Source organism: Promicromonospora iranensis, assembly GCF_028994775.1.
Classification (GTDB): domain Bacteria; phylum Actinomycetota; class Actinomycetes; order Actinomycetales; family Cellulomonadaceae; genus Promicromonospora; species Promicromonospora iranensis_A.
Genome location: NZ_JAJQMN010000004.1, coordinates 1 through 56,717 on the forward strand (window position 1 = coordinate 1; position 56,717 = coordinate 56,717).

The 56,717-nt window shown below is 72.5% G+C and carries 49 protein-coding genes and 1 pseudogene (1 of these 50 running past the window's edge); 17 read left to right on the forward strand and 33 right to left on the reverse strand.

What is annotated here, in order from left to right; genetic code table 11:
• The 14 genes from LUU90_RS07625 to LUU90_RS07690 form a co-directional block, all read right to left on the reverse strand.
• Positions 1-1,136, reverse strand: a 1,136-nt coding sequence (locus tag LUU90_RS07625) for an HNH endonuclease (RefSeq protein WP_275003207.1), incomplete at its 3' end; no start/stop codon positions are given.
• Positions 1,137-1,472: 336 nt separating this feature from the next.
• Positions 1,473-2,057, reverse strand: coding sequence for an AAA family ATPase (locus LUU90_RS07630; protein ID WP_275002767.1), 585 nt, complete (start codon positions 2,055-2,057; stop codon positions 1,473-1,475).
• Between the two features lie 30 nt (positions 2,058-2,087).
• Positions 2,088-2,912 carry an HpcH/HpaI aldolase/citrate lyase family protein gene (locus LUU90_RS07635; RefSeq protein WP_275002768.1) on the reverse strand — a complete coding sequence of 275 codons (825 nt, stop codon included), beginning with the start codon at positions 2,910-2,912 and terminating at the stop codon, positions 2,088-2,090.
• Positions 2,909-4,117: a CaiB/BaiF CoA transferase family protein gene (locus LUU90_RS07640; protein ID WP_275002769.1), complete on the reverse strand. Its 1,209-nt coding sequence runs from the start codon at positions 4,115-4,117 to the stop codon at positions 2,909-2,911. Before LUU90_RS07640 ends, LUU90_RS07635 begins: the two co-directional genes overlap by 4 nt.
• Complete coding sequence (locus tag LUU90_RS07645) at positions 4,114-6,177, reverse strand: SUMF1/EgtB/PvdO family nonheme iron enzyme (protein WP_275002770.1); 2,064 nt, start codon at positions 6,175-6,177, stop codon at positions 4,114-4,116. Before LUU90_RS07645 ends, LUU90_RS07640 begins: the two co-directional genes overlap by 4 nt.
• Positions 6,178-6,187: 10 nt before the next feature.
• A complete protein-coding gene (locus LUU90_RS07650) occupies positions 6,188-7,111 on the reverse strand; it encodes a ribokinase (protein WP_275002771.1) in 924 nt (307 codons plus the stop codon).
• Positions 7,108-8,490 carry an ADP-ribosylglycohydrolase family protein gene (locus LUU90_RS07655; RefSeq protein ID WP_275002772.1) on the reverse strand — a complete coding sequence of 461 codons (1,383 nt, stop codon included), beginning with the start codon at positions 8,488-8,490 and terminating at the stop codon, positions 7,108-7,110. The genes LUU90_RS07650 and LUU90_RS07655 overlap by 4 nt, the downstream gene beginning before the upstream one ends.
• Positions 8,487-9,665 (reverse strand): ADP-ribosylglycohydrolase family protein, encoded by a 1,179-nt coding sequence (locus LUU90_RS07660; RefSeq protein ID WP_275002773.1) that lies wholly within the window; start codon positions 9,663-9,665, stop codon positions 8,487-8,489. The genes LUU90_RS07655 and LUU90_RS07660 overlap by 4 nt, the downstream gene beginning before the upstream one ends.
• A gap of 63 nt (positions 9,666-9,728) precedes the next feature.
• On the reverse strand, positions 9,729-11,003 hold the full coding sequence (locus LUU90_RS07665) for an ABC transporter substrate-binding protein (RefSeq protein ID WP_275002774.1): 1,275 nt from the start codon (positions 11,001-11,003) through the stop codon (positions 9,729-9,731).
• 29 nt (positions 11,004-11,032) lie between these two features.
• Entirely contained in the window at positions 11,033-11,860 is an 828-nt protein-coding gene (locus tag LUU90_RS07670) for a carbohydrate ABC transporter permease (RefSeq protein WP_275002775.1), read from the reverse strand.
• Between the two features lie 4 nt (positions 11,861-11,864).
• Positions 11,865-12,824: a carbohydrate ABC transporter permease gene (locus LUU90_RS07675; protein WP_275002776.1), complete on the reverse strand. Its 960-nt coding sequence runs from the start codon at positions 12,822-12,824 to the stop codon at positions 11,865-11,867.
• Positions 12,821-13,888, reverse strand: coding sequence for a LacI family DNA-binding transcriptional regulator (locus LUU90_RS07680; RefSeq protein ID WP_275002777.1), 1,068 nt, complete (start codon positions 13,886-13,888; stop codon positions 12,821-12,823). The genes LUU90_RS07675 and LUU90_RS07680 overlap by 4 nt, the downstream gene beginning before the upstream one ends.
• Positions 13,889-14,109: 221 nt before the next feature.
• Complete coding sequence (locus tag LUU90_RS07685) at positions 14,110-15,300, reverse strand: MFS transporter (RefSeq protein ID WP_275003208.1); 1,191 nt, start codon at positions 15,298-15,300, stop codon at positions 14,110-14,112.
• A 49-nt stretch (positions 15,301-15,349) separates the two neighbouring features.
• A complete protein-coding gene (locus LUU90_RS07690; protein ID WP_275002778.1) occupies positions 15,350-16,381 on the reverse strand; it encodes a CobW family GTP-binding protein in 1,032 nt (343 codons plus the stop codon).
• A gap of 45 nt (positions 16,382-16,426) precedes the next feature.
• Here LUU90_RS07690 and LUU90_RS07695 point away from each other — a divergent pair, with 45 nt between their 5' ends.
• Positions 16,427-16,639 (forward strand): zinc-binding dehydrogenase, encoded by a 213-nt coding sequence (locus LUU90_RS07695; RefSeq protein WP_275002780.1) that lies wholly within the window; start codon positions 16,427-16,429, stop codon positions 16,637-16,639.
• Here LUU90_RS07695 and LUU90_RS07700 read toward each other — a convergent pair.
• Positions 16,588-17,346 (reverse strand): class I SAM-dependent methyltransferase, encoded by a 759-nt coding sequence (locus LUU90_RS07700; RefSeq protein WP_275002781.1) that lies wholly within the window; start codon positions 17,344-17,346, stop codon positions 16,588-16,590. The genes LUU90_RS07695 and LUU90_RS07700 overlap by 52 nt on opposite strands.
• Before the next feature lie 9 nt (positions 17,347-17,355).
• Positions 17,356-18,255 carry a LysR family transcriptional regulator gene (locus tag LUU90_RS07705; protein WP_275002782.1) on the reverse strand — a complete coding sequence of 300 codons (900 nt, stop codon included), beginning with the start codon at positions 18,253-18,255 and terminating at the stop codon, positions 17,356-17,358.
• A gap of 88 nt (positions 18,256-18,343) precedes the next feature.
• On the opposite strand from LUU90_RS07705, the gene LUU90_RS07710 reads away from it, so the two are divergent.
• Entirely contained in the window at positions 18,344-19,147 is an 804-nt protein-coding gene (locus LUU90_RS07710; protein WP_275002784.1) for an SDR family NAD(P)-dependent oxidoreductase, read from the forward strand.
• A 39-nt stretch (positions 19,148-19,186) separates the two neighbouring features.
• On the opposite strand, the pseudogene LUU90_RS07715 reads toward LUU90_RS07710, so the two are convergent.
• Positions 19,187-19,858: pseudogene (locus LUU90_RS07715) on the reverse strand (NADPH-dependent F420 reductase); the annotation flags it as partial.
• Between the two features lie 29 nt (positions 19,859-19,887).
• Here LUU90_RS07715 and LUU90_RS07720 point away from each other — a divergent pair.
• A complete protein-coding gene (locus tag LUU90_RS07720; protein ID WP_275002785.1) occupies positions 19,888-20,568 on the forward strand; it encodes a TetR/AcrR family transcriptional regulator in 681 nt (226 codons plus the stop codon).
• A 207-nt stretch (positions 20,569-20,775) separates the two neighbouring features.
• Here the strand turns inward: LUU90_RS07720 and LUU90_RS07725 are convergent, their stop codons facing one another.
• The 4 genes from LUU90_RS07725 to LUU90_RS07740 all read right to left on the reverse strand — a co-directional run bounded on the left by LUU90_RS07725 (position 20,776) and on the right by LUU90_RS07740 (position 25,368).
• The gene (locus tag LUU90_RS07725) at positions 20,776-21,897 is read right to left on the reverse strand and encodes a Gfo/Idh/MocA family protein (protein WP_275002786.1); all 1,122 of its coding nucleotides are present in this window, start codon (positions 21,895-21,897) and stop codon (positions 20,776-20,778) included.
• A complete protein-coding gene (locus tag LUU90_RS07730; protein WP_275002787.1) occupies positions 21,894-22,643 on the reverse strand; it encodes a sugar phosphate isomerase/epimerase family protein in 750 nt (249 codons plus the stop codon). Before LUU90_RS07730 ends, LUU90_RS07725 begins: the two co-directional genes overlap by 4 nt.
• Before the next feature lie 210 nt (positions 22,644-22,853).
• A complete protein-coding gene (locus LUU90_RS07735) occupies positions 22,854-24,305 on the reverse strand; it encodes a hypothetical protein (RefSeq protein WP_275002788.1) in 1,452 nt (483 codons plus the stop codon).
• Between the two features lie 166 nt (positions 24,306-24,471).
• Positions 24,472-25,368 (reverse strand): LysR family transcriptional regulator, encoded by an 897-nt coding sequence (locus tag LUU90_RS07740; RefSeq protein ID WP_275002789.1) that lies wholly within the window; start codon positions 25,366-25,368, stop codon positions 24,472-24,474.
• 103 nt (positions 25,369-25,471) lie between these two features.
• On the opposite strand from LUU90_RS07740, the gene LUU90_RS07745 reads away from it, so the two are divergent.
• From LUU90_RS07745 to LUU90_RS07755, 3 genes are all read left to right on the forward strand, one after another.
• Entirely contained in the window at positions 25,472-26,332 is an 861-nt protein-coding gene (locus tag LUU90_RS07745; RefSeq protein WP_275002790.1) for an aldo/keto reductase, read from the forward strand.
• Positions 26,333-26,366: 34 nt separating this feature from the next.
• Entirely contained in the window at positions 26,367-27,299 is a 933-nt protein-coding gene (locus LUU90_RS07750; protein WP_275002791.1) for an aldo/keto reductase, read from the forward strand.
• 618 nt (positions 27,300-27,917) lie between these two features.
• On the forward strand, positions 27,918-28,511 hold the full coding sequence (locus tag LUU90_RS07755) for a hypothetical protein (protein WP_275002792.1): 594 nt from the start codon (positions 27,918-27,920) through the stop codon (positions 28,509-28,511).
• A 44-nt stretch (positions 28,512-28,555) separates the two neighbouring features.
• Here LUU90_RS07755 and LUU90_RS07760 read toward each other — a convergent pair whose 3' ends face one another.
• The gene (locus LUU90_RS07760; RefSeq protein WP_275002793.1) at positions 28,556-29,275 is read right to left on the reverse strand and encodes a lytic polysaccharide monooxygenase auxiliary activity family 9 protein; all 720 of its coding nucleotides are present in this window, start codon (positions 29,273-29,275) and stop codon (positions 28,556-28,558) included.
• An 85-nt stretch (positions 29,276-29,360) separates the two neighbouring features.
• On the reverse strand, positions 29,361-30,779 hold the full coding sequence (locus LUU90_RS07765) for an FAD-binding oxidoreductase (RefSeq protein WP_275002794.1): 1,419 nt from the start codon (positions 30,777-30,779) through the stop codon (positions 29,361-29,363).
• A gap of 102 nt (positions 30,780-30,881) precedes the next feature.
• On the opposite strand from LUU90_RS07765, the gene LUU90_RS07770 reads away from it, so the two are divergent.
• Both LUU90_RS07770 and LUU90_RS07775 read left to right on the forward strand, forming a co-directional pair.
• On the forward strand, positions 30,882-31,421 hold the full coding sequence (locus LUU90_RS07770) for a MarR family winged helix-turn-helix transcriptional regulator (RefSeq protein WP_275002795.1): 540 nt from the start codon (positions 30,882-30,884) through the stop codon (positions 31,419-31,421).
• Positions 31,422-31,502: 81 nt separating this feature from the next.
• Entirely contained in the window at positions 31,503-32,948 is a 1,446-nt protein-coding gene (locus LUU90_RS07775; protein WP_275002796.1) for an MDR family MFS transporter, read from the forward strand.
• Positions 32,949-33,072: 124 nt separating this feature from the next.
• On the opposite strand, the gene dnaG is transcribed toward LUU90_RS07775, so the two are convergent.
• Positions 33,073-35,016 carry a DNA primase gene (gene dnaG, locus LUU90_RS07780; protein WP_275002797.1) on the reverse strand — a complete coding sequence of 648 codons (1,944 nt, stop codon included), beginning with the start codon at positions 35,014-35,016 and terminating at the stop codon, positions 33,073-33,075.
• A gap of 56 nt (positions 35,017-35,072) precedes the next feature.
• On the reverse strand, positions 35,073-35,966 hold the full coding sequence (locus LUU90_RS07785) for an AraC family transcriptional regulator (protein ID WP_275002799.1): 894 nt from the start codon (positions 35,964-35,966) through the stop codon (positions 35,073-35,075).
• 43 nt (positions 35,967-36,009) lie between these two features.
• On the opposite strand from LUU90_RS07785, the gene LUU90_RS07790 reads away from it, so the two are divergent.
• The 3 genes from LUU90_RS07790 to LUU90_RS07800 all read left to right on the forward strand — a co-directional run bounded on the left by LUU90_RS07790 (position 36,010) and on the right by LUU90_RS07800 (position 38,199).
• On the forward strand, positions 36,010-36,462 hold the full coding sequence (locus LUU90_RS07790) for a VOC family protein (RefSeq protein ID WP_275002800.1): 453 nt from the start codon (positions 36,010-36,012) through the stop codon (positions 36,460-36,462).
• A gap of 149 nt (positions 36,463-36,611) precedes the next feature.
• Entirely contained in the window at positions 36,612-36,785 is a 174-nt protein-coding gene (locus LUU90_RS07795) for a DUF4236 domain-containing protein (protein ID WP_171104560.1), read from the forward strand.
• A 127-nt stretch (positions 36,786-36,912) separates the two neighbouring features.
• Positions 36,913-38,199, forward strand: coding sequence for a deoxyguanosinetriphosphate triphosphohydrolase (locus LUU90_RS07800; protein ID WP_275002801.1), 1,287 nt, complete (start codon positions 36,913-36,915; stop codon positions 38,197-38,199).
• On the opposite strand, the gene LUU90_RS07805 is transcribed toward LUU90_RS07800, so the two are convergent.
• The 3 genes from LUU90_RS07805 to LUU90_RS07815 are packed head-to-tail and all read right to left on the reverse strand — an operon-like array spanning position 38,189 to position 41,894.
• A complete protein-coding gene (locus tag LUU90_RS07805) occupies positions 38,189-39,103 on the reverse strand; it encodes a sugar ABC transporter permease (RefSeq protein WP_275002802.1) in 915 nt (304 codons plus the stop codon). The genes LUU90_RS07800 and LUU90_RS07805 overlap by 11 nt on opposite strands.
• On the reverse strand, positions 39,103-40,671 hold the full coding sequence (locus tag LUU90_RS07810) for an ABC transporter permease subunit (protein ID WP_275002803.1): 1,569 nt from the start codon (positions 40,669-40,671) through the stop codon (positions 39,103-39,105). The genes LUU90_RS07805 and LUU90_RS07810 overlap by 1 nt, the downstream gene beginning before the upstream one ends.
• A complete protein-coding gene (locus LUU90_RS07815; protein ID WP_275002804.1) occupies positions 40,671-41,894 on the reverse strand; it encodes a sugar ABC transporter substrate-binding protein in 1,224 nt (407 codons plus the stop codon). The genes LUU90_RS07810 and LUU90_RS07815 overlap by 1 nt, the downstream gene beginning before the upstream one ends.
• Before the next feature lie 160 nt (positions 41,895-42,054).
• On the opposite strand from LUU90_RS07815, the gene LUU90_RS07820 reads away from it, so the two are divergent.
• Both LUU90_RS07820 and LUU90_RS07825 read left to right on the forward strand, forming a co-directional pair.
• Positions 42,055-43,104 carry a LacI family DNA-binding transcriptional regulator gene (locus LUU90_RS07820; protein WP_275002805.1) on the forward strand — a complete coding sequence of 350 codons (1,050 nt, stop codon included), beginning with the start codon at positions 42,055-42,057 and terminating at the stop codon, positions 43,102-43,104.
• A 92-nt stretch (positions 43,105-43,196) separates the two neighbouring features.
• Entirely contained in the window at positions 43,197-44,981 is a 1,785-nt protein-coding gene (locus tag LUU90_RS07825) for a glycoside hydrolase family 13 protein (protein ID WP_275002806.1), read from the forward strand.
• 7 nt (positions 44,982-44,988) lie between these two features.
• Here LUU90_RS07825 and LUU90_RS07830 read toward each other — a convergent pair whose 3' ends face one another.
• Positions 44,989-46,251 carry an arginine deiminase gene (locus LUU90_RS07830; protein ID WP_275002807.1) on the reverse strand — a complete coding sequence of 421 codons (1,263 nt, stop codon included), beginning with the start codon at positions 46,249-46,251 and terminating at the stop codon, positions 44,989-44,991.
• A 13-nt stretch (positions 46,252-46,264) separates the two neighbouring features.
• Positions 46,265-47,701, reverse strand: coding sequence for a basic amino acid/polyamine antiporter (locus LUU90_RS07835; protein WP_275002808.1), 1,437 nt, complete (start codon positions 47,699-47,701; stop codon positions 46,265-46,267).
• A gap of 217 nt (positions 47,702-47,918) precedes the next feature.
• Between LUU90_RS07835 and LUU90_RS07840 the strand changes: the two genes are divergently transcribed.
• Positions 47,919-49,382 (forward strand): alanine/glycine:cation symporter family protein, encoded by a 1,464-nt coding sequence (locus LUU90_RS07840; protein ID WP_275002809.1) that lies wholly within the window; start codon positions 47,919-47,921, stop codon positions 49,380-49,382.
• Between the two features lie 54 nt (positions 49,383-49,436).
• Here the strand turns inward: LUU90_RS07840 and LUU90_RS07845 are convergent, their stop codons facing one another.
• Together LUU90_RS07845 and LUU90_RS07850 are read right to left on the reverse strand one after the other, a co-directional pair.
• Complete coding sequence (locus LUU90_RS07845) at positions 49,437-49,853, reverse strand: GntR family transcriptional regulator (protein ID WP_275002810.1); 417 nt, start codon at positions 49,851-49,853, stop codon at positions 49,437-49,439.
• Positions 49,850-50,752 (reverse strand): hypothetical protein, encoded by a 903-nt coding sequence (locus tag LUU90_RS07850; RefSeq protein WP_275002811.1) that lies wholly within the window; start codon positions 50,750-50,752, stop codon positions 49,850-49,852. Before LUU90_RS07850 ends, LUU90_RS07845 begins: the two co-directional genes overlap by 4 nt.
• 189 nt (positions 50,753-50,941) lie before the next feature.
• Here LUU90_RS07850 and dusB point away from each other — a divergent pair, with 189 nt between their 5' ends.
• Both dusB and LUU90_RS07860 read left to right on the forward strand, forming a co-directional pair.
• Positions 50,942-52,105, forward strand: a complete 1,164-nt coding sequence (gene dusB / locus LUU90_RS07855; RefSeq protein ID WP_275003209.1) for a tRNA dihydrouridine synthase DusB — start codon at positions 50,942-50,944, stop codon at positions 52,103-52,105.
• 169 nt (positions 52,106-52,274) lie between these two features.
• Entirely contained in the window at positions 52,275-54,137 is a 1,863-nt protein-coding gene (locus LUU90_RS07860; RefSeq protein ID WP_275002812.1) for a serine/threonine-protein kinase, read from the forward strand.
• Positions 54,138-54,191: 54 nt separating this feature from the next.
• On the opposite strand, the gene LUU90_RS07865 is transcribed toward LUU90_RS07860, so the two are convergent.
• Entirely contained in the window at positions 54,192-55,475 is a 1,284-nt protein-coding gene (locus tag LUU90_RS07865) for a hypothetical protein (protein ID WP_275002813.1), read from the reverse strand.
• A 395-nt stretch (positions 55,476-55,870) separates the two neighbouring features.
• Here LUU90_RS07865 and LUU90_RS07870 point away from each other — a divergent pair, with 395 nt between their 5' ends.
• Positions 55,871-56,717, forward strand: the 5' portion of a protein-coding gene (locus LUU90_RS07870) for a helix-turn-helix domain-containing protein (protein ID WP_275002814.1). Its footprint extends 293 nt past the window's final position; the window shows 847 of its 1,140 coding nt (coding positions 1-847); the start codon lies at positions 55,871-55,873; its stop codon lies beyond the right edge, outside the window.

The following is a 56,717-nucleotide window of genomic DNA, read 5'->3' on the forward strand; positions in this document are numbered from 1 at the left end:
TCCAAACTGGTCACACCGCCCTCGGCATGCGGCGTGATGTGGTCGATGTGCCGTACCGGGGCGTCGCACCACGACGTGGCACAGATCCCCTGCTCCCGGGCACGCAACAGATCCGCCAGACCCGGTGGATGGAACCGCGCCCTCGACGTCGTCGCCAGCAACCGACCGTGCGGGTCGACGTAGATCGCACGCAGCCAGGCCGCATCGGCGTCGATCCCGTGTGCGGCCAGATTCCGGGCCACCGGGGCCGGGGCGACGCCCGCGCCCGAAGGCATGCCCTCGACGACGACCCCGGGCTGGTCACCACCGGTCAGCAGTGTCTGGTCGGAGACCAGCAGATTGAGCGTGACCGGGACGTCGTCAGCATGACCCGGCCCACGGCCGGTGACTCGTTCGATCAGGGTGTCGGCCATGATCTGCCCGGTGCCCCGGTCGTCACCCGCAGCTTTGGCCACTTCGGCGTGCTTCTTCAGCTGCGCGTAAGCCTGGACACCCTGCTGCATAGGCACCAACGCGGTCAGGTACACCATCAGGTCCGGTGCCGGACGCACCGAGACACACCGCTCACCCACCGCTTTCGCGTTCCGCTTCACACACGCGTGCACGTCCAGCTCGCTGGCGAGCTCCTTGATCCGCGCGACCAATCGACGCGTCCCCATCGACGCCAACATTGCCCGGTGCGCGGGACCGCAGAGCTCTTCATCGATCCGCGCCCGGTCCTCCACACCCAGATGCGACGTCTCCCGCACCAACAACGTGGCACGCCACTGCGACAGGACCCCCGTACGCAAGGCGTCGAAGGTATGCGGCATCTGCGTGACCCACACCCGCGCCACACCCAGGAACGAGCCGCCCGCGTGCGGGCTGACCCGCAGCGCCGCACCGACCTGATTCGGCACACCACGACCACGCCGCTCCACCCGCAGACCCTGCACAGCCTCGTCGGCCTTGGTCGCCTCGTCCAACGCGACCGCCAACCGGCCCTGCACCGCAGCGATCGTGTTCTTCACCGCCTCCAGCTCACCGAGCAGATCCACCCACTCCGCCTGCACCCGCCGCGACGTCAGCCCGCCGGAGCCGGAGCCGGCACCCACGCCAGTGTCGATGTCGATGTCGGTAGCCCCTGGCAGGATCATCCCGGCCAGGTACTCCCGCACAGCCCGCACATCAGCCGCTCGCACCACCGCAGGAACGCCCCCGGAGACGGCTCCGTCGCCGGCCGGGGGCAGCACCGAGCCGGCGGGCAGTTCGCCCGCCCCAGGTGCACCTCCGGCTGGTGTCATGCCATCAACCTATCGCACACCTGTTCGCATCGCTCGTCAGACAAGCCCTCTCCGCCCACAGCAGAACGGACAGGCACGAGGCCCGGGCACCCAGCACCCAGCACCCAGCACCCAGCACCCAGCACCCAGCACCCAGCGAACGACACCACGAACGCCACACCCAGCGAACACCACCCCGAGGCCACCGCCCTACGCCCGCAGCACCGCCTCCGGCACCACGGCCCGCCGAGCGGCCTCCGCCACGATCAGGTCGGCGGTCTCCTCGGGCGTCTGCTCCCCGGAGTCCAGCCACCACCCGAGATCCCCGAGCTCCCGCCGCTGGTTCCGCGCCAAGGGAGCGACGTCGTAGTCCACGCGCGTATCGGGCGCACGCGTCGCGTTCCGGTACCGCGCCACCTCCAGGGGCGGGCACAGCACCACGAGCATGAGCGGCCGCACCCGCAACAGCCCGGCGATGAACCTCAGCTCTTCCCGCGTCTCGACGACCGTGTCGGCGACCGGCGTGAACCCGGCCTCGGCGAAGTTGGCGGCCACGGAGCACAGGTTCACCATCCGGAGCCGCAGCTGGCGCTGCCCCTCGTGCCCGGGATTCCAGCGGCCTTCCTCGTCGATCATGTTCGCGCGGCCGCTGACGACCATGATCCCGAACACGTCCCCGTCGACCCGCGCGGCACGTGGCAGCCGCTCGGCCACCAGCTGCGAGACGGTGGTCTTCCCGGCGCCCGGCGTGCCGGTGATCAACAGGCAACCGGCCATCGTTTCCTGATCAGTCACGACGCCAGCCTCGCAGGGCGCGGCAAGCCCTTAACCGGCGCCCAGCAGCCCCAGCACCCACCGCGCCCGCTCCACCATCGCGACGTCGAGGAACGTCCCGTCCTCCAGCGCGACGGCGCCCACACCCTCGGTCGCGGCGTCCCCCACCCGCGCCAGAACCTCCTGAGCCACCGCCACCTCCGACGCGGAAGGCAGAAAGGCGGCCCGGATCGTGTCGAGCTGCCGCGGGTGGATCGCCGTCCGCCCGCAGAAGCCGAGCGCACGACCGGCACGGCAGGAGTCCGCGAGCCCGTCGAGGTCCCGCACGTTCGTGTATGCCGACATGTGCGGCGGGGGCAGATGTGCGGCCCGGGCCGCGACGACGACGCGGCCGCGCGCCCAGGTGAGCCCCTCGTCGCCGTCGACCCGCAGGTCGGAGCGGAGGTCCGCCTCCCCCAGCCCCAGCGACGCGACCTGCGGCGACGCGGTCGCCAGCTCGAAGGCGCGCTCGACGCCGAGCGCCGACTCGACCAGGAGGTGCAGTGGCCGCCCGGGCAGCGCGGCGGCGAGCGCCCGCACCTCGTCGGCGGACTCGACCTTGGGTATGCGCGCGCCGACCTGGGCGGGCAGGGAGGCGACCAGAGCGACGTCGTCGGCGTGCCACGGCGTGCTCGCGTGATTGATCCGCACCTGGACCGCCCGGCCCCCGGGCCCACGAGCGAGCAGCTCCGCCGCGTTCTCGCGTGCCTCCGCCTTGCGCGAGGGCGCGACGGCGTCCTCCAGGTCGACGAGCACGACGTCGGCCGGCGAGGCCAGGGCCTTGGTCACGCGGTCGGGCCGGTCGGCCGGCACGTACAGCAGGGTCAGCGGCGTCATACCGCCCCCTCCTCCCGCAGCTCGGCGATCCGCTCGGGCGAGAACCCCAGCTCGTCGAGCACGCGATCCGTGTCCGCGCCGTGCGGGCGGCCGGTGAACTGGATGACGCCGTCGTTCTCGGAGAGCCGGAACAGCGGCCCTTGCATCAGCATCGGTCCCAGCTCGGGGTCGTCGATCTCGTGGAGGGTGCCCAGCGCCTGGAACTGCGGGTCCTCGACGATGTCGCGGGCGTCGTAGACGGGGGCGACGGCGGCCTGGGCCGCCTCGAACGCCGCGACCACCTCGTCCCGTGTCCGGAGCCCGATCCAGCTTCCGACCGCCTCGTCGAGCTCGTCCGCGTGCCGCGCCCGGTCGACGCCGCGCGCGAACCACGGCTCGTCGACCAGGTCGGGCCGGCCCACGAGCCGCACCACCCGCTCGGCGATCGACTGCGCGGACGTGGAGACGGCGACCCAGTGCCCGTCGCTCGTGCGGTACGTGTTGCGGGGCGCGTTGTTGCTGGACCGGTTGCCCGTGCGGGGCTGCGTGGTGCGCAGCTGGTCCCAGCGCGTGATCTGCGGGCCGAGCATCGCCAGGATGGGCTCCACGATCGCCGTGTCCACGACCTGCCCCTGCCCCGTGCGCTCACGCACCGACAGTGCGGTCATGATGGCGAACGCCGTGGCGAGCGACGCGACGCCGTCGGCCAGGCCGAAGGGCGGCAGGGTGGGCGGGCCGTCAGGCTCACCGGTCATCGCGGCGAACCCGCTCATCGCCTCGGCGAGCGTGCCGAACCCCGGGCGCGTGCGGTAGGGCCCGACCTGGCCGAACCCCGAGACCCGGGCGAGCACGAGCCCCGGGTTGTGGGCGGACAGCTCCTCGTAGCCCAGGCCCCAGCGTTCGAGCGTGCCGGGCCGGAAGTTCTCGATCACCACGTCCGCCCGCTCGGCCAGCGCCAGGAACACCTCGCGCCCGCCGGGCGAACCGAGGTTCGCCGTCACGGTGCGCTTGTTGCGCCCGAGGGTCTTCCACCAGAGGTTGACGCCGTCCTTCGCGGCCCCGTGCGTGCGCGACGGGTCAGGCCGGGTCGGGTGCTCCACCTTGATCACCGAGGCGCCCAGGTCGCCCAGGTGCATGGCCGCCATCGGCCCGGCGAACAGTGTGGACGCGTCCACGACGCGGAGCCCGGCCAGGGCGCCGACGGCGGGATCGCGGGAGACGGTCATCGGGCGGCCCCCGCGGCGTCCAGGTCCCACGCGCAGCGGAACCCGACGGTCGCGCTCCGGGCCAGGCCGAGGCCCGGCAGGAGGAGCTTCACCGCGTAGTCGGGGGCGTGTCGCCCGCCCTCGACGTACCAGTCCGAGTCCTCGGCGCGGTAGTCGCTGCCGCCCTTGAGCATGACGAACCGGGTGCGGCCGTCGCTGTGCTCGCTCTCGGTCCAGCTCCAGACGGCGGGGCCGGGGCGGTCCACCCCGAACAGCGCGGGCCGGGCCTCGCCCGCGAGCTGCCACTCGTCCTCGGTGGGGAGCCGCCCGCCGCGCCACGCGCAGTACGCGCGGGCGTCGTCGAGGTCCACGAAGGTCACCGGGTGGTCCTCGGTACCGGCGGCGGGGCGGCCGTCGGCCCAGTGCGCCAGGAACCGGTGCGACTCGGCGGGCGCGTGGTCCGTGGCGTCGAGGAACTCGGCGAACTGCGCGTTCGTCACCTCGCGTGCCGCGACGGCGACCGGCGCGGCGAGCACGCCGTCGCGCTGCAGCGTCCGCGCGTCGTGGAGGCGCGGCGGGAGCGGCTTCCACTCGTCGACGTACGGCGCGCCCTGGTACATCCCGGTCTCCCGGGCGCGGTGGCGCACGGTCAGCACATAGGGGCCTTCCGGCACGACGACGACGACGCCGTCCGGCGAACCGGTGCCCCGCTCGTCCGGCGCGTCGGTGGGCCCGAGGCGGCGGGCGAGCCGGTGCGGGAACCGTGCGTCGGCGTCGTGCGGCGCGTCGGCGAGGGCGTCGAGCAGGCCCGGCAGCCACGCCGGCTCCTCGGTGTCCGGGGCCAGGTGCAGCAGCGCGGCGATCCCCCGCCCGGGCACGACGACGTCCGCGGCGCCCGGCGCGTCCGGCCCGCCGGTGAGCGCGACCAGCCGCCCCGCCGACCGTTCGGGCGCGCCGGGTGCCAGCACCGGACCGGTGTGGTCGGTGTCGCCCCGGTTCACCAGGGTCCAGAGGGTCACGCCGTCGAGCTCCCACCGGGAGGCGTACACGCCGGCGGCCTCGGCCTCGGGGGCGAGCTCGGCGAGCGGCGTCCACTCGCCGTCGAGCAGCAGGTTGCCGGCCGCCCGCTGCACGGTCACCAGCCGGCGCACGGTCGCCGCGTCCCGCCGGGACCAGCCGACCCACACCCCGAACACGACCTCCCACACCATGACGCCCACCCCGTTGAGCCACGCGGACTGCAGCTCCTCGGTGTGGTCACGGTGCCAGCGGCGCACGTGGTGCTGCATGTGCCGGCGCTCGTACCAGTGCGCACGCAGCACGCCCGGCACCGGCGAGTCGGCGAAGAACTGCGCCCACGACGACGAGTGGTCCTCGATGCGCTCGACCGGAAGCTTCGACTCGCCCTCCAGGACGATCCCGGGGCGCGCCGCCTCCAGCCGCGCGACCAGCTCCGGCTCCGCCTTCTTCAGCGTGTCCAGGAAGACGCCGTCCGCCCCCAGCTCGGCGACCACGGCAGCCAGCTCGGTGAGGTCGTCGGCGCCGCGGCGGGTGCCGACGTCCCACGGGTTGTAGTCGACGAACACGTGCAGGCCGGCGTCGTGCAGCGCCGCCACGAGACCGTCCGGGCCCGTCAGGCCGGGCACGTCGCGGTAGAAGTCCCACTGGTTGCGGTCGTCCAGACCGATCACCGGGTACGCGTGCCACAGCACCACGGCGTCGAGCCCACCGAACCGCTCGCGGGCGTCGGCGAGGAACCGGCCGGGCGTGAACCGCCCCTCCTCGAACGAGTAGAGCAGCTCGTCCCAGAGCCACACCTGCGCCACCGTGCTGCACCGGGCGGCCCACGCGGCCTCGGGCCGGGCGTAGGCAGCGCCCGTGTAGCCGTGCCGTGCGCGCGCGTCCGCCCGCCAGGCCCGCAGCGTCTCGCGCCAGGCGGGCCGGTCGGCGGGTTCCGCCGGCCCGGAGAAGATCTTGGCCTCGTCGAGCGCCGCGCTCCGCTCGGGGGTCAGGTCCCCGGGCACGACCTCGGTCGGCCGGTCGATCGGCCGCGGGACGAGGGGGTCGAACGTGTAGCTCATGATGCCTCTCTCAGTTCTTCGGCCGGCTCAGCGCGGCGGCCAGCGCGGTGACGGCGCCGGCGTCGGGCACGGCGTCCTGCGCCCCCGGCCGCGTGACAGCGAGGGCTCCCGCGGCCCCCGCGAGCCGGGCGGCCTCGGCGAGGTCGACGCCGCGGGCAAGGGCGGCCGCCAGGACGCCGCAGTAGGTGTCGCCCGCACCGGTCGTGTCGACCGCCTCGACCTGGGCCGCCGGGACGCGGACGGCGGGGACGTCGCGCTCCGCGACCAGGCTGCCCAGCGCGCCGAGCGTGATCACCACGGCGGACACCCGGGCCAGCAGCGCGGCCGCGAGCGACTCCGGCTCGGCGGACGTGGACCCGCCCACCAGGTCCGCGGCCTCGTGCTCGTTGACCACGAGCACGTCGAGCTGTTCCCACACCTCGTCGGGCAGCTCGCGCGAGGGCGCGGCGTTGAGCACGAACAGGGCCCCGGCGCGGCGCGCTCCGGCGGCCGCGACGACCGCGCCCAGGGGGATCTCGAGCTGGGCCAGCACGACGTCGGCGGCGGCGATCCGCTCGGTCTGCGCGGTACCGACCCGCACGTGCGAGTTGGCCCCGGGCGCGACGACTATCGTGTTCTCGCCGTCGGGCGACACCGTGATCAGTGCGGTCCCGGTCGGGCTGTCGACCCGCTCGACGACGTCCGTCCGCACGCCGGCTCCCGCCAGCGAACCGAGCAGCAGGTCTCCCGACTCGTCCCGACCGAGCGCCCCGACGAACGTGGTGTCCGCTCCCCCGGCCCGGGCCGCGGCGACGGCCTGGTTCGCGCCCTTGCCGCCGGGCGTGCGGCGCAGGTCGCCGCCCAGGATGGTCTCGCCGCCCGCGGGGTGCCGCGGCACGTCGATGACGAGGTCGACGTTCGCCGACCCCACGACCACGACACGGCCGGCGCTCATGCGCCGCCCCCGGCGACCAGTGCCACGGTGCGCGCCGCGAGGTCGGCGATGTGCTGCTCCCCGCCCGGCAGCGATGTCGCGATCCGTCCGTGCAGGGGTCCGATCCACCGCTCCCCGATGTCACCGGAGCGCAGCGCCCCGACGACGCCGCCCACGGTCGCCGCCGCCGAGTCGGTGTCCCACCCGGCGGTGACGGCGATGGAGACGCTGGGCCCGAACTCGCCGCGGCCGGCGCTGAGCGCGAACGCGATGACCGCCGCGTTGTTCAGCACGTGCACCCAGTGCAGGTGCCCGTACTCGGCGTGGATCCGGTCCAGGCCGGCGCGCACGCCCGCCTCGCTCCCGTCGCACTCGCGTCCCAGCGAGCGCCCCAGCCGCACGGCGGCGGCCAGCCGGCTGCCCGGGGGCACGACGGCGCCCGCGGCGTCGAGCACGTCCTCCACGCCGTCGCACACCATGGCCGCCGCGGTGAGGCCCGCGGCCCACTGGGCGCCGTAGGTGCCGTTGCGGGTGTGGCTGAGCCGGGCGTCGGCCCAGGCGAGCCGGGCCGCCTCGCGGACGTCACCGGGCGAGACCCAGCCGAACAGGTCGGTCCGGATCAGCGCGCCGATCCACTCGCGGAACGGGTTGTCGTGCGTCGCCGTCTCGGGGACAGGGCGCGCGTCCAGGATGTTCCGGTAGGCCGCGCGTTCGGCGGTGAAGGTGCGTCCGGCGGGCAGGTTGTCGAGCCAGAGCTGCGCGACGTCGTCCGTGGTGAACCCCCGGCCGTGCCGCTCCAGGAGGGCGAGCGCGAGGATCGGGTAGTTCAGGTCGTCGTCCTCGGGCATCCCGTCGATGTTCTCCTCCAGCGACGTCGGTGCCGACCGGCGGTTCCAGGGCCAGCGCGCCGCGACGTCGTCGGCCAGGCCCACCGCGGTGAAGTACCGCTCGAGGGGCCACCGGCCGGTCGACCGCAGGATCTCCTCGATGCCCTCCCGCGGGATCTTCTCCACGGGCTTGCCGAGCAGGCAGCCGGCCGCACGGCCGGTCCAGGCGCCCCGCACGCGCGCGGCGTACGCGGTGTCGGGGCCGTCCGGTCCGGACGGCCGCCGCGGCAGGTCCGGAGCCGGCGGCAGCAGGGCGAGGATCTCGTCCCAGCGGTCCGGTTCCTCCGGGGCCGACGGCGCGGGCCGGGCCTCCAGCTCCGCCAGCAGCAGCCGCGCCAGGGCACGGAGCTCGGGCGTCGCGGGGACCGGCCCGGCGCCGCTCACCGCGGGTGTCGGGTCGCCGCCGGCCACTACCCAGCGGTCGCGGACGCCGGTCACGTCCTTGCCCTCGGCCGCCGACTGCACGAGCTCGTGCGTCAGCAGATCCTCGGGCTGGGCCCAGGTCAGCCTCACGCGGGCTCACCCGCCCCGACGGCGTCCAGCGCGGCCAGGCGGCCCAGCGCCCGCTCGCGGTCCGTGCGGAGGATGTCGGCGGCGGCCGATGCCATGAGCCGCCCGGTCTCCCGGATGTCCATCTTGCTCGCGGCCTCGATCTCGTCGAGCCACTCGGCGGGCACGACGCCGCTCCCACCGAGCCCTGCCGCGACGGCACCCGCCATGACGGCGATCGAGTCGGCGTCGCGCCCGTAGTTGACGGCGGCGAGCACGGCGCCGCGGTAGTCACCACGGTGCGCGAGCAGGAGCCCGAGGGCGACCGGCAGCTCCTCGATCGACTTGGTGCGCGACGGGCGGCGAGCGTCCATCGACATCTGCCGATATTCCGGTCCCACCGAGTCGTAGGGCGCCACCGCTTCCCGGACGACGCGCGCCAGCTCGCGCTCCTCGTCGTCGGTCGCCGGCGCGCGCCCGCTGGTCGAGCCGGTCGAGACCGCGTCCACGACCGCGCGGAGCGCCGCCGCGGTGCCGTCGTGCGCCACGTCGAGCGCCGCGGTGACGACGTCGTCGAGCGTGGCGCCCGGGGCGACCGACGCCGCGACCATCGCCGCGAACACGCCCGCCGCCTCCCGCCCGTAGCTGGACTGGTGGGCGCCCGTGAGGTCGATCGCCTCGGCGTACGCGCCGCGCGGGTCGCCCGCGTTCACGAGTCCGACGGGCGCCACGTACATGGCGGCGCCGCAGTTGACGACGTTGCCGACGCCCGCCTCCCGAGGGTCCACGTGCCCGTAGTGCAGCCGGGCCACCAGCCACTTCTCGGCGAGGAACACCCGCTGGAGCAGCAGCGCCGTCGACTCGAGCTCGGGGATCCAGCGGGGCTCGCCGATCATGAGCGGCACCAGGTCCTCGGCCATCGCGTACGCGTCGAGGTGCTCCCGGCGCTTCGCGTACACCTCGACGAGTGCCCTGGTCATGAGGGTGTCGTCGGTGATGTGCCCGTCGCCCTTGTGGTACGGCGCGATAGGGCGCGCGTCCTGCCAGTTCGGGTACCAGGGCCCGACGATGCCGCGTACGCGGCCCCCGTGCCGTTCCTCGATGGCAGCCGGTGTCCAGCCCTCGGTGGCGCCACCGAGGGCGTCCCCCACGGCGGCACCGGTGATCACGGCCACCGACCGGTCCTCTAACCAGCTCACGGTTGCGCTCCTTCGTCGTTCGGTCACTGTGCTCGTCGCGCGGTCACTGCGCTCGTCGTGCGGTCACTGCGTGATCTCGTCCCAGCCGCTCGTGAGCTGCTCGGCGAGCTCCGCCTCGTCGGTCTCCTGTGCCAGGTAGCGCTGGTAGGCGGGCGTGGCCACCGTGTCCTTCCACTGCGCGTAGGAGTCGGCGAACAGGTACGGCGCGGCGGTGAAGTTCTGGCCGGAGGCGAGGATCGTGCTCCAGCCGTTCTCGTCGCCGAGCTTCTCGGTCAGGGCCTCCTGGGCCGACGTCGTCGCCGGGATCAGCGCGTCCGCCTCGTTGAGCGCCGCCAGGTTCTCCGTCTGCGTGAAGAACTCGATGAACTCGGCGGACTCCTCGACGTGGCTTGAGTCGATGTTGACCGACAGCGTCTGCGGGTTGGCCGCCTGCTGCGGTCCTTCCGGACCGGCGAGCGGCGGCAGCGCCACCCAGTCGAAGTCCTTCGGCGCGTCCTTGGCGATGTTGGCGGCCTGGTAGGAGCCCTGCACGGTCATCGCCGTCTGCCCCGCGTAGAACGAGGCGATGGCCTCGGAACCCGACTGCGTCATGGTGACCGGCAGGATCGACCTGTCCTCGTACGCCATGTCGTGCACGAGCTCCGGCAGGGCCATCTCGCCCTCGCCGACGGTCAGTGTGACGTCCTCGCCGGTGCCCTCCATGTAGGTGCCGCCGAACCCGGGGGCCAGCGACATGAACGCGGCGGTGGGGCTCGACAGGCCCCAGCCGAGGCCGTAGACGTCGCCCTTCGTGGTGGCCCTGGCGATCTCGCGCAGCTCGTCCCACGTCATGGTGTCGCCGGTCGGGACCTCCACGCCGGCGTCCTCCAGGAGGGTGCGGTTCGCGAAGACCACGTACGACTGGAGCTCGGTCGGGTAGGCGATCACCTGGTCGTCGACGGTCACCGAGTCGAGGATGCCCTCGGGGATGTCCGCGCGGCGCTCGTCCGACATGAGGTCGGTGAGGTCGGCGAGGTAGCCGTCCCGCGCGAAGGACACGATGCTCGCGGCCTCGTAGTGGATGACGTCGGGCGCGGCGCCGCCGTTGAACTGGGTGATCAGCTTGTCGTAGACGCCGTCCCAGCCCGCCGGGACGATCTCGACCTGCACGTCGGGGTGCTCCGCGTTCCAGTCCTCGACGATCGACTCCGTCGCCGCGATGGCGGCCGGCTGGTCCGACAGTGCCTGGAACTTCAGCGTCACCGGGCCGTCGTCGCCCGCGTCCCCGCTGCCGCAGGATGCGAGCAGCGCGGTCGTGATCGTGAGGCATGCGGCGATGGACACTCCACGAGTCTTCATGAGTCTGCCTTTCGGAGAGGGGTGGGCGGTCATCCCTTGACCGCCCCGGCCAGGAGGCCTCCGGTGAGCTTCTTCTGCATGATCGAGAAGAAGACGATGCTGGGGATCGCGGCGAGCACGGAGCCCGCCGCGAGCGGGCCGAGCGCGACCTTGCCCTCGCCGCCGATGAACGTCGACAACGTGATGGGCAGGGTGTAGTTCTCGGGCGACTGGAGCAGGACGAGGGCGAAGAAGAACTCGTTCCAGGAGGACACGAAGCTGAACATCGCCGTCGCCACGACGCCCGGGGCCAGCAGCGGGAAGACGATCCGGCGCAGCACGACCAGGCGGCTGCCGCCGTCCATCGCCCCGGCCTCCTCGAGGTCCACGGGGATGGCGGCCACGTAGCCCTGCAGCATCCACAGCGCGAACGGCATCGTGTAGGTGGTGTGCACGAGGATCAGCCCGAGCAGGCTGTCCGTCAGGCCGATGGTCCGCAGGATGAGGAACAGCGGCAGCACCACCAGGATCACCGGGAACACCTGGCTCACGAGGATCCAGCCGACGCCGGCCGCGCGGATCGCGCCCTTGAGCCGCGCCAGCACGTAGGACGCGGGCAGCGCGATGAGGATGACGAGCGCCGTGGACACGAGGGCCACGATCGCGCTGTTCCCCGCCGAGCTCACGAGGCCCTGCCGGGCGAGCGCCTCGGCGTAGTTGTTCCAGTGCCACTCCTGCGGCAGGAGGTTCACGACGAGCGAGTTGAGCTCTGCGGACGACTTCACCGACGCCGAGACCAGCCACAGCAGCGGGAAGCCGAGGAACACGATGTAGCAGGCCAGCGCCACGTACTGGGCGGGGCGGACGAGGACGCGCATCGGCTCAGCCCTTCTTCTCGGCGCGGTCGTCGCGGAACTGCGACCGCAGGTAGACGGCGAGGAGGAGGACCACCACGACGACGAGCACGACACCCATCGCCGCCGCGTACCCGATGTTGCGGTTCTTGAACGCCTCCAGGTAGGTGAACAGCATCGGCAGCATGGTGCGGCCGCCCGGTCCGCCCTCGGTCAACACGTAGACCAGGGAGAACGAGTTGAAGTTCCAGATGAAGTTCAGCGACGTGATCGACGTGACGATCGGCCGCAGGCTCGGCATCGTCACCGCCCAGAACCGGCGCCAGGCCCCGGCGCCGTCCATCGACGCAGCCTCGTTGAGCTCGGGCGGGATCTGCTGCAGCCCGGCCAGGAGCGTCACGGTGGTCTGCGGCATGCCCACCCAGACGCCGACGACGATGACGGCGGGCAGCGCGGTCGAGAAGTCGGCGAGCCAGTTGATGTCGTCGGGCAGGCCCAGCGAGCCGAGGAACGCGTTGAGCGGCCCGGCGTTGGGCGAGTAGATCATCTTCCACATGATCGCCACGACGACGGGCGGCATCGCCCAGGGGATGAGCGCGAGCACCCGGGTGAGGCTCTGCAGCCGCAGCCCGGAGTTGAGCAGCAGAGCGAGACCCAGTGCGGCGACGAGCTGGAGCAGCGTCACCGCTATGGCCCAGGTCATCCCGATGCGGAACGAGTCCCAGAACAGCGAGTTGCCGGCCAGGCGCGTGAAGTTGTCGGCCCCGACGAACTGGTAGTCCGGCTGGCGCACGAGCTCGGCGTCGGTGAACGCCAGCAGCACGCCCATGAGCAGCGGCGCGACGGACAGCACCAGGATCGGCAGCAGGGACGGCATCACCAGCGCCGCCGCCTCCCGGCGTCGGGCACGGTCCAGGCCGCTCGGGCCGCGGCGGCGACCCGGCCGGGACGCCGGCGTCGGCGGCCGGGGCGAGGTAACGGCGGTCATCGTGCGCTCTTCTCCTTCGAAGCGGGCAGGGTCTCGGCGGGCTCGACCAGCGGGGTCGTGGACTCACGCACGGCGAGGTGCGGCCCGATGGCGATCTGCTGGGCGGGCCCGACGACGTCGCCGACCCGGTCCAGGACGAGCTGCGCTGCCGCGCGGCCACGCTCGGACGAGCCGAGGGACACGCTCGTCAGGCTCGGCTGGAAGACCCTGCCGATCTCGGTGTCGTCCATACCTGTGACGGCGACGTCGCGGGGCACGGACAGCCCCAGCTCCCCGGCGGCCCGGATGACGCCGATGGCGAGCAGGTCGTTGGCGGCCACGACGGCGTCGAAGGGTCCGGCCGCCGGGTCGCGGGACAGCAACCGGCGCGCGGCGTCGAGCCCGGCGGCGACGGTGAAGTCGTCGGCCCGCTCGGTCTCGGCGTGGTCTCCCGCGAACAGCGGGGCGCTCGTGGCGGCGTCGAACCCCCGCTGACGCGCGGCTCCGGGCGTGGTGTCCAGGGGCCCGTTGACGAACCCGATGCGGCGTCGGCCGATCTCTACGAGGTGGGCGACGGCCTGGCCGATGCCGGCCGTGGAGTCGGTGGAGACGGAGTCGATCCCCTGCCTCTCGAGCGAGCGGCCGATCACCACGACGGGCACCGGCGCCTCCTTGATCGCCTCGACGAGCACGTCGTCGGTGCGCAGCGGGCTGACGATGAGACCGTCCACGAACCCGCTGCCGAGGCTGCGGACCAGGTCGACCGTGGAGGCGACGGTGTGACCCGTCGACATGACGACCACCCGGTACCCGTGCGGCGCCAGCACCTCGTGGATGGCGGTGAGCATCTCGACGTAGACCGGGTTACCGATGTCGGCGACGGCGAACGCGACCTGGAAGGTCCGCTTCATCCGCAGCGACCGGCCGATCGCGTCGGGGCTGTAGCCCAGCTCGGCCGCGGCGGCGCGGACCCGCTCCACCATGGCCGAGCTCGCCCCGGTGCCGTGCAGCGCCCGCGACGTCGACGCGAGCGACACCCCGGCGCGCTCCGCCACCTGGATGAGGGTGGCGCGTGATGACGACACTGTCACTCCACTTCGTCGTGAGGTCTGGCGGTTCTAGATCAACTGGAAACGTTTCCAGTTTCCGACTGGGATCAGACTGGAAACGTTTCCGGTGATGCGGCCGAGTCTGGCACCACCGAGGAGGAACCGTCAAGCACCGGCTGATCGGCAGAAGGTCAGGTGGTCGGCATTCCCAACTGCCGATCACCTGACGAAATGCCGACCAGGCGGACGCGGCGGTGTCAGGCGCGCGGCCTCGAGCCGCTGCCGCCCACCAGCGCGACCACCGCGACCACCAGGCACAGCGCCCCCGTGGTCAGCAGGCCGACGGAGAAGCTGGTGCCGGCGGCGATGAAGCCGACCACGAGCGAACCCAGGCCGGTGCCGGTGTCGAACCCGATGTTCCAGACGGCGCTGGCCACGCTGCGGTCCCGGTCGGGCACTGCGGCGAACGCCGTGACCAGGGTCAGGTTCTGCAGGCTCCCGTAGGAGATACCGACGACCGTCATGCCTGCTACCAGCACGGCAGGTCCGGGGCCGCCGTCGGACAGCGACCAGGCGCACAGGACGAGGCCCCCGGCACAGAGCACGAGCAGCGGCGGGATGAACCGGCGCGGCCCGAACCGGTCGGCGGGCCCGCCGACGAGCCAGCGCGCCAGCGCCGCCGCCCCGGTGAACCCGAGCAGGCCCAGCACCGCGACCGTCGCGCCGTGCCGGAACTGCGGGGCGAAGGTCAGCAGCGCCCCGCCGGGGGTCGTGACGGCGAGCAGCACGAGCGAGGGCAGAAGGAGGGCCAGCAGGATCCGGCCGCGCCCGCGCCGTGGGCCGTCGTCGGCGTGGAGGCCGTCCCGGGCGACCGCGTCGAGGCGGCGACCCAGCGCCGCCGCGAACGGCACCGCGAGCGCCGGGAGCGCGCCGATCACGAACACCACCCGGAAGTCGACGGACTCGGCGATCCAGGCGGCGCTCGGCACGAGCACCAGCTGCGGGAGGGCGACCGCGAGCCCGTAGACGCCGATCGCGCGTCCGCGCCGGGCGGCGTCGACCAGCTCGGCAACGGCGCTCGCGCCGCATACGGTCAGGACCGCGAACCCCGCGCCACGCACCGCGGAGACGGCAAGGATCCAGGCGAGCTGGTCGGTGAGCATGAGCGCGAAGGAGGGCAGGCCGAGCAGGAGCACGCCGATGACGAGCGTGATGCGCCAGCCCCAGTGGCGCAGCGCCCAGGGCACGGTCGTCTGGACGGCGACGGTGGCGAGCATGAGGACGGCGTTCACGAGGCCGGCGCCACCCTCGTCCGCGCCGCCGTGGGTGGCCCACAGGGGCGCCGTCGGCAGCAGGAGCGCGTAGCCGGCGAATCCGAGCAGCGACACCCCCAGCAGGGCCCGCATCCCGGGGACTCGCATGATCGGTAGGTTCTGGTCGGGCTGCATGCTCACGTGGATTCACCCTACAGAGCCGGAAGCCCGCCTCACGCCGCGGTCAGGCGCTGAGCCGCCGGTAGCGCTGCAGGCGGGCGAAGCCCTGGGCGTCCGGGCGGTCGGACGGTGCCAGCACCCGTTCGAGCCGGTCCCGCACCTGGTCGGCGTCGAGGTGCATGCCGATCGCGACGAGCTCCCCGAAGCCGTCGGCGTCGCCGATGCGCCGGCTGGTCACGTGCACCGACCGGCCCACCACGTGGACGACGTAGCCGCGCAGGCTCCGGCCGGTGTCGACGACGACGCGGCCCTTGATCCGGTACGCCCCCGGCGGTGGGTCCTCGAGCAGGTCGACCAGTCGCCCGGAGCTGATCGGGCCGGGCGCGGCGACCGTGACGGCGTCGGCGTGCGCGTGGTCGTGCGCACGACCGTCGCGCAGCAGGGCCGCCAGCGGGAGCTGGTCGGGCGGGTCCTCCGCGAATGCGGCGTCGTAGACCAGGGCGGGGTCCACGCGCCCGTGCGAGGTGCGCACCACCTGGGCTGCCGGGTTGCGCTCGTGCACGCGGGCCTCGATGCGGTCGAGCGTCCGCTCGCCGTGGCCGGCGGGCAGCCGGTCCGTCTTGTTCACGACGACGAGGGACGTCACCGCGTACCGCGCGGGCGGGTCGCCGCCGGTGTCCACGGTGTCGAAGTGCTCCAGGGCGTCGACGACGTCGACCACTCCCCCGGGCCGCACCCGTTCGACGCCGCTGAACCGGATCATGCGGGACAGCGTCAGGGGGTCCGCGATGCCGCTGGCCTCGACGATCACGACGTCCAGTGCCAGGCGCGGGTGGGTCAGCTTCTCGAGCGCGGCGTCGAGCCCGCCGGCGTCCGGCAGGCAGCACAGGCAGCCGCCGGAGATGGCCGCCGGTTCGTCGATCTGGCCGGTGACCAGCCCGGCGTCGACGTTGACGTCACCGAAGTCGTTGACCACGACGCCGACGCGGGCGCCGGGCTGCTGCAGCAGGTGGTTGAGCAGCGTCGTCTTGCCGGCACCGAGATGCCCGGTCAGCGTCACCACGGGAACGCGCTCGCTCGCGACAGGCCTGCTCATCGCGCCCCTCTCCATGATTGACGGCCCTTTCCGGCCGGCCTGTAGATGATAACCGTTCTCACAGCAGCCCCGGCGGCCGGAACCCTTGCCGCCGACATCCACATCGACCGCACGTACCCGCTCGACGAGGTGCCCCAGGCTCTGGCCTTCCACGGCGAGGGCCACGCCCTCGGCAAGGTGGTGATCGACGTCGACGGCCAGGCGGATCAGGCCGGACCGCGCGCCACGGCCCAGCGGAAGGCATTCACGAGCCGGTAGCTGCCGTCCGGCCTGCGGTACGGCGCGGCGGCGGCCACGACGACCGGCGCGAGGTCCGCGATCGTCGCGTCGCGCTCGCCGAAGAGGATCCCGCGCACCAGGTCGGTGTCGTGCCGCGCGGTCCAGGGGACGGACACGACGCCGCCGTCGAGCAGCTCCCAGCCGGCACCGCGGAACACCTCGGCGAGACCTCCCTCGACGCGCAGCGGGCCATCCTCCGGCGGGTCCTCGTCGTCGGCCGCGGCGAGCGCGGTGTTGATCGCGTCCAGGTCGTTCCGTGCGCGCTCGGCCCAGCCTGCGAGTCCGAGGACGCCGCCCGGCGCCAGCACCCGTCCGGCCTCGGCGAGCGCCCGGTCCTGGTCCTCCGCGAACTGGAAGGCGTTCACGGCGAGCAAGGCGTCGAAGGTGTCGTCGTCGAACGGGAGCCGCTCGAGCTCACCGGCCCGCACGTCCACGCCCACGGCGCGGGCCCGCGCGAGCTCGACCATCCGGGACGCCGGGTCGACGCCGCTGGGCCGGGCGCCGCGCTCCTGGAGGTGTTCGAGCAGCTCGCCGGTGCCGCAGCCGACGTCGAGCACCCGGGTGCCGGAGCCGACCGCCGCGGCACGCAGCAGCGGCTCCCAGACCGGCCGCGCGAAGTCGCCCCAGTACCGGCCCCAGTCGTCGGCGACGCTGGACCAGGGGTCGTCCGGGTAGGTCGGCTGCATGTTCGGAGATTAACGCAGCCCCTCCGCCACCTCCCGGAGCACCGTGATCACCACTCCGACGGCCGCGGGGCGCTCGGCCCGCGTCACGGCGACCGCCGCTCGGCCGAGCCACGCGGGATCGTCGACCTGGACCGTCACGACGTCGGCGGGGAGGGCGCCCGCGGCGATCTCGGGCAGGGTGGTGATCCCGAGGCCCGCGGCCACCAGGCCGAGGCGGGCGTGCCAGTCCCGGGCGGCGTACGCGACCCTCGGCGCGAGCAGCGTCGGCCACGCCCCGAACTGCGGCTCGCCCCGCAGCCCCTTGCCGATGATCCACTCCTCCTCGGCCAGCTCCGCCACCGGGACCTGCGCCCGGTCCGCGAACCGGTGCCCCCGGGGCACCGCCACGTGGGATCGGCCGTCCACGAGGTGGTCGCGACGCAGGCCCTCCAGGTCGTACGCGGGCAGGTCCGCACCCAGGCCGACCACCGCCACGTCGATGCGCCCCGCCCGCAGCTGACGCAGCTGGGTCGGGGTCGGCGCCTCCTGGAGGTCGACCGTCAGCCCGGGATGCCGCTCCCGCACCGTCGCCACCGCTCGGGGTGCGAGTACCCACATCGCCGTCGGGAACGCGCCGAGGACCACCCGGCCGCCGAGCCCGTCAGCCAATCCGGCCAGGTCCTTGCCGACCGCGTCGAGCTCGCTGAGCACGGTCGCGGCGCGGCGCGCGACCAGGGTTCCCGCGGGCGTGGGCAGGACGCCCCGCGCGCCCCGCACGAACAGCGGGACGCCGACCGCGGACTCCGCGGCGGCCACCTGGCGCGAGACCGCCGACTGGGTGTACCCGAGCAGGTCCGCCGTCGCGGTGAAGGATCCGGTGCCGACGACGGCGTGCACCACACGCAGCGCCGTGACGGTGAGCTCAGCCATGCCCCCATCATGAGGCATGCGCAAGGCGCATGTCTTGAGTGCGAAAGAGTCGCTGGTGGAATGCCTTGGGGCGCCGCACGATGGAGGCATGCCCAAGACATGGTTCATCACCGGAACATCCACCGGCCTCGGCCGCGAATGGACGGAGGCGGCGCTCGAGCGGGGTGATCACGTGGCCGCCACCGCCCGCGACACCAGCACCCTGGAGCCGCTCGTCAGCAAGTACGGCGAGGCCGTCCTCCCGATCAGCCTCGACGTCACCGACCGGTCCGCTGTGCTCGACGCCGTCGGGCGGGCCGTCGAGCACCTCGGCCGCCTCGACGTGGTCGTGAACAACGCCGGGTACGGCCATCTCGGCATGGTCGAGGAGGTCACCGAACGCGAGCTGCGCGCCCAGATGGAGACCAACTTCTTCGGCACCGTCTGGGTCACCCAGGCGGTCCTGCCGGTCCTGCGCGCGCAGGGTTCGGGCCGGATCCTGCAGGTCACCAGCGAGGGCGGAGTCCGCGCCTACCCCGGTTTCGGCGCCTATCACGCGTCCAAGTGGGCCGTGGAGGGCCTGACCGAGTCGCTCGCGCAGGAGGTCGCCGCGTTCGGCGTCCAGGTCACGAACGTGGAGCCAGGCCCGTACGCCACAGGCTTCGCGACGGCCGCGCACACCAGCGCGCCCCACCCCGACTACGCCGACGTGCGGACGGCCACCGCCCCCGACTTCCAGATCGGCGACCCGCACGCGACCCGGGCCGCGCTGCTCCGGATCGCCGACGCCGACCGGGCGCCGCTGCACGTGTTCCTCGGCAGGCCGCTCGCCGACGTCGAGGAGATTTACGCCGAGCGCCTGCGCACCTGGCGCGAGTGGGAGCCCGTGGCGCTGGAGGCGTTCGGGGCCTGAGGCCCCGAACGCGACGCCGCGGATCAGCCTCGCCGCGGATCAGAGGACGCGCTGCGCCTTGGCGAGGTTGGCCCGCAGCTCGTCGGCGTTCTGGCGCGGCCCGTAGGCAGGACGGTCGCGCTCGGTGCGCCAGGACTCGCTGAGCGGGCCCATGCTGACGGTGTCGAAGCCTGCCGCGTCGTAGAAACGGGTGACGAGGTCGATCGCTTCCGGGTGGTCGCTCGCCGTTGCCAGGGCCCGGCGGTTCTCCGTACCCGCCGGGCTCCCGTCCGTCGTGATGGTCGCCGCGGTGATGTGGTTGAACGCCTTGGCGACCTTCGACGTGGGCAGGTGCTCCTGCAACAGGCCCGAGACCGTCGCCTCGCCACGGTCGAGCGCCTCGATGCGGCCGTCGCGCTCCCAGTAGTAGTTGTTCGTGTCGAGCACGACCTTGCCCGCCAGCGGCTCGACCGGGAGGTTCTGGTAGGCCTTCAGCGGTACCGAGACGAGCGCGATGTCGGCGGCCTCCGCCGCCTCCTCGGCCGTCGCCGCCCGGGCTCGCGGGCCGAGCTCCGCCACGAGGTCCGCGAGGGTCTCGGGACCGCGTGAGTTCGCGATCACCACGTCATAGCCCTGTGCGATCGCCAGGCGTGCCACCTGGCTGCCGATGTTTCCTGCTCCGATGATGCCGAAAGTGCTCATGTGCGGGGTAACTTCGGAGGGCTGCGCCGCATTCCAGGGTCCTTCGTACGATGGCGTCCATGGCGAACGGCGATGCGGGCTCCCACGGGCGGACGTACCGGAAGGGTCCCGAGCGACGCGCCCAGATCCTCCTCAGCGCGATGGAGCTGTTCGCCGAACGCGGCGTCGGCGCGTCGCTGCGCGCCATCGGGGAGGCGATCGGCGTCTCGCACGCCGCCCTGCGCTACTACTTCGCCAACCGTGACGAGCTGCTCGTCGAGGTCTACCGGGCGCACGAGTCCCGGGTCCATGAGGCACAGGCGCAGGAACGGTCGGCGCCCGAAGCAGCCTCGGCGGTCGCCATGATGGAGGCGAGCGCCGAACGCAACCGCTCCATCCCGGGCCTGGTCGAGCTCTACGCGACGCTTACCACCGACGCCCTGCAGGGTGAGCAGCACCCGGCGACGCGCGAGTTCGTCCAGGCGCGGTACCGGCGGGTCCGGGGTGACCTCGCCGAGCGGATCCGCGCCGGGCAGCGGTCCGGCGCGATCGCCGCCGACATCGACCCCGACGACGCCGCCGCGCTGGTCGTCGCCGCCTCCGACGGCCTCCAGCTGCAGTGGCTGCTCGCCCCCGACGACGTCGACGTCCGCCGTTCGCTGGAGCTGCTGGAACGGCTCATGCCGGCCGCCGGACCGGCCGGAGCGGCTGGGCAGGCCGGAGCTGCTGGGCCGGCCGAGGGTCGACCGGCCGAGGAGTGAGGCACACCCGATCGGCGGGTGCCAGGTCTCGTGAAGAACGTTCGGCTCAGCCCCGCGGAGTTCGCCTGAGCTGAACAGATCAGCCCAGCCCGCAAACTCGGTCCTCAGCTGAACGCATTTCACGAGATCCGGCACCTGCCCGCCAGGTATACCGAGCCCCCGCCCCGGGGAACGAGCACTCGGCCGCCCGACCTATCCCCGCCCGACCTACCCCGCTGACGCGACCGTCGGGTCCCAGCCCTCCGGCAGCGGCGCGACCGGCCCGACGGCGGAGTCGATCTCCACGGGCTTGCCGGCGTCCGCCGCGTCCCGGACGGCGAGCAGGATGTCCAGCACGTGTGCCGCCACGGCCCCGGACGCGCGCTCGGTGCCGCCGTCGCGGATCGAGCGCACCAGGTCGACCACCCCGGCGCCGCGGCCGAGCTCCGGACCGGCCGCCGGGAGCGCCGTCGGCTCGTCCGACCCGTACCGCCACAGGGTCGAGTCGCCGTCGAACCTGTTCGGGTCGGGCAGGACGATCGTGCCCTCGGTGCCGTTGATCTCCACGAACCCCGACCGGTTCAGCGCGTGCTGGAACGAGAACGTCGACTGCGCCGAACGCCCCGGGCCGAACTCGATGAGGGCGGCGTGGTGCGTCGGCACCAGCACGTCGAACACCTCGCCGGCCCGCGGACCGCTCCCGATGGTGCGGGTCGGGCGGGAGGTCGAGGCCACCGCCTGGACCCGCGTCGCCGACCCGAACACGTGCACGAGCGTGGTCATGTAGTACGGCCCCATGTCGAACAGCGGCCCGCCGCCGACCGCGAACAGGAAGTCCGGGCTGGGGTGCCATGCCTCGGGACCGGGCACGTGGAACATCGTGGTCGCGGTCAGCGGCTCCCCGATGTCACCGCGCGCGATCGCCCGCAGGGCGGTCTGGATGCCCGCGCCCAACACCGTGTCGGGGGCGCACGCCACGCGCAGGCCGCGGGCCGCGGCGTCCGCCAGCAGGGCGGCCGCCGCGTCCCGGTCGAGGGCGAGCGGCTTCTCGCTCCAGACGTGCTTCCCGGCGGCCAGGATGCGGTGCCCGACGTCGGCATGCACCGCGGGCACGGTGAGGTTCACGACCACGTCGATGTCCTCGCGGGCCAGCAGCTCGTCCACGGTCCCCGAGGTGGGAACCCCGAACGCCTGGGCCTGTGCGGCGGCACGCTCCTGGTCGAGATCCGCGACGAACCGGACCTCGACGTCGGGGAACCGGGCCAGGTTCTCGAGGTACTGGGTCGAGATGTTGCCTGCTCCGATGATGCCGACGCCTGCGGCCTCCGACCGGGTCGCACCCCCGGTCATCGGTCGTTCTCCGCGAGCCAGGCGAACGACTGCGCGATGCCGGCGAACACGTCGCCGGCGTACGCGTCGAACTCGATCACCCGGGTGGCCTGCGGGGCCGCGGCGAGGATCGCGGGGACGTCCACCGCGCCGGAGCCCGCGGGCTGCTGCGCCTGGACGTCGCCGTCGAGGGTGCCGTCCTTGACGTGGATGAGGCGCACCCGGTCGCCCAGCGTGCCGAGCAGTGCCGGGGCGTCGGCCCCTCCGACCGCCGCCCAGTAGGTGTCCACCTCCAGCACCACGGCCGGGTCCAGGTGCCCCACGAACACCTCCAGGGCATGCCTGCCCTCGATGCGGGTGCTCAGCTCCCAGGCGTGGTTGTGGTACCCGAACTCCAGGCCGCGCTCGGCTGCGAGCGCCGCGAGCCCGTTGACGCGCTCGGCCAGGTCGGCCACCTGCCCCGCCGTCTGCCAGTGCTCCGCCGGGACGAACGGGTCGATCACCGTGGCCATGCCCAGCGTGGCCGCGGCGTCGAAGATCGCCTCCGGGATGTCCGACGTGATCACCGGCGCGTGCCCGGACGGCGCCGTCAGTCCCGTCGCCGCGAACGCACGCCCGTACTCCGTGGTGCGCTCGTGGAAGGCGTACGGCTCCACGTGCTGGAGCCCGATCTCGGCCAGGCGCGCCACGGCACCGTCCAGGTCCTCGGCGACCGCGTCTCGCACCGAGTAGAGCTGTACTGAGGTGGTCGGCTTCGTCGTCGGCATGGAACTCCTTCGTTCGACACGTGTACAAGGGCGGCGCCGACCTGACCGCTCCGTCGCAGCCCGGCCCGAGGCACCGCGCGACGATCGTACCGAGAAATTCTTACAGTGGAAGGTTCTCGCGGAAGTCCGCCCGGCGTGACGCCCGACCTCAAGCCCGCGGGCGGGTGCGGCACACAGTGATCGGCGGACCATCCGGCGAGCGATCAGCACTCAGTACGTCGCGCGGGGTGCGCGCGGCGGAACGTACCGGGTGAACTCCGCGTCAGCGTCCACGAAGATCGTCTCGAAGCGCTCGTTCCACGTCGCCACGACCTGGGTCTCCGCCGGCAGAGCTGCGGCAGACCTACCCGTGGCGCGTGGGTTGAGCGGCGGCCAGGTGCCGGTCCGTACGCGGTGTTCGAGCGCCTGGACGGCGACGATCTCCTCTGCCGCGGTCACCGTCGGGTGTCCACCACGCGCGACCCACAGGTTGCGGATGTCCCCGCACTCGGCGCGAACATGGTCGGTGTAGGACCGGACGTCGGCGGCCGGGGCGCCACCGTCTCCGGTGGTGTGCACCGTGAGGATCGGGACATCGAGATCGCCCGGGGAGGTGTGCTCGGCCATCCGTGCCCGCGCGGCGGGATCGGCGTCGTACCGCGTTCCGGCGGCCAGGGCATCGAGGTCCGCCCGGAGCTGGTCCTTGCCGAGACCCGCGGCCACGTATGCCGCCTCCACAGTGCGGCGTTCCGCGGACCGGCGGAACAGCTCGTGGTAGTCGACGTCGGCATTCGTCGACGGATTCCCCCCGAACACCTCCGCGACGTGCGCCCGGTCCGCGGGCCCGTGCCCGATGAGGTAGGCGTTCGCCACCCATCCGCTCAGCGCGTGGGCGGCTTCCAGCGGGTCCCCCGGGCGAGGGGTCGCGAAGTCGAACCAGGCGGGGACCTGGGCCAACGATCCTGCGAGGGCCATGCGGGCATTCGCCTCGGGGTCGAACGCCTCGGGCTTGCCCAGCGCCTCGTACGCGGCACCCGTCAGGGCGGCCTGCGACGCCTCGGGGTAGGTCGGGTTCACGATCTCGACCGGGTTGCCGTTCTCGTCGACCAGGTCGTCGAACAGCAGGGTCATCGCCGCGTACTGCACGTCGAGCGCGGCGTCCCAGCCGCCGACCGGGTCGAATCCGGCGGACGTTCCGAGCAGGCCGTCGACGCGCGGGTCCTGGTCCGCGTGCAGGGCCGCGATCGCGCCACCGAAGGACTGGCCGTTCGCGAGCGTCGTCTCGGGTTCGCCGATCTCGTCGGCGAACCAGTCCAGGACGTTCTCCTGGTGGTCGACGGCCTCGGGTAGCGTGTAGCCGAATCCGTCGTCGCCGAACATCGAGCCGGCGAGCGCGTAGCCCTGACCGGTCAGCCACTCCTCGGCGCGGGGGTTGTTGGCGAGCTGGTCAGGGACCTCGAAGTCCATCTGCGCGAACTGCGTGGGGAAGTAGCCGTGTGCGAACAGCACGAGGGTGCCGTTCCAGTCGTCGGGAACGACGGCCCGGAAGTCCGCGCCGTCGATCGTCCCGGTGTACTCGACGACGTCGCCGGGCGCCGGTTCGACGGCGGCGACCGGCAGGGTCGATGCCGTCACGATCAGGGCGAGGGCCGATGCCACGGCCGCCGGTCGTACATGCTTCATGGTGTCACTCCTCGGTGAGCGGCACGCTCGCTGCGCGCCTCCTGCAGGGTTCGACGAGCCACCGATGGCGTACTCATCGCCGTTCCGCGCACCACGAGACCAGCGTGTCCAGCTGACGACAAGAGCCTTCGGCGACGACCGAAGCGCCCGGAACGGTCCTGAAGCGCTAACCGACCGGGGCACCGGCCGGGGCGTCGTCGAGCAGTTCCACGAGGTGGGGGGCAGGCGAGTCCTGACGCTCCACCGAGGTGACGACCGAGACGACCCAGTCCGCCGCGCCGTCCGGCGCGACCGGCACCGCCACGAGGCGAGCCGCCTGCGGCTTGGCCGCGACGTGGCGCGGTACGAGGGCGACGCCGAGGCCGCGGTCGACCAGGTCGAGCAGCGTGTGCACGTCGTTCACGGTGAACCGCACCCGGCGGTGCACGCCCCGCGCGTCGAAGGCGTCGTCGTTGAGCTGTCGCACCGCCCACGACGGGTGGAAGTCGATGAAGTGCTCACCGCCGAGCTCTCCTCGGTCCACGGCCGGGCGCGACGCCAGCGGGTGCTCCGGCGGGCACAGCAGCACCACCGGCTCCTGGCCCAGGATCGTGCGTGGCAGCAGGCCGACGTGGTCAGAGGTGGCGACGAACGCGGCGTCGAGGTCGCCGTCGCGCACACCGGCCAGCAGCTCGTGCGAGCCCGCCTGGGTGAACGCGATCTCCACCCGCGGGTAACGCCGGTGGAAGCGTTCGAGCAGGGAGCTCACGTCGACGACGCCGAGGCACTGCTCCGACCCGACCCGCAGCGTCCCCGCGAGCTCGCGGGAGACCTGCACCACCGCATCGCGCGCCTCCGTGGCGGAGGAGAGCATGGAGCGGGCGAAGGGCAGCAGCGCCAGGCCCGCCTCGGTCGGCTCGACCTTGCGCGTGGTCCTGGTGAACAGCTTGGTGCCCAGCTCGACCTCGAGGTTGCGGATCGCGGCGGACAGCCCGGACTGGGAGACGCCGGTGACCTCGGCGGCGCGGGTGAACTGCCGCTCGTCCGCGAGAGCGACGAGGTACTCCATCTGACGCAGTTCCATTAAGCACTACCAGTTCTAGGAATAATGATGAGGAGTTGTTGGACTTCTAGGTTATCGCTTCCTAGTCTCAGGCTCGAAACCGATGCGACACGAGGAGCTATCAATGCAGCACCGCACCATCGGCGGCCGTGCCGTCTCCGCGATCGGTCTCGGCGGTATGCCGATGTCCATCGAGGGGCGACCCGACCGCGACCGCTCGATCGCCACGATCCACGCCGCCCTCGACGCCGGCGTGACCCTCATCGACACCGCCGACGCCTACCACCTGCACGCCGACGAGGTGGGCCACAACGAGGAGCTCATCGCCGCCGCCCTGCGCTCCTACGGCGGCGACACCTCCGACGTGCTGGTCGCCACCAAGGGCGGGCACCTGCGCCCCGGTGACGGGTCCTGGACCAAGGACGGCCGGCCCGAGTACCTGAAGGAGGCCGCGAAGGCGTCGGCCAAGCGGCTGGGTGTCGAGGCCATCGGCCTCTACCAGTTCCACCGGCCCGACCCGGAGGTGCCCTACGGGGACTCGGTGGGCGCGATCCGCGACCTGCTCGACGACGGCGTCATCGAGATGGCCGGTATCTCCAACGCGAACCCCGACCAGATCCGGCAGGCGCAGGACATCCTGGGTGGGCGCCTGGTCTCGGTCCAGAACCAGTTCTCGCCCCGGTTCCGCTCGTCGGAGCCCGAGCTCGAGCTGTGCGCCGAGCTGGGTATCGCGTTCCTGCCGTGGAGCCCTCTGGGCGGCATCTCCAACGCCGGTGATCTCGCCACCCGCCACGCCGCCTTCGCCGAGGTCGCCGCCGACCACGGCGTGAGCCCGTACCAGGTCGTGCTCGCCTGGGAGCTCGCGCTCGCCCCCGTCGTCGTGCCGATCCCCGGGGCGTCGCGGCCCGCCAGCATCACCGACTCCGCCGCGGCGGCGGAGCTCCAGCTCACCGCCGACGAGGTCGCGCGGCTCTCCGCGGCCTGAGCCGTCCACGACCGACCACCACAGGAGAAAACCCGTGAAGACCTTCACCCTGCCCGGAACGGAGCTCACCGTCCCGAACGTCGTCCTGGGCCTCATGCGCATCCAGGAGAAGACGGACGAGGAGGTGCGCACCCTGGTCAAGACCGCACGGGACGCCGGCATCTCGTTCTTCGACCACGCCGACGTCTACGGCTCCGCCCTGCACGGATGCGAGACCCGGTTCGCCGAGGCGATGCAGCTGACGTCGTCCGAGCGCGAGCAGATCGTGCTCCAGACCAAGGCCGGCATCGTCGGCGAGGGCCCGTACTTCGACTTCTCGTACGAGCACATCGTCGAGTCCGTGAACGGCTCGCTCGCCGCGCTCGGCACCGACTACATCGACATCCTGCTGCTGCACCGCCCGGACGCCCTCGTGGAGCCGGACGACGTGGCACGCGCGTTCGACGAGCTGTCGGCGGCGGGCAAGGTGCGCTCGTTCGGCGTCTCCAACCACACGCCGGGCCAGATCGAGCTGCTCCGGAAGTCCGTGTCGCAGCCGATCGTCGCGAACCAGCTCCAGCTGTCCGTGACGCACGCCCCGCTCGTGGCGCAGGGAGTCGCCGCCAACATGCAGGCCGTGGACCAGTCGGTCAGCCGCGACTCCGGCACGCTCGACTACTGCCGCCTGAACGACATCACCGTGCAGGCCTGGTCGCCGTTCCAGGCAGGGTTCTTCAGCGGCGTGTTCCTCGGCTCACCGGAGTACCCCGAGCTGAACGCCGTGATCGACCGGCTCGCCGCGAAGTACGACGTGCCGGCGATCGCCGTCGCCACCGCCTGGATCACGCGCCACCCCGCGCAGATGCAGGTGGTCCTCGGGACGACGAATCCCGAGCGGGTGGCGGGCGCGGCCCTCGGGTCCGACCTGCCGCTCACCCGGGCCGAGTGGTACGAGATGTTCCGCGCCGCGGGCTACACGGTGCCGTGACGCTGTTCGCCGGGACATCGAGTCCGTCGGCGAGGTGAGTGCAGGTCTGCGGGGTGTGTTGCCCTGGGTAGACACGGTCTACTCAGGGCAACACACCCCGCAGACGTGGTCCCACCGCGGGTCGAGCCCCGCCGGTCGAACCTGTCGAGACCCCCGTCTGCCAAGGTGAGCCCATGACCGCTCTCCCGCCGGGCCCGCGCGCAGAACCGCCGCGACCCAGCCGTACCAGCGTCCTCACCCTGGCCGCCGCCCTCCTGCTCGCGGTGTCGGGTCTGTTCGGCCTCCCCGAGGCCGTTTTCTCCCAGGCGTACTACACCAACAGCTGGATCGTGCTGGCCGCCGTCGCCCCGGTGCTGACAGTGACCACACTCGTCCTCGCGGCCGCCGCGGTGACTCGTGGGTCGCGGACGTTTCTGCTCGTCGTGAGCGTCGGCACCCTGCTGCACCTCGTGGCACTGATCGCGCTCGGCCTGCCGGCGAGCGGCGGCCTCCCCACCATCGACCGCACCGGTGGCCTGTGGTCCGGCCCGGCCCAGCTGCTGCTGGCCCTGGCCGGCCTGCTCCTGGCCTGGTGGATCACCTCGCGCACGGACCGTCGGGCTGCTGGTCGACGCGTCGTTGCCCGCGGTCTTCGTGCTCGCGGCCGGCGCGGCGAGCCTCAGGTCGCGGGGTGCGCTCCTTACCGCGACCGTCTGCTCCGGCCTTCTGGTCATCGCCCTGCTGGTGAGCCGTACGGCAGCCGGCGGCACGATCGGCCCCGAGGACGCGGTGCCGTTCGTCGCGCTCGGCCTGAGCCTCGCGCTCGCCTGGACCGGGTTGCTCCGTCCGGGTGCCCACAGCGCGACGTTGCGCTGGGCGGCGGCGGTCCCCCTGGTGCTCGCAGCCCCGGCGCTGCGCCTGCTGACCGAACCGGGCGTCACGATGCACGCCTCGAACCCGGCGTTCATGCCTCAGCTCGTGCTGCCGATCCTGGTCTCCGGTCTCGGGCCCTTGCTGGCGGCGGCCCTTGTCGGCCTCCCGCGCCGCGGCACCCGGCTGACCGGGGCGGTGCTGCTGGGCCTGGTCGCGATCGCCGCCGTCATCGGCACGGTGGAGGACGCCGCTGTCGGCCTGCGTCTCCTGGCCACGCTCAACCTCCTGCAGGTGGCCGGCTACGCCCTCGCCTGCGTCCTTGTGGTGAGCGCGACCCTTGCGCCCAAGCAGCGCAGGTAGTCGCAAGGGTCGCGCCCACACCGGGGTTCTACCCCGTTGTCGTTCTACCTCGGAGAGGTGGACGTCGGAGCGGTGAACACCACGTCCGCGCAGTTGTAGAACGCCTCCGGGCTGTCCGACCGGGTCCAGATCGAGTAGATGATGTGGTAGCCGGACTTGTACGGCAGCGTGGCGTCCCAGTAGTACTCGTCACCCTGGGGACCGCCCGGGCGCAGGGGCGGGTTCGTCACCTCGTCGAACGGCACGGGCTCCAGGTCGTCCCAGGCGAGCGGCTGGTTCGGGTCCCAGCCGTCCTTGGTGATGTACTGCGTCCATGTGCCAGGGTGCTTGGCCCAGGCGTTGTACTGGAACGTGATGGTCTGGCCCGGCGTGACCGTCGTCGTCGGCCACTGGGTGCCGGGCTCGCGGAAGGCGGAGAACGCCTCCTGCGGACCGCACAGGTGGCCGTCCGGCACCACTTCCCGGTGGCGCCCGTCAGCGTTGCTCAGCAGGTTGCCGAACCAGTTGTAGAACGGGTAGTTGCCGTTCTCGGCGTACGCGTTCTGGCACATCGGGTTCTGCGGGTTCAGGCCGCCGCCCTGGCCGTTCTCGATCCCGTCCACGTAGCAGGCGTAGGTACGGGTCTCGGGGTAGGTGAGGCCGCCGTGCGCGTAGGCGGCGGGCGGGTTGGGCTGTACGACGACGATGGCCGCCGCCATGAGCAGGCTCAGGGCGGCGACCAGTGCCGTCGCCCGCGCCCGGCCGAGTGTCTTGTAGAGGGTCACGTCCGGCTCCTTCGTCGGTGCTCCGTGAGATCGGTCGTGCTCGATCCTCGGAGCCCGACGAAGGCCGGACAATCCTCCGAATCGTTTAGGGCGTCACGTTGTGGTTCGACGCGAACAGGTTGCCCGGGTCGTAGGTCCGCTTCGCCTCACGGAGCCTTGCGAGCGTCGCCTCGGGGTACGCGTTGCGCACGTCCTGCTCCGTGGCGGTCCCCATGAAGTTGACGTAGCCGCGTCCGCTGAAACCGAGGGCGTCCGCCTTCGCGGTCACCCACTCGCTCGCCGCGGGCAGGGCCTCGACGGCGGATGCGAACTTGCCGACCGTCACCATGAAGGCCGGGTCCCGGTGAGCGAAGGCGGTGGCCGCCGGGTCGACGCGGCCGATCGCCCCGCCCATGGCGCGGATGTTCACCGCGGCCGGGCCACCCGCACCGGCCACCGTCTCGATCACGTCGGCGGCCCATGCCTCGTCGGGCGACCAGGCCCCCTGGCCGAGGAACCCGGTCCGCGCGTCACCCATCCCGCCGGGCGGCGGTCCGCCCGCGCCCTCGAACATCGCCGGGTACGGGATCTCCTGGACGCTGTCGAGGATCGTGCCGAGGGCACGCAGCGGTGCGAGCACCTCGTCCGCCTGGGCGGCGGTGCCGGAGTGGCAGAGCAGCGCCATGATGATCGGCGTGCCGTGCAGCTCGGCCGGGATCATCGGCACGGGCGGGGCGACCATCACGTTCACCATGCCCGCGAACTCGTCGGGCCCCTCGGCGAACGTCCGCAGCACGGTGGCGAGCGTGGCCGGCGCGGGCGTCCACATCATCATCCCGCCCGTGACCGTGCCCAGCTCACGCAGCCGCAGGTCCAGGCGCGTCACGACGCCGAAGTTGCCGCCGCCGCCCCGGAGCGCCCAGTACAGGTCGGGGTGCGCGTCGGCGTTGACCTCGACCACGCGGCCGTCCGCGAGCACCACCTCGGCACCCAGCAGGTTGTCGACGGTGAGGCCGTCGTGCCGGCTGAGGTAGCCGATGCCGCCGCCGAGCGTGATGCCGCCGACGCCGACGGTCGCCGTGTCACCGAACCCGGTGGCCAGGCCGTGGGCACCGGCCGCCGCGGTGTAGGCACCGGCGAGGACGCCGCCACCCGCGTGCCCGACGCCGGCCGCCGCGTCGATGTCGACGCCGTCCATGAGGCGCAGGTCGAGCACCAGCCCGCCGTCGACCAGGCCGTGCCGCGCCTGGTGGTGGCCGCCGCTGCGCACGGCGAGCGGCAGGCCTGTCTGGCGTGCGACGGCGAGCGCCGTGGCGACCTCGTCGGCGGTCCGGACGCGCGCGACGGCGGCCGGGGTGCGTGCGGGGCCGCCCACGAACAGGGTTGCCGTCTCGGCGAACCCAGCGGCGGACGGGGTGAGCAGGCGGTCGCCGAGCGCGGCCGCGAGGGGTTCCAGCGCGCTGTCGAGCGCGTCGGCGGTGAGCTGTGCGGTGGTGCCGGTGGTGCTGGGTTCTTGCGTGGCCATCGTCGAGCCTCCGAGTAGATACCGAACCTGCCGTCGCTAACGTTAGATATCTAAGCATTAGCCGTCAATGCATTTCGGAGGCGACCGAACTACCCTTCGTCCATGCGACCAAGCGGGCAGCCCGACGGCGAACCAGGCGGCACGAAGCACGGTCCGGGGCCGAGCCGGCCGGGGCTGCCCCCGGTCGTGCCCACGATGTGGCAGTCCATGCAGCGTGTGATGCGGGCGTTCGACGCGTTGCTGTCCGAGCACGGCGGCAGCTGGCAGGTCTGGCACATCCTGCTCGCGCTGCACCAGGGCACGCCGGCCACGCAGCGCGAGCTCGCGCACGCCGTCGGCATCCGGGAGGCCACCCTGACGCACCACCTGCGTGGCATGGAGGACCGCGGGCTCGTGGTCCGCACCCGCGAGGAGTCGAACCGCAGGGTGCAGCGCATCGAGGTCACCGGTGCGGGCGAGAGCCTCTATCAGGAGCTCAAGTCTGCGGCGATCACCTTCGACCGCACCCTGCGGCGCGCGATCGGCACGGAGGAGGCCGACGTCAGCGCCTTCCTGGACACGATCGGCCGTATCGCCGAGGCCGTGCCCGACCGCGGGAGCGGACCGGTCCCGGAGGGCTGGCCCGGCAACCGCCCGAAGTAAACGCCTGTTCCCTGCTCCGGGAATAGGCGCTGCCCCGGGCAACTTTGTATGTGTCGTGCAGCACACTCGAAAGCCACTGACATGAGCGCGCAGCCCGCGGGCGCGGCCACGGAGGCGCGGCTGGGTCTTCGCGGTGACCGCGGCCCGATCCTCGCCGCGCTGATGCTCTCGACGGCGCTGGTCGCCCTCGACGTCACGATCCTGGCCACGGCGTCGACCACCGTCGCGCGCGAGCTGGGCGCGTTCGAGCAGGTCCCGTGGCTGTTCTCCGCGTACACACTGGCGCAGGCGGTCACCGTGCCGCTGTACGGGCGGCTGGCCGACGTGTTCGGGCGCAAGCGCGTGATGATGGTCGGGATCGGTTTCTTCCTGGTCGGCTCGGTGCTGTGCGCCGTCGCCTGGAGCATGCCCGCCCTCATCTGGTTCCGCGTGCTGCAGGGCCTGGGCGCGGGCGCGATCATGCCGATGTCCATGACCATCGCCGGCGACATCTACACGCTCGCCGAGCGCGCCAAGATCCAGGGCTACCTCGCGAGCGTCTGGGCCGCCTCGTCGGTGCTCGGGCCCACCCTGGGCGGCGTCTTCAGCCAGTTCGTGAGCTGGCGCTGGATCTTCTGGGTCAACGTGCCGATCGCCACCGTCGCGGCCGTCGTGCTCTGGCGCCGGTTCCACGAGAAGGAGCGCGAGGGCGAGCGTGAGCCCATCGACTACCTGGGCGCCACCCTGCTGACCGCCGGCAGCACCGCCCTGGTGCTGGGCCTGCTCGAGGGCGGGCACGCATGGGCCTGGGCCTCGCTCGAGTCGGTGGGGATGTTCGTCGCCTCGGCGGTGCTGCTCGCTGGGTTCGCCGTGGTCTCCCACCGGAGCGCGCACCCGATCTTCGACCTGGCGCTGCTGCGCCGCCGGGTGGTCAGCGCGTCGACGGCGGCCGGTCTCACCATCGGCGTCATCACGCTGGGACTGTCCACGTACGTGCCGATCTACGCGCAGGGCGTGCTCGGCGTCGGACCGCTGGTGGCCGGTTTCGCGCTGGCCGCGCTCCTGGTCGGATGGCCGCTGGCCGCCACCCTGTCGGGCCGGATCTATCTGTCCATCGGGTTCCGCTGGACCGCCGTCATCGGCTCGGCGATCGTGCTGATCGGTTCCCTGCTGACGCTCGGCCTCGGCACGGGTTCGGAGGTGTGGCACATCTCCGCGGCGGTGTTCGTGATCGGGCTGGGCATGGGCCTCGTCGCCGTTCCCACGCTGCTGGCCGCGCAGCACAGCGTCGGCTGGAACGAGCGCGGCGCGGTGACGGCCACCAACATGTTCGCCCGGTCGATCGGCCAGGCCGTCGGCGTGGCCGCGCTCGGCGCCGTGGTGAACGCCGTGACCACCGTCGGTCCGGACGGCACGCCGGAGGGACCCGGCCTGGCGCACGCGATGCACCTGGTCTTCTGGTGCGTCGTCGCCTGCGCGGCGGTGATGGCCGTGACCGTGCTCCTGCTCCCCCGCGACAACCCGAGGGACGCCCAGCCCACACCGTGACCGGCAAGAGCTCGGGTGGTCGGTAGAAGGTCAGGTGGTCGGTAGTCCGGAATACCGACCACCTGACCTACTGCCGACCATCGCGCCGCCTCGTAGCTGGCGCGCGGCAGCTACCGTGCGGCAGCTACGCGTTCGCGCTCTCGCGGAGGGTGCGGCGTTCGGCCTCGATCGCCAGCAGCTCGGCGAACGCCGCCTGGTAGGTCTCCGTGTCGGCCGGGTCCAGCCGCTGCAGCCGGCTCCGCGCGTCGGCGACACGCCGCGTGAGACCGAGGTCGACGACGCGGCGCACCACACCCTCGACGAACGCCGCGATGGCCGCCTCCCGGTCCTCCGGAAGGGACGCCACCGAGAGCTGCGTGACGACGCCCGCCACGGTCTCGGGAGCCTGCTCCAGCACGGCCGCCACCCACTGGGCCGCCGACACGTCGCGTCCCGCCGCCGCTCCCCCGGCCGCCCGGATCGCGGAGTGCACGGCCCGCCAGGCAGGCACCGCGAACGCGTCCTCGCCCAGGGTGTCGAACACCTCCGGCACGTGCTGCGGGTACTGCAGCACGGCCACGAGCGCGAGCCGCTCGTCACGGGCAACGGGGTCGCGGGGGTCGGGGGCCGGCAGCTGCGGCACGCCGCCCGTCGCCGGACGCTCGGCGGAGCCGCCCGGCCCGCTGTCGCCCCCCGGAGCCGTCGGCGGCGCCTCGCGCAGCGACGGCGTGCTCGCCGCGCGCTGGATCTCCCGGGCGACCGCGCGCTCGTCCGTACCGATCCAGCCCGCCAGCAGGCGCGCGTACTCGGGCCGCAGCGCCGTGTCACGGATCCCGGCGATGATCGGTGCGGCGGCCCGCAGGGCACCGACCCGGCCCTCTGCCGTGTTCAGGTCGAACTCGTCCAGCTTGCTGCGCACCACGAACTGGAACAGCGGCACCCGGCCGTCCACCAGCGCCCGCACGGCCTCCGGGCCGCCCACCATGCGCAGGTCGCACGGGTCCATACCGCTGGGCTCGACGGCCACGAACGTCTGCGCGAAGAACCGCTGGTCCTCGCCGTAGGCGCGCACCGCCGCCTTCTGACCGGCCGCATCGCCGTCGAAGGTGAAGATGATCTCGCCGCCCAGCGACGTGCCGGACTTGAGCTGCAGGCCGCCGCCCGCCGTCGTGTCGCCGAGCAGGCGGCGCACCACCTTGGCGTGGTCGGCACCGAACGCGGTACCGCAGGTCGCCACCGCCGTCGTCACACCGGAGAGGTGCGCGGCCATGACGTCCGTGTAGCCCTCGACCACCACCACGCGCTTGCCCTTGGCGATCTCCCGCTTGGCGAGGTCGATCCCGTACAGCACGTGGGACTTCTTGTAGAGGCTGGTCTCGGGGGTGTTGAGGTACTTCGGCCCCTGGTCGTCCTCGAACAGGCGGCGCGCGCCGAAGCCGATCACCGCACCGGTCACGTCCCGGATGGGCCACATGACCCGGCCGCGGAACCGGTCGTAGATGCCGCGCTGCCCCTGCGACATCAGCCCGCTGGCGACCAGCTCGGGCTGCGTGAAACCCCGGCCCTGCAGGTGCCGCTGGAGCGCGTCCCAGCCCTTGGGCGCGAACCCGACGCCGAAGTGCTCGGCGTCCGACCGGTCGAAGCTGCGCTCGGCGAGGAACGCCCGCGCGGCCGCGGCGTCCGGCCCCATGAGCTGCTCGGCGTAGAACTCCGCGGCCACCCGGTTGGCCTCCAGCAGGCGCTGCCGCTTGCCCGGCTCCTCGCGCGGACGGGCGGAGCCGCCCTCCTCGTACCGCAGCTGCACGCCGGTCTTGCCCGCGAGGTACTCGATGGCCTCGGTGAAGCTCAGCCCGTCCATCTTCATGACGAACTCGATGACGTCGCCGCCCTCACCACAGCCGAAGCAGTGGTAGCGGCCGACGCTCGGACGCACGTTGAAGCTGGGGCTGCGCTCGTCGTGGAAGGGGCACAGACCCACCAGCGCGCCCACCCCGGCGGGCTTGAGGGTCACGTGCGCCGAGACGATCTCGTCGATCCGCGCGCGTTCGCGGACCTGGTCCACATCCTCGCGTCTGATCAGCCCGGCCACGCCTCGAAGTCTATGCTCGCGCGCCGGGCCACGACGCCGCCGTCCACACGCTCGGGTCAGTCCGTGGCCCCGAGCGCCGCAGCACAGCGCCGGGCGTACTCGCCCGGTGCGACACCCACGGCGCGCACGAAGTCTCCCGTGAAGTGCGCCTGGTCGTAGTAGCCGACGGCGGCCGCGAGGCCCGCGAGCTCCAGCCCCGGATCGCGGCCCAGCATCTCGGCGGCGAGGTGCACCCGGTGCCGCTGCAGCACCCACTTGGGACTGACCCCCACCCAGTCCGCGAACAGGCGCTGCAGCGAGCGCGGCGTGGTGCCGAGCCGGGCGGCGAGCGTCGCGACGGTCGTGCCGGGCACGGCGTCGGCGATCACCGCGAACGCCTCGCGGAGGGCGGCGAGCGCGGCCGTGGCGCGGGGCGTCCGAGCCCGTTCGGCGGCGGCGTCGAGCAGCGGGGTGACGGTCCGGACGGCGTCGTCCGGTCGGCCTGCCATCGCCTGGTCACGCGCCTCGGCGCCGGTGCGTGCCGCCGTCGGGCCGAGGAAGTCCGCCGGCTCGACGGTGCCCCGCTCGCCCGGGTGGGTGAGTCCGAGCAGCGCCCGGTAACCACCCGGGCGCAGCTTGGTGCCGACCACGGCGCCGGACCCGGCGAGCGTGCGCTCGAAGAGGTCGGCGGGCATGGCGTAGCCGAGGATCCCGGTCTCCTCCGCGACGACGTGCCCCACGGGGTGCGGCATGACGGTCTGCGTGAACGCGGTGCCGGGCGGGAGGTCCCAGGTGATCACCCAGTGCCAATGGACCAGGTCGGCCAGGCCAGGGTCGGGTTCGACCCGCGCGAGCATGAAGCGGTCCCGCGCACGCGCGGGGTTCACGATGCCGAGCGTGGGCCCGGAGTCGAGCGCATGCGTGACCGCGCGCTGCGGGGCCGCGCGATCGCCGTCGAACACCTGTCGCATATTTCCAAGACTGGCACAACCGGGCCGCGGAAGCATCGGGCACATGAAGAACTCAGCCCTGCACCCCAACATCTCCGTGCGCGACGCCCGCGCGGCCATCGACTTCTACGAGGCGGCGCTCGGCGCCGAGACGCTCGACGTGATCACTGCCGGTGACGCCGTGATCCACTCGGACCTGATCCTGCGGTCGGCCGCCGGCGAGTCGACGTTCACCGTCGCCGCCGCGTTCCCGCCGGACTCCGTGGCGCCCGAGCCCGGCGAGCCGACGCACGCGAGCTTCACCGTCCCGGTCGAGGACACGGACGCCGCGTACGCCCGCGCGATCAGCGCCGGCGCGACCAGCCTCGCCGAGCCGGCCGACTGGTTCGAGGGCTTCCGGCAGGCGGCGGTCCGCTGCCCCTTCGGCCACCGCTGGTACTTCGTCACGGTGGCGGACTCGGTGACCCCGTCCGACATCCAGCACGCCAGCGACGCCTGGGTAGCGGACCGCGCCTGACCCTCCCGCCCTGTTGAGTGCTGGCTATCTGTGCGATCTCGCCCGCGGGACCCACAGATATCCAGCACTCAACGAGGGGCGAAGGAGGTTTGCCGGGGTGGCGCAGTTCGGTACGCTTTGCCCCGACCCGAGGAGGAAAGTCAGGAATCATGGGAATCCGATATCGCAAGAGGCTGTCGCTCGGCCCGCTCAAGTTCAACATCACCCAGAAGGGGTTGTCGTCCATGAGCTTCAAGATCGGTCCCTGGACCTGGAACTCGCGCACCAAGAAGCACTCGATCAACCTGCCCGGCGGCCTGAGCTGGTACAGCAACAACAAGTAGGGCTGCCCCGGCGGAGGCAGGTCCGAGCACCTGCCTCCGCACGCCTGACCGGCGGCCCGAGCTCGCTCGGCAGACGGCAACGAGGCCGGATTCCGGGGATGTCCGTCCCGCTGACTAGAGTGGCCGCGTGGAGCAAGCCCTCGGGAAGAGCATCCCGCCGTCGTACAGCGCGCAGGACGTCGAGCGCTGGGTGACCGAACCGCCCAAGTCGCAGGCCCGGACCCCGTTCGAACGTGACCGCGGGCGTGTGGTCCACTCCTCCGCGCTGCGGCGCCTCGGGGCCAAGACCCAGGTGCTCGGCGCGGGCCACGACGACTTCGTGCGCACGCGCCTGACCCACTCCCTCGAGGTGGCGCAGGTCGGCCGCGGCATGGGCCGGTCGCTGGGCTGCGACCCCGACGTGGTGGACACCGCCTGCCTCACCCACGATCTCGGGCACCCGCCGTTCGGCCACAACGGCGAGACGGCGCTGGCCGAGATCGCGCAGCCGATCGGCGGCTTCGAGGGCAACGCCCAGACCCTGCGCCTCCTGACCCGGCTCGAGCCCAAGGTGCTCGCCGACGACGGCACCCCCGCCGGCCTCAACCTGACCCGCGCCAGCCTCGACGCGAGCGTCAAGTACCCCTGGGCGTACGGCGCCGGGCCGGCCCGCCCCGACGGCACCGCCAGCCGCAAGTTCGGCGTCTACACCGACGACCTGCCGGTCTTCGAGTGGCTCCGCCAGGACGCGCCGGACGGCGTGAAGTGCCTCGAGGCCCAGGTCATGGACCTCGCCGACGACATCAGCTACTCGGTGCACGACGTCGAGGACGGCGTGGTCGCGGGCCGGATCGACCTCGACCTCATGGCGGACGCCGGGGAGCGGCAGCGGGTCGCCGAGTACGTGCGCGCCTGGTACGGCGAGTGGTACACCGAGGACGCCATCGACGCCGCCATCGGACGGCTGCAGGACTACCTGCGCGGCGAGGGCCACCTGGTGCGCGCCTACGACGGGTCGCGCCGCTCCCTGGCCTCGCTCAAGGACATGACCAGCCAGCTCATCGGCCGGTTCATCGGCGCGGCGATCGCGGCCACGCGGGCCGTGTACGGCGAGGGCCCGCTCACGCGGTACGCCGCCCGGCTCGTGGTCCCGGCCGAGACCGAGCACGAGATCCTCGCGCTCAAGGGCATCGCCGTCACCTACGTCATGGCGCCGCGCGGCCAGGAGCCCCGCTACCTGCGGGAGCGGGAGATCCTGGCCGAGCTGGTGCACGTGCTCGCCGACCGTGCCCCCGACGAGCTGGAGACGCCGTTCGCCGCGGACTGGCGGGCAGCGCCCGACGACGCCGCCCGCCTGCGCGTCGTGGTCGACCAGGTCGCGTCCCTGACGGACCTGTCGGCGCTGGCGCTGCACGGCCGACTGGTCAGCCCTTGACCGACCCCGCCGTCAGGCCGCCCACGATGTACTTCTGCAGGAACAGGAACAGCGCGAGCACCGGCAGCGCGGAGAGCACGGCGCCCGCGGTGAACAGGCCCCAGTTGGCCTCCTGCAGCGACGACACCCAGCCGTAGAGGCCGACGGCGATCGTCCAGTTCTCCTCCGACTGCAGCAGGACGCGCGCGATGATGAACTCGCCGAACGTCGCGATGAAGCTCAGCAGCCCCACCACCGCCAGGATGGGCGCGGTCAGGCGCAGCACGATGGTCCAGTAGATCTGCGCGTGCGAGGCGCCGTCGATCTTCGCGGCCTCGTCGATCTCGCGCGGCACGGTGTTGAAGAACCCGTACATGAGGAACGTGTTGACCCCGAGCGCGCCGCCCAGGTACACGCAGATCAGCGACAGCTTGGAGTCGAGCCCCAGCACCGGCACGACGTTGCCGAGCGAGATGCACAGCAGGAAGATCGCCACGAACGCGAGCATCTGCGGGAACATCTGGATGACGAGCAGCGCGGTGAGCCCCACCCGGCGTCCGCTGAACCGGAACCGCGAGAACGCGTAGGCCGCCGCGGCCCCCATGAGCACCGTCCCCACGCCGGTCGCGACCGCCACCACGAGGGTGTTGCCCATCCAGGTCCAGAACTTCGTATCGCCGAGGGCCACGTAGTTGGCGCCGGAGACCGAGGCGAAGAGCTCGTTGGAGCCGGTGAGCGTGCCGGCGTCGGCCAGGGAGGCCGACACGACGTACACCAGCGGGAAGCCCGCGTAGACGACCGCGAGCACGCCGACCAGGTGCCGCCAGCCGAGGTCGGAGAACCACCGGGCGGGGGTCACGCGGCGAGGAAGGGCGGTCCGGCGGGGCGGAGCCGCCGGACGGGCCGGGGGAATCGTCGTGCTCATCAGGCGATCTCCTCGAGGGAGCGGGTACGTCGGAACGCCACGGCGGAGATGGTGGCGACCACCAGGAAGATGACGATCGACAGGGCGCTGGCCAGGCCGTAGTCCTTGGCCGCGGTCCCGTCGAGCCCGGAGACCGAGTAGACCATCGAGATCAGGATGTCGGTGTGCCCGAGCGGCACCGAGGCGTCGTCGAACCGGGGTCCTCCGCCGGTGAGCATGTAGATCAGCGTGAAGTTGTTGAAGTTGAAGGCGAAGCTGGAGATCAGCAGCGGCGCCGTCGCGACCAGCAGCAGCGGCAGCGTGATGGAGCGCCAGGTACGCCACCGGCCGGCGCCGTCGATCTTCGCGGCCTCCAGCACGTCGCCCGGGAGCGACTGCAGGGCGCCCGTGCAGATCAGGAACATGTAGGGGAAGCCGAGCCAGAGGTTCACACCGAGCACGGCCAGCTTGGCCAGCAGCGGGTCGGTGAGCCACGGGATCTCCGCGCCGCCGAACAGCACCTGGTTCACGAACCCGTACGACCGGTTGAGCAGGCCCGACCACAGCAGGGCCGCGAGGAACCCCGGGATCGCGTACGGCAGGATCACCAGCGTGCGGTAGATCCGCCGGCCGCGCAGGCGCGCGTCGTTGAACGCGATGGCCAGGAACAGGCCGAGCAGGAACGTGGACGCCACCGAGATCACCGCGAAGGCGAACGTCCAGAGCAGGATCTTGCCGAACGGCCCCGCGTACCGGTCGTCGCCGAAGGCGGTCACGAAGTTGTCCAGCCCCACCAGCACACGCCAGCCGACGGGCAGGGTGCTGCCGTCCGCGGCCTCGAACTGGCCGTCGTCGTTCGGCGTGTAGGTCGCCCCGGTCGTGGTGTCCGTCATGGTGTCGGACGCCGCGTCGTACGTCAGCGTGGACGTGAAGACGTAGCCGGTGCGGGCGTCCTGGGTGCGGATCGAGCCGTCGTTCGGGTCCTCGGAGACAGCCACCCGCAGGTCGGTGACCTCCTGCTGCCGCTCCAGGACCGCCGCGTACTCCAGCACCTCGTACCCGGGCAGTGCGGTGACCCGGTCGGCCTCCACGGTGGCACCGTCCACCACCGCGAGCGGTTCGTCGGCGGTGCCCGCCTCGACCACACCCTCGGGCGAGACGATGGCGAAGCCGAGCGTGTCGCCCTGGGCGACCACGGTCAGGGGCGACGACGGCGAGTTCTCCACCCGACGCTCGTTCTGCACCAGGAGGGCCTCGATCGCCTGCTCCTTGGTGGAGTTGTGCCCGTCGCCGTAGTTGGTGAACGCGACGTAGCCCGTGTAGGCCACCACGTACACCTGGTAGACGAGCAGGAACGCGAGGCCCGGCAGGATGTACTTCAGCGGCAGCGCGCGCTTGGAGAAGTAGGCCCAGTTCGCCACGAGCAGCAGCGCCACCATGGCGGCCAGGAGGCCCCACGACTCGGCGCTCCACGCGGCCAGGACGGCGTAGACGCCAAGGGCGTCGACCAGCGCGATCAGGGCGAGCTTGACGAGAAACCCGGGGCTCCAGCCGGTCCGGCCGGAGCCCCGGGTCGCAGGCAACGACATCAGCCGATCTCGCCCTGGATGTCGGCGACCATCTTGTCCCAACCCTTGGCCGGGTCGGTCTTGCCGGAGATGATCGCGGCCTCGGTGACGCCCCAGTACGCCCACACGGCGCCCATCTCGGGCAGTGACGGCATCGGGACGGCCTCGGCGCCCACCTCACGGAAACCGGCGGTGATCGGGTCCTCCGACGCGGTGTCGGCGGCCTCGATCAGGGCCGGCGGGCGGTCGCCCGCCTCGTAGAGCGCGAGCTGCGCCTCCGGGGTCGCCATGTGGTTCACCAGGAAGTCGTTGGCGAGCAGCGCGTTCTCGCTCTGTGCGCTCACGTAGAAGCCGGCCACGCCCACGAACGGCTGGGCGGGCTCGCCGCCGGCGCTCGGGATCGGGTCGATCGCAAGGTCGAGGTCGGCGAACTGCTCGAGCATCCAGGGGCCGCCGACGATGTACGGCGACTCGCCCTTGGCGAAGGCCGCCACCGCGATGTCGTAGGTGACGTCGGTGCTCAGCACTCCGGCCTCGCCCTGCTCGGCCAGCCACTCCGCGAACTTCGTGCCGCCCTCGCCGCCGAGCGCGAGCTCCGGGGCGTAGGTGCCGTCCTCGTTCTGCTCGAACACCGGGGCGCCGAAGGACGTCTGCAGCGGGTAGTAGGTGTAGGGGTCGCCCTCGGTCGAGGTCTGGATCAGCAGCGGGTACTTCGTCCCGGCGTCCGTGCCGGCGGCCACGGCGTCGTCCCACGTGGCGGGGGCCTCGGGGGCGAGCTCGGTGTTGCGGATGAGCGCGATGTTCTCGACCGCGTAGGGCAGGCCGTAGACCTGGTCGTCCTGCGTGAACGCCGTGACGGACACCGGCTCGAACGCGGCGGCGGTGTCACCCAGCTCGATCGGTGCCACCACGCCGTTGGACGTGAGCTCGCCCAGCCAGTCGTGCGCGCCGACGGTGATGTCCGGACCCTTGCCCGTGGGCACCTGGGCCAGGAAGTCGGGGCGGATGTCCTCGAAGTTCTTCAGGACCACCTCCACCTCAGCGCCCGTCGACTCCTCGAAGCCGGCAGCCGCCTCCTCCACGGCGGCCTGGCGGGTCTCGTCCACCCAGACGGTCAGGGTGGCGCCCGTCCCGTCCGGCGCAGCCGTGGTCTCCTCGCCGGCTGGTTGGTCAGCGCCGCCCGCGCAGGCGGCCAGCGCCAGCGTCGCGGTCAGCGCGGCGGCGGTCAGGATGCTCCGTCGCATCGTCACTCCCGGTGTTCGCGGCCCGACGTCGGGCCTGGTTCGATGCCACGAACCGTAAGGCCGCGCCCGGCAATCTTGCAAGCCATTGCGATAAAGTTTCAACAACGCTTGCAACGCGGTTCCCCGCACCTGCGGCGATCACTCACGACGAAGGAGTCGCATGTCACTTAGGCTGCCAGGCGTGCGCACCAGACTGACCGACCTCGCTGAACAGGCAGGGGTCTCCACCGCGACCGTGTCGCGCGTGCTCAACGGCAAGCCCGGCGTCGCCGGCGAGACGCGTCAGGCGGTGCTCGCCGCCCTCGACGTGCTCGGCTACGAACGCCCGTCCGCGCTCCGGGCACGGCCCGCCGGGCTCATCGGTCTCGTGGTCCCCGAGCTGTCGAACCCGGTGTTCCCCGCCTTCGCGCAGGCCATCGAGTCGCAGCTCGCCTCACGCGGTTACACGCCGTTGCTGTGCACCCAGTCGCCGGGCGGCACCACGGAGGACGAGTACGTCGAGACCCTCATCGACCACGCGGTCGACGGCATCGTCTTCGTGTCCGGCAAGCACGCCGACACCCGCGCGTCGACCGAGCGCTACCAGCGGCTGCGCGGGCGCGGCCTGCCGATCGTGCTGATCAACGGCTACGCCGCGGGCATCGACGCGCCGTTCGTCTCCCCCGACGACGCCGCCAGCGTCGAGCTGTCGGTCCGGCACCTGGTGACCCTGGGCCACCGCCGCATCGGCATGGCGATCGGCCCCGACCGGTTCGTGCCGGCCAAGCGCAAGATCGAGGCGTTCGCCGCCCAGCTCGTGCGGCACGGCCTCGCGGCCACCGAGCAGGAGGCGCGGGAGCACGTGGCTCTCACCCTCTACACGCTGGAGGGCGGCCAGGCAGCGGCGGGCGACCTGTTCGACGCCGGCCACACCGCCGTCGTCTGCGGATCCGACCTGATGGCGCTCGGCGCCATCCGTGCCGCCCACTCGCGTGGCCTGTCCGTGCCGGACGACGTGAGCGTGGTCGGCTACGACGACTCGCCGCTGGTCGCCTTCACCGACCCGCCGCTGACGACGGTGCGCCAGCCCGTCGCCGACATGGCGCATGCCGCCGTCAGCGCCCTGCTCACCGAGATCCACGGCGAGCGCGCACCCCGCTCGGAGCTGCTGTTCACCCCCGAGCTGGTGGTGCGGGGCTCGACCGGTGCCGCACCCGCGTCTCGCGTCTGACGGGTCACATCCGGCACAGGGGGCGGGACAACTCCCGTACGCTTGCAGCAAGCGTTACATCCGACATACCCCCGACCACGAGGACGCGACACGTGACACGTACTGCCCCGCTCACCACCGACGACCTCAGCGCCGGAGCACCCGTCCACACCCCCGCGGCCAGCGGCGAGTGGTGGCGCGACGCGGTGATCTACCAGGTCTACCCGCGCTCGTTCGCGGACGGTAACGGCGACGGGATCGGCGACCTGCCGGGCGTCACCGCCAAGCTGGACCACCTGCGGCAGCTGGGGGTCGACGCCGTCTGGCTGAGCCCGTTCTACCGCTCCCCCCAGAAGGACGCGGGCTACGACGTCGCCGACTACCGCGACATCGACCCGCTCTTCGGCACCCTCGAGGACTTCGACGAGATGCTCGCCGGCGCGCACGAGCGCGGCCTGAAGATCATCGTCGACCTGGTGCCGAACCACTCCTCCGACCAGCACGTCTGGTTCCAGGAGGCGCTGGCCGCGGCCCCCGGCTCGGACGCCCGCGAGCGCTACATGTTCCGCGAGGGTCGCGGCCCGGCCGGCGACGAGCCGCCGAACAACTGGCAGTCGATCTTCGGCGGCCCGGCCTGGACGCGGCTGGCGCCGCGTGCGGACGACGGCCCCCTGGGACCCCAGTGGTACCTGCACCTGTTCGATTCCTCGCAGCCCGACCTGAACTGGGAGAACCCCGAGGTCCGCGCGGAGTTCGAGGACGTGCTGCGGTTCTGGCTGGACCGGGGCGTCGACGGCTTCCGCGTCGACGTCGCGCACGGCATGGTCAAGGCCCCCGGCCTGCCCGACTGGGACGGCCACGTGTCCATGGTCGAGGGCACCGTCGAGGACGGCCACGAACAGGTCTCCGACCCGAGCGACCCCGAGGACGGCTCGACGGGCGCCGGCCACGCCGGGCCGATGTTCGACCAGGACGGCGTGCACGAGATCTACCGCTCCTGGCACCGCGTCCTGGCCGAGTACCCGGGTGACCGCTGCCTGGTCGCCGAGGCCTGGGTGGAGCCGCTGAGCCGCCTGGCCCGCTACGTGCGGCCCGACGAGATGCACCAGGCGTTCAACTTCTCGTTCCTCACCGCTCCGTGGGACGCGGCGAAGCTGCGCACGGTCGTCGACGTGTCGCTGGACACCATGGACGCCGTCAGCGCCCCGACGACCTGGGTGCTGTCGAACCACGACGTCGTGCGGCATGCCTCACGCTTCGGCCTCGCCGAGATCGGCGGCCGTCAGCTCAACGGCATCGCCGCGACGGACCCGCAGCCCGACGCCGAGCTCGGCCTGCGCCGCGCCCGGGCCGCGACGCTGCTCATGCTGGCCCTGCCGGGCTCGGCGTACCTGTACCAGGGCGAGGAGCTCGGCCTGCCGGACCACACGGCGCTGCCCGCCGAGGTCCGCCAGGACCCGTCCTTCTTCCGGACCGACGGCGCCGAGCCCGGCCGGGACGGCTGCCGCGTGCCGCTGCCCTGGGTCGGCGGGGCGCCGGGCAACGGGTTCGGCCCCACCGGCAAGACGTGGCTGCCGCAGCCCGGCGTCTACGCCGACCTCGCCGCCGACCGGCAGTACGGCGTCAAGGGTTCGACCTACGAGATGTACCGGACGGCGCTCGAGCTGCGCCGGAGCGAGCAGCTCGGTGCGGGCGCCCTCGCCTGGGTCGACGCGCTGTCGGACTCCCCCGACGTCGTCGCCTTCCGGGTGGCCGGTGTCGTCGTGGTCAGCAACCTCGGCGCGGCGCCGCTCACGCTGCCCGCCGAGGCGGAGGTGCTGGTGGCCTCGGGTGACCTCGACACGTCGTCGGGCGCCGTCGCCCTCCCGTCGGACATGACGGTCTGGCTCCACGCCTGACGAGCCGTCAGGTAGCTGGGTCGCGGATGATCGGGCACGTCATGCAGTGTCCGCCACCGCGTCCGCGGCCCAGCTCCGCGCCGTTGATCTCGATCACCTCGATGCCCGCCTTGCGCAGCAGGTCGTTCGTCGTGGTGTTCCGGTCGTAGGTGAACACGACGCCCGGCTCCACCGCGACGGCGTTGTTGCCGCTGTCCCACTGCTGCCGCTCCGACTCGTAGACGTCGCCGCCGGTCTCGATGACGTGCAGCGAACCGAGCCCCGTCTCGCGCGCCACGACCTCCAGGAACGTCGTGCTGCCCTCGTCGGTGACCGACAGGCCGCCGCCACCGCCCGGTCGCAGCACGAACGGGTGGATGGCTCCCACGATGCGCGGGTAGACGGTGACCGTGTCGACGTCGGCGAACGTCATGACCGTGTCGAGGTGCATGGCCGCGCGCAGCTTGGGCATGCCCGCGACGATCACCTGCTCGGCGGCGCCCCGCTCGAACAGCGCCGTCGCGACCTGCGTGATCGCCTGGCGCGACGTCCGTTCGCTCATGCCGACGAGCACCGTGCCGTTGCCCACGGGCATGACGTCGCCGCCCTCGAGCGTCGCCCGCTGGTGGTCGGTCTCCGGATCACCCCACCAGACGGTGGACCCCACGAAGTCCGGGTGGAACTCGTAGACGGCCTTCATCAGCAGCGTCTCGTCGTGCCTGGCCGGCCAGTACAGGGGGTTGAGCGTCACCCCGCCGTAGAGCCAGCAGGTCGTGTCGCGCGTGAACAGCGTGTTGGGCACCGGGGCCATGAGGTACTCGCGGGAGTCCGCCGTGTACTCCGCCAAGGACCGGTACGCCTCCGGCAGGTCCGGGACGTCGTGCGTCGCGAGCCCGCCGATCAGGTACTCGGCGAGCTGCTCGGGGACCAGGCCCTCGAGGAACTCGCGGGTCGCGTCGATGAGCCCGGTCCCGACGATGCCCGGGACGATCTTCCGGTCCAGCAGCCAGTCCCGCGCCCCGGGCACCCGCACCGTCTCCGCGAGGACGTCGTGCAGCTCGACGACCTCGACGCCCCGGGACCGCAGGTCCGCGACGAACCCGGCATGGTGCTCGATGGCCCGGTCCACCCAGAGCACGTCGTCGAAGAGCAGGTCGTCCGAGGTGGTGGGCGTGAGCCGCCGGTGGGCGAGCCCTGGCCGGCAGACGAGCACCTTGCGGAGGCGGCCCACCTCGGAGTGCACCCCGTAGGCCGCCGAGGGGAGTGACATGTCGCTGCTCTGGATGGTCATGGGTGTCCCTTCCTCAGATGGAGATCGCGCCCGTGGCGAGGGCGACGACGCCGATCACCGCGCCGATGACCGACACGACGAAGATCACCAGCTCGCCCCTGCTGAACACTCGCCGGCCCTGCTCGCGGCGGGTCATCGCGAAGAGGATCGTGGCCGGTGCGTAGATCACGAACGACAGCAGGACGAACGTCATCCCGGCCGCGAACAGCAGGAACAGCGTGTAGAGCACGGCGAGCGCCGCGATGACGAGGTCACGCGTCGTGGGGCTGCCCGCCGCCGGCCCGCCGCGCCCGAGCGCCAGCTTGAGCGCGTAGCCGCCGGCGAGCAGGAAGGGGATGAGCGAGAGCGCGCTGGTCAGGTCGAGCGCGAACGTGAACGCGTCCTCGGACAGCAGCGTGACGACCAGGACCACCTGGATGAGCACCGTCGTCAGCAGGAGCGCCGCCCGCGGCACGTCGTTCGCGTCCGACCGGGCGAGGAACCGCGGCATGTCCCGGTCCTTGGCCGCGACGAACAGGACCTCGGACGCCATGAGGGTCCAGGCCAGATAGGCGCCCAGCACCGACACGATCAGGCCGACGCTCACGAACGCCGCACCCCAGCCGCCCACCGCCGCCTCGAGCACCCCCGCCATAGACGGCTGGCGTAGCTCGGCGAGCTCCTCCATCGGGAGGATGCCGTACGACACGATGGTCACCGACGCGAAGATCGCGAGCACCATGAGGAAGCCCAGCACCGTCGCGCGGCCGACGTCCTCGCGGCGGCGCGCGTGCCGCGAGTAGACGCTGGCGCCCTCGACCCCGAGGAAGACGAAGACCGTGGCGAGCATGGTGCCGCGCACCTGGTCGAACAGCGGGCCGGTGATGCCGTAACCCTCGAAGTTGTCCATGAGCACCTGCGGGTCCAGCAGGAAGACCGCGATGACCACGAACATGATGATCGGCACGACCTTGGCGACCGTGACGATCCGGTTGATGGCCGCGGCCTCCTTCACCCCGCGGCGCACCAGCAGGTAGAACAGCCACACGCATGCCGACGACACGACGAACGCGACGAGGGTGTCGCCCTCCCCGAGCACGGGCAGGATCGCGCCCACCGTCGACATGATGAGGATCCAGTAGGTGACGTTGCCGACGCACGCGCTGGCCCAGTACCCGAAGGCCGAGAAGAAGCCGAGGTACTCACCGAAGCCGGCCTTCGCGTAGGCGTAGACACCGGAGTCGAGGTCGGGCTTGCGCATCGCGAGCCGCTGGAACACGAAGGCGAGCATGAGCATGCCGCTGCCCGCGATGAGCCACGAGATGAGAGCGCCGAGCACCCCGGTCTCGCCGGCGAACCGGCTCGGGAGCGAGAAGACACCGGCCCCCACCATCGAGCCCACCACCATCGCGGTGAGCGTGGCGACGCTGATCTTCGCCGTGCGTACCTGCGTGCGGTCGTCAGCCTGCATCGCGAGACCCCCATAGCGGTCGGGCGCGGCCCGGCCACCCGGTCCACGCGTCCGGTGCCTCGCGCCCCTCGATGCTCCGGCAGGTTCAATTACAAACACGCCCGGAGGAGATCGGCAAAAGATGCGGCCGGCTCGGGCGCCCTCGCCGGAGCACGGGATGCCGCCCGGGGAACACCCTGACCAGGCAGACGGCGGGCCGGGGCCGCATGCTGTCCTGATGGAAACGCTCGACGCCTGGGTCCTCGACGCCGGTGACATCCTCTGGACCAACGCTGTGCTTCCCGTCGTGGCGGTGCTCGGTCTGTGGTTCACGATCCGCAGCAGGGCGGTACAGCTCCGGCTCATCCCGGAGATGTTCCGCACGCTGACCGACAAGACCCCGAAGGACGCGGACGGCGAACCGCAGTCGCTGTCGGCGTTCCAGGCGTTCACGGTCTCGGCGGCGTCGCGGGTCGGCGTCGGCAACATCGCGGGGGTCGGCACCGCGATCGCGCTCGGCGGGCCGGGGGCGGTCTTCTGGATGTGGCTCATGGCGTTCGTCGGCGGCGCGTCGTCGTTCGTCGAGTCGACCCTGGGTCAGCTCTACAAGGTGCGCGACGCCGACGGCTTCCGCGGCGGCCCCGCCTACTACATGGAGCACGGCCTGAAGGCCCGGTGGATGGGCATCGTCTTCGCCGTCATCCTCATCGTCTGCTTCCCGTTCGCGTTCTCGTCCCTGCAGGCCAACACCATCGCCGCGACGCTCGACGCCGCGGTGGGCACGGCGTCCGGCGACGGCGCGAGCCCGGTCGTCTGGGTGGTCGCCGTGGTCCTGGCCGTGCTGTGCGGTCTGGTCGTGTTCGGCGGCATCCGGCGGATCGCTCACGTGACCCAGGCGGTGGTACCCACGATGGCGCTGCTCTACCTGGCGGCCGGGATCGTGATCGTCGCCCTGAACGTCCAGCGCGTTCCCGAGGTGTTCGCCATGATCTTCACCGAGGCCTTCGGCGCCCAGGAGGTCTTCGGCGGCGCTGTCGGCACGGTCATCCTGCAGGGCGTCAAGCGCGGCATGTTCTCCAACGAGGCGGGGCTGGGATCGGCGCCGAACGCGGGGGCCAGCGCCGCGGTGACGCACCCCGTGAAGCAGGGCCTCGTGCAGACCCTCGGCGTCTACTTCGACACGTTCCTCGTGTGCTCGGTCACCGCGTTCATCATCCTGGTCTCCAGCCCCGACCTCAGCGGCGCGACCGCCGGCATCGCCCTCACCCAGACGGCGCTCGTCGCCAACCTCGGCGCCTGGTCGAACTGGCTGCTCGCGGTGATCATCTTCCTGCTCGCCTTCAGCTCGATCCTCGGGAACTACTACTACGGCGAGTCCAACATCGAGTTCATCACCGGCTCACCCGCCGTCCTGGCCGGGTACCGCACGCTCGTGGTGGTGGCCGTGTTCGCCGGATCGGTGCTGGACTCATCGCTGATCTGGAACACCGCCGACGGGATCATGGGCGTGATGGCCCTGGTGAACCTCGTGGCCATCGCGCTGCTCTCGGGCATCGCCTTCCGGCTGCTGCGCGACTACACGCGGCAGCGACGCGCCGGGCACGACCCGGTGTTCACGCGCGACCTGCTGCCCGACATCAGCGGCGTCCAGTGCTGGCAGGACGAGCAGTCCGTGACCGGCCTCCCCCGTCAGCCCCGATGACCATGCGCCTGCTGCCACACGAGCCGCTCACGTGACAGCAGGTACACGGTCATCTCAGCGCGACTCCGGCAGCAGTGCTCCTCGGACCAGGGCCAGGACCGCCTCGTCGCTCAACCCCTGTGCACGCGCCCGGGCCACGAGCGCGCGAGCCTCGCCGACCAACCCGCTCGGGTCCGACGCCGGCCGGGCGGCGTCAGCGAGAGCCTCGCCCGTTCCGGCCGCGCCCGCCGGAGGCTCCGCGATCACCGTGCCCACCCGACGCCGGCTGGTGACCACACCGCTCGCCTCCAGCTCCCGGTAAGCCCGCTGCACCGTGCCGACGGCGATCCCCAGGTCGCGCGCGAGGTCCCGCGAGGCCGGCAGCCGGTCCCCCGGACGCAGACCGCCCACCGCGACCAGGGCCGAGACCTGGCTGCGGATCTGCTCGTAGACCGGGACGGGCGAGGCCAGGTCGACCTGCAGCGCCGTCATGCCGAGGGCTCTGCCGGGGCGGTGCGCGGCACGCCGTCCGCGGCACCCGCACGCCGGGGTGTCAGCGCGGTGGTCGCGACCACCAGGGAGCCGACGAAGGCCACGACGGCCAGGAGCAGGCAGGCGATGCCGCCGGCCAGTTCGTCGACCCTGAGCAGCGCGCCGGCCGCGAACGCCAGGTAGCCGGTTGCCCCCAGCCCCACCCACGCCTGCGCACCGCCGAGCACACGCGCGGCGGAGGTTCGCCGGATCGCGTCGTCCTGCTCCGGGGACAGCAGCCCGATCGGAGGCCGCCGCGTCACCGCCCGCAGCGCCAGGACCGTCGCGCCGACCACGAGCAGCAGGGCCACGAGCGCGGGGCCGCCGAGCTCCCAGTCGGGGTAGGGGCCGGCCGCGTGCGTCTCCACGACGACGCCGCCGGCACTCGTGACGACACGTTCGACGCTGCGTCCGTCGGCGGCAGCAGTGAGCCCGAAGACCACGAGGGCGACGGCGAGCCCCACGGCGGTGCCGACGAACACCGGCAGCCGCCAACCGCCCTGGTCCCGCACGCTCCGCCGCACGAGGGGCGCGCTGCGCACCTCACCGGTGGGGCGCGGCCAGCGCGTCTCACCGCTGAGGCGGGCCAGGCAGAACGTCAGGGCGGCGACGAACGGCGCCACGCCGAGCAGCACACCGGGCGGACCCCAGGTCACCACGGCTGGGTTGCCGAGCGCCAGCGCGGAGCAGACGCTCGCCGCCGCCGCTGCCGCCGAGATGCGGGTCTCGTGGCGGCGGGCCGCGACGACCGTCGCCTCGTGGTCGCGCGGCGGGCCGCCCTGGTTCGTGACCAGCAGCACGATCAGGGTGATGAGCAGGGCCGGCAGGCCGAGAACGATCACGAGTACCACCGCGTGCATGGCCGCTCCATTCTTTGAACCAATGTATTGAGTCATTGAACCATAGCAGCCCGCACGGGGCCGGCTGCGTGAGGGCCACCACACCACGCCTGCGCGCACCGTCACCGATGGAACAATGGGACCGTGACCTCCGTCCTCGACACCGCCACGCAGGCGCCCGCCGCATCCGGCCAGGCGTCGAGCGCTCCCCTGCTGGGGCCCCTGCAGATCGGGCCCATCACCGTCGCCACGCCGGTGGTGCTCGCGCCCATGGCGGGGGTGACCAACCGCGCTTTCCGCACGCTGTGCCGCGAGGCGGGGCGGTCGACCGGGTTCGACCCGGGCCTGTACGTCGCCGAGATGGTGACCAGCCGGGCGCTCGTGGAGCGCAACGTCGAGGCGCTGCGCATCGTGACGTTCGGCGAGGACGAGACGCCCCGCTCCGCCCAGGTGTACGGCGTGGACCCCGCCACCGTGGGCGCTGCCGTCCGGATCATCGCCGGTGAGGAGCGGGCCGACCACATCGATCTCAACTTCGGCTGCCCGGTGCCCAAGGTGACCCGCAAGGGTGGCGGGGCGGCGCTGCCCTGGAAGCGGCAGCTGTTCACCGACATCGTCAATGCAGCCGTCGACGCCGCCGCGCCGCACGGCGTGCCCGTGACGATCAAGATGCGCAAGGGCATCGACGACGACCACCTGACCTACCTGGAGGCCGGCCGGATCGCGGAGTCGCTCGGCGTCGCCGCCGTCGCGCTGCACGCCCGTACCGCCGCGCAGCACTACTCCGGCCAGGCCGAGTGGGAGGCCATCGCCCGCCTCAAGGAGGCCGTGCGGACGGTCCCCGTGCTCGGCAACGGTGACATCTGGTCCGCGGAGGACGCCGTGCGCATGGTCGAGGAGACCGGCGCCGACGGCGTCGTCGTCGGCCGGGGCTGCCAGGGCCGCCCCTGGCTGTTCGCCGACCTCGCCGCCGCCTTCAACGGCTCCGACCTGCGGGTCCGACCCGGCCTGCGCGAGGTCGCCGACACGATCTACCGGCACGGCAGGCTCATGGTCGAGTACTTCGACGGCGACGAGGGCAAGGGCATGCGCGACCTGCGCAAGCACATGGCCTGGTACCTCAAGGGCTATGCCGTCGGCGGCGAGAAGCGGCACGAGCTCGCCCTGATCAACACCCTCGCCGAGCTGCGCGAGCGGCTCGACGCGCTGGACCTGGACGCCCCCTACCCCGGGGACGACGCCGAGGGCCCGCGCGGCCGTGCCGGATCGCCGAAGACGCCCCACCTGCCGTACGGCTGGCTCGACTCCCGCGACCTGTCGGAGGAGTTCGAGGCCAAGCTGCGCGAGGCCGAGCTGAGCGTCAGCGGCGGCTGACGCCGGGAACGGGGACCCGACCGACCCGCGGGGCCGGCGACCACCGGTCCGCACGAGCCACGGTGCGACCACGCTCGGACCAGTTCGGATACGCTCCTCCCGCCGTCCGGCGAGCGCGCAGGCCGGCCGGCTCTCCCCGACCGAGCCCACCCGACCCGAGGAGTTCTCCGTGCTGTCCGACGTGGCGCGACGTGTCCGCGCACCTGAGATCACGCCACCCACCGCCGACGACCCGCCCGAGCTCGGCGGCTATGAGATCCGCGGCCGGCTGGGCCGGGGCGGCATGGGCATGGTGTACCTCGGCGCCACACGGAGCGGCCGCCTGCTCGCAATCAAGGTGATCCACCCGGAACGCACCGACGAGCGTGAGTTCCGGGCCCGCTTCCGCCGCGAGGTCCAGGCCGCGACGAAGGTCCGCAACCGGCACACGGCGGCCGTCGTCGACTTCGACGTCGACGCCCCGCAGCCCTGGCTGGCCACCGAGTACGTGCCCGGGCCCACCCTGGCGCAGGCCATCGCCGAGGAGGGGAGCCTGCCCGAAGGGGCGGTCCGCGAGCTCGTGGCCGGTCTCGCCGAGGCTCTCGACGTGATCCACCGCGAAGGCCTTGTCCACCGCGACGTCAAGCCCGCCAACGTGCTCCTCGGCCCCGACGGGCCGGTGCTGATCGACATGGGCATCGTCTCGGACTCGGACGCCACGTCGTTGACCACCACGGGCATGCAACCGGGCACGCCGCAGTTCATGTCGCCCGAGCAGGCCCGCGGCGAGGTGGTCACCGCCGCCTCGGACGTGTGGTCCCTCGGCGCCGTCGCCCACCTCGCGGCGGCCGGGACGCCGCCGTTCGGGACCGGCAGCCTCGCGACGCTCACCTACCGGATCGTGCACGAGCAGCCCAGCCTCAACGCCCTGCCGCCCGGGCTGCGCCCCCTCGTGGGCGCCTGCCTGGCCAAGGACCCCGCCGGGCGTCCGACGACGGCGGCGGTGCTCGCGTCGCTCGCCGGACCGCCGCGCATCGACCCCGTCGGCACCGGCCTCGTGGCCTCGACCACGCCCGACGACGACGACACGATGCTGCGCGACGACGACACGGTGCGGCGCGCGACGCCGTCGTCGTCCGCCGCCGCGGCCACGCCGGACCCCGTCGTGACGCCCGCCCCGCCCCGCCGCGCGCGGCGCGGAGTCCTGGCCGCCCTGGTCGCGGCCGCTCTGGTGCTGGCCGGCGGCGGCGCGGCGGCGGTCGCGCACTTCCTGGATCCCGACGACGAGCGCACCGTGAGCGCCACGCCCGAGGCCGAGGCGGCCACTTCGGCCGAGCCGTCCACCGAGCCCAGCCCCAGCCCCACCGCGAAGAAGCGGAAGCCGAAGCCGTCGGCGACGCCCGAGAGCTCGCCGTCCGCCACGCCGGTCGAGCAGGGCGCCCCGTCCGCCGACGAGCAGAACGCGGCCCCGGCGCGGTTCCAGCCGGGCGCCGTGGCGATCCCGGCACAGGTCCAGGTGGGCCAGAAGATCACCGCGAAGGCGACCGGCTGGGCACCGCAGCCCACCGCCACCGCATGCCGGTGGAGCATCGGCGGCGAGGAGCGGGACAACCTCGGGTCGTGCACCTACACCGTCGCGCTGGACGACGTCGGCAAGGCCGTCCAGGTCAGGCTGACCGCCGCCCGACCGGGGTACGCCAAGACCGTGGCGCTCTCCGAGCCCACCGCCACGGTGCCGCAGCCGTCGGTGCCGCGACCGTCCTGCTCGATCACCCTGCGCCCGGGCGTGGAGCATGCGGGCTGGCTGGCCCACTGCGGCATCGAGCAAGACCCGAACGTCACCTACACGTGGACCTGGGTCGACATCGACACCGGCGAGACGATCACGCAGGAGGGAGAGGCGGGGTACACGGTCGGTCCGAGCATGTGGGTTCGCGGCAGCCACAAGGGAAACCGCGTGACCGTGACGGTGACGGCAGAGCGATCGGGCTACCGTCCCGCCGAGTTCAGCGCCACGAAGACCATGCCGAACGAGTGGGCTCCTGCCGGGTGATCTCCCGGCGGTTCGAAACGCCGCCAGGCGTCCAGGCGTCCAGGCGTCCACTGGTCACGCGGTCGGCAGGATGCCGGTGAGCTCGTCCGGGGGCTGAACCCGCCCCATGACCGACGACGCCATGACGAGCCCCGGCTCGTCCCGGCCCGCCGCCGGTTCCCGGGTGGCGAGCAGCGCCGCGCCGTCGGCCGCCCAGGCGAAGCCCGGCCGACCCGTCGCCGTCCCGTACAGCTCGTCCAGGTGGTCCGGGTGCCGCTCGGCGAGCAGGCCCAGCACCCACGAGGGGACGTCGGGGTCCGCGAGCACCTGGGCGAGCCGCTGAGGCTTCCACGGCTGCCACGGTGCGGTGTGCACCTCGCGGAGCTGTGCGTACCAGTCGAGCAGCCGTAGCCCTTTGACGGGGTGGTGCACCAGGGCGAACGCCTCGTCGTCCGGGTCCGCGGCGTCGTCGGGCAGCCAGCGCTCGTCGCGGAGGGCGGGCAGCAGCGCGAACTCCTCCGCCGGGGCTCCGACCTGGTGCTTGAACCGCAGGTAGCAGTCCATGACGTGCGACGCCGTGCCTTCCACCAGCACGTCCCCGAACAGGTCGCGGAATGCCCGGTGGTGGTCGGCGACCAGCTCCCGGGCGCGGGCCAGCGTGCGTGGGTTGCGGTAGGCCGGGCACGGGGTGGACGCCAGCAGCGTGACGACGCCCCGGACGACGTCGACCATGTTGCCCGGCGGGAACGCGAACGGGGTGTCCGCGAAGATCCACGCCGCCCCGACCGGCAGGATGCGCCCGGACAGCGGCAGGCCAGGAGCCAGTTCCGTCGACCGGATCTCGGAGCAGCCCGTGAACACCCGGTACTCCAGGTCGTCCTCGAGGTTGTGCAGCACGGCGTGCTCGTCCACCAGGTCGGTCACCATGAAGTAGCCGAGCACGCCGCCGTCGCGCCACGGTTCGAGCAGTGCCCGCTCGGCGGCGGTCAGGATCAGCCCGGCCGGGGCACTACCGGCGGCGTCTGCGGGTGGTTCAGTGCCGAGGAGCCGCTGCACCAGCGAGCCACCCACACCCTGCGGCCCGGAGTGCACGAGCATGTCGACGGCACCGTCCAGGACCATCGCGTCGCGCAGCTCGGGGTCGTCGTCCGCGTCCGGGTCGTTGGCGAGCACCTGCGAGCCGACGTAGCCGGCCTGGCGCTGGACCGCTTCGGCGTTGGCGGGCCGCAGCACGTGCTCGACCAGCCGTGCCTCCAGCCGCGTCGCGAGGGTCAGGCGGTCGTGCAGCGTCAGCCGGCCGAGCGGATCGGCGGCCGGGTCCGGGTCAAGGTGGTCGGCTGGCGTCGATGTCCGGGTCATAGCGCCTATGATTCAACAGGAATCGGTATCGATGAGCATCAAGCCGAGTTATCTGTGGATAACTTGATGGCTTTTCGCTGACGCATCGGCTCCTCGGACGGACTCCGCCCTCTCGACCAGCAGGGTGAGAACTCGAAGCGATTCAGATCGATCTTCTGCGTAAAGAGCACAAAGGGCCCAAGGTAGTCCAGGATCAGCCTTGCACACCCGAACGGCCGGCGCGGCCACGCGACCGGGCAGTCTCAGCCCATCCACCCCTACCGACGGAAAGGGATACACCCAACATGGCATCGGAGAAACGCCCCCGACGCGTTCCTGCGGTCATCGCCGACATACGCAGAAACCCAGGGTTCTTCCTGGGGGCCTTCGGCCTCTCGGCCTGGGCCTACATCGGCATGTCACACACCATCGCCGCCTATGAGGGGCCCGAGCTCGGCTACGCGCTCGGTGTCGCCTACGAGGCACTGGTGATCGGCCTGGCCTGGGAGGGACGGCGCCGAGCCGACCGCGCTCTCGAGAGCGGCCGCCCGCCGTCCGGTCACGGACGCTGGCTCGGCGGCGCGATCATCGTCGGCGTCCTGTCCGGCGCGCTCGCCGCCTGGCACGGCTGGCTGCTCGGTGAGGGCATCTTCGCCATCTCCCGCGCCGTCGCCCCCGTCCTGGCCGCGGTCGCGGTGCACCTGTTCTTCCAGTCGGCGTCGAGTGCGCGCAACCTCGACCGACTGGCCAAGATCGAGACCGACCGCGAGACGGCCGTGCTGGACATGCTCGACGCGGTGCGGCTGGCGCAGATCGCCCCCGAGGACGAGCGTGACGCTCGCATCGCGGACGTGAACGCCGCGGTGACCCGGGTCCACCGTCACGTGCCCGCCGGCGTCACCGCTGAGGTGACGCGTCCGCACCTGGAGTCGGAGCGCACGATCCGCGACGTCGTCCAGGAGGCCGCGGCGCTGGCCGGCGAGTGGATGCCGGACCAGGGCGAGCTCGAGCGGGCCTCGGCCGACCGCGCGCTGGCCCGCGTGAACCTGCCCGAGCTCACCCTTCCCGCCGGCGTCCAGCTCGGCCTGGCCGTGACCGACGGGGGCGAGCACGACCGGTCAGCGCACCACGAGCCGGCCCTGCCCGGCAGCCCCGAGCGCGAGCGGACCGCCGCGCCCGAGCGGGTGCGGTCCGAGCCCGCCCTGACCGGAGAGACCGAGCGCGTGCAGCTGGAACGCAAGTACACGCCCGTGAAGACGGTCG

Excerpts from the sequence above, each read along its gene's own strand:
- LUU90_RS07845 (WP_275002810.1), bottom strand. The coding sequence starts at position 49,853 with ATGACGGCGCTGCAGGTCGACCTGGCCTCGCCCGTCCCGGTCTACGAG.
- LUU90_RS07720 (WP_275002785.1), top strand. The coding sequence starts at position 19,888 with ATGGCGAACGGCGATGCGGGCTCCCACGGGCGGACGTACCGGAAGGGT.
- LUU90_RS07810 (WP_275002803.1), bottom strand. The coding sequence starts at position 40,671 with ATGTCGTTGCCTGCGACCCGGGGCTCCGGCCGGACCGGCTGGAGCCCC.
- LUU90_RS07820 (WP_275002805.1), top strand. The coding sequence starts at position 42,055 with ATGTCACTTAGGCTGCCAGGCGTGCGCACCAGACTGACCGACCTCGCT.
- LUU90_RS07725 (WP_275002786.1), bottom strand. The coding sequence starts at position 21,897 with ATGACCGGGGGTGCGACCCGGTCGGAGGCCGCAGGCGTCGGCATCATC.
- LUU90_RS07835 (WP_275002808.1), bottom strand. The coding sequence starts at position 47,701 with ATGCAGGCTGACGACCGCACGCAGGTACGCACGGCGAAGATCAGCGTC.
- LUU90_RS07740 (WP_275002789.1), bottom strand. The coding sequence starts at position 25,368 with ATGGAACTGCGTCAGATGGAGTACCTCGTCGCTCTCGCGGACGAGCGG.
- LUU90_RS07640 (WP_275002769.1), bottom strand. The coding sequence starts at position 4,117 with ATGACCGTCTCCCGCGATCCCGCCGTCGGCGCCCTGGCCGGGCTCCGC.
- LUU90_RS07805 (WP_275002802.1), bottom strand. The coding sequence starts at position 39,103 with ATGAGCACGACGATTCCCCCGGCCCGTCCGGCGGCTCCGCCCCGCCGG.
- LUU90_RS07670 (WP_275002775.1), bottom strand. The coding sequence starts at position 11,860 with ATGCGCGTCCTCGTCCGCCCCGCCCAGTACGTGGCGCTGGCCTGCTAC.
- LUU90_RS07770 (WP_275002795.1), top strand. The coding sequence starts at position 30,882 with ATGCGACCAAGCGGGCAGCCCGACGGCGAACCAGGCGGCACGAAGCAC.
- LUU90_RS07865 (WP_275002813.1), bottom strand. The coding sequence starts at position 55,475 with ATGACCCGGACATCGACGCCAGCCGACCACCTTGACCCGGACCCGGCC.
- LUU90_RS07650 (WP_275002771.1), bottom strand. The coding sequence starts at position 7,111 with ATGAGCGCCGGCCGTGTCGTGGTCGTGGGGTCGGCGAACGTCGACCTC.
- LUU90_RS07735 (WP_275002788.1), bottom strand. The coding sequence starts at position 24,305 with ATGAAGCATGTACGACCGGCGGCCGTGGCATCGGCCCTCGCCCTGATC.
- LUU90_RS07705 (WP_275002782.1), bottom strand. The coding sequence starts at position 18,255 with ATGGCTGAGCTCACCGTCACGGCGCTGCGTGTGGTGCACGCCGTCGTC.
- LUU90_RS07830 (WP_275002807.1), bottom strand. The coding sequence starts at position 46,251 with ATGACCATCCAGAGCAGCGACATGTCACTCCCCTCGGCGGCCTACGGG.
- LUU90_RS07710 (WP_275002784.1), top strand. The coding sequence starts at position 18,344 with ATGCCCAAGACATGGTTCATCACCGGAACATCCACCGGCCTCGGCCGC.
- LUU90_RS07730 (WP_275002787.1), bottom strand. The coding sequence starts at position 22,643 with ATGCCGACGACGAAGCCGACCACCTCAGTACAGCTCTACTCGGTGCGA.
- LUU90_RS07840 (WP_275002809.1), top strand. The coding sequence starts at position 47,919 with ATGGAAACGCTCGACGCCTGGGTCCTCGACGCCGGTGACATCCTCTGG.
- LUU90_RS07695 (WP_275002780.1), top strand. The coding sequence starts at position 16,427 with ATGATAACCGTTCTCACAGCAGCCCCGGCGGCCGGAACCCTTGCCGCC.
- LUU90_RS07675 (WP_275002776.1), bottom strand. The coding sequence starts at position 12,824 with ATGACCGCCGTTACCTCGCCCCGGCCGCCGACGCCGGCGTCCCGGCCG.
- LUU90_RS07745 (WP_275002790.1), top strand. The coding sequence starts at position 25,472 with ATGCAGCACCGCACCATCGGCGGCCGTGCCGTCTCCGCGATCGGTCTC.
- LUU90_RS07850 (WP_275002811.1), bottom strand. The coding sequence starts at position 50,752 with ATGCACGCGGTGGTACTCGTGATCGTTCTCGGCCTGCCGGCCCTGCTC.
- LUU90_RS07700 (WP_275002781.1), bottom strand. The coding sequence starts at position 17,346 with ATGCAGCCGACCTACCCGGACGACCCCTGGTCCAGCGTCGCCGACGAC.
- LUU90_RS07685 (WP_275003208.1), bottom strand. The coding sequence starts at position 15,300 with ATGCAGCCCGACCAGAACCTACCGATCATGCGAGTCCCCGGGATGCGG.
- LUU90_RS07665 (WP_275002774.1), bottom strand. The coding sequence starts at position 11,003 with ATGAAGACTCGTGGAGTGTCCATCGCCGCATGCCTCACGATCACGACC.
- LUU90_RS07645 (WP_275002770.1), bottom strand. The coding sequence starts at position 6,177 with ATGAGCTACACGTTCGACCCCCTCGTCCCGCGGCCGATCGACCGGCCG.
- LUU90_RS07790 (WP_275002800.1), top strand. The coding sequence starts at position 36,010 with ATGAAGAACTCAGCCCTGCACCCCAACATCTCCGTGCGCGACGCCCGC.
- LUU90_RS07775 (WP_275002796.1), top strand. The coding sequence starts at position 31,503 with ATGAGCGCGCAGCCCGCGGGCGCGGCCACGGAGGCGCGGCTGGGTCTT.
- LUU90_RS07795 (WP_171104560.1), top strand. The coding sequence starts at position 36,612 with ATGGGAATCCGATATCGCAAGAGGCTGTCGCTCGGCCCGCTCAAGTTC.
- LUU90_RS07690 (WP_275002778.1), bottom strand. The coding sequence starts at position 16,381 with ATGAGCAGGCCTGTCGCGAGCGAGCGCGTTCCCGTGGTGACGCTGACC.
- LUU90_RS07765 (WP_275002794.1), bottom strand. The coding sequence starts at position 30,779 with ATGGCCACGCAAGAACCCAGCACCACCGGCACCACCGCACAGCTCACC.
- LUU90_RS07815 (WP_275002804.1), bottom strand. The coding sequence starts at position 41,894 with ATGCGACGGAGCATCCTGACCGCCGCCGCGCTGACCGCGACGCTGGCG.
- LUU90_RS07635 (WP_275002768.1), bottom strand. The coding sequence starts at position 2,912 with ATGACGCCGCTGACCCTGCTGTACGTGCCGGCCGACCGGCCCGACCGC.
- LUU90_RS07785 (WP_275002799.1), bottom strand. The coding sequence starts at position 35,966 with ATGCGACAGGTGTTCGACGGCGATCGCGCGGCCCCGCAGCGCGCGGTC.